Here is a 55,997-nt window from a genome sequence, read left to right as displayed (position 1 = left end):
TGCCTGGAGCAGCAGCCCTCCCAGCACGGGCCCCAGCGCGACACCGGCCGAGAAGCAGGTCACCCAGACACCGATGGCCGTGCCGCGCTGCCTCGCGTCACGGAACATGTTGGTGATCAGCGCGAGGGTGGACGGCATCAGGGTCGCCCCGGCTGTCCCGAGCAGCGCGCGAGCCGCGATCAGCATCTGGGGACTGGTGGAGTACGCGGCGAGCGCCGAAGCGACGCCGAACGCGGCCGCCCCGATCATCAGGAGTTTCCTGCGGCCGATCCGGTCGCCCAGCGTGCCCATGGTGACCAGGAAGCCGGCGATCAGGAAGCCGTAGATGTCGGCGATCCAGAGCAGTTCGCTGCCACTCGGCTGGAGGGAGACGCTCAGGTGCGGGACGGCCAGGTACAGCACGGTGACGTCCATGGCAAGCAGCAGGGTGGGGAGCGCGAGCACGGCCAGCCCGAGCCATTCTCGGGGCCCGGCCAGATGGAGGGGAAGGGTCGTGTGGGGAGATTCCGTTGACATGCCGCGTAAGCTAAACCCTCACGTCGGTGTCAGAGTCAACTCACTTTCGGGGAGCGTGCCCTCACATGCGGATCGGGGCGTTGTCCCAGCTGACCGGAGTCAGCGAACGGGCCTTGCGGTACTACGAGGAGCAGGGGCTGCTGCGGCCGCTGCGGCGGCCGAGCGGGTACCGCGAGTACACCGACGACCATGTCCACACGGTGCGGAGCATCCGCACGCTGCTCGCCGCGGGTCTGGGCACCGCGACCATCGCCGATGTCCTTCCCTGCATGGTCGAGGAGGGCGGGCAACTCGCAGCCGCCTGCCCCGACCTGCTGGTCGACCTGGTCAGGGAGCGAAACCGGATCACCGCCGCCATGGACGAACTACGCGCCGCACGCGAGATGTTGGACGTCATCATCGCCGCGCCCGTCCCGTCTGAGGCGGCCCGAGCGCTGGACTGCGACGAGGCAGTCGGCACTGGGGTCGGTGCACCGCAGGCCCGGTCGTCCTGAGTCACCAGCGGTCTGCTGCTCATACGCCCGGGCCGGCCGACGTCCTCAGCCGGATCGTCCGTCGCGTCCGCGACACCACCGGGGGCCGTGCCCCGGATGCCGGCGTACGACATCCACGAGAAGGTATGGCCGCCGGCCATACCGTGGCTCTTTCCCTACCCACGAGGCGGCGAGAGGCGCCAGGATGACCCCTGGCGGCATCCGCCACCTGCTGCGACGCGCGCTCACCTCGCCGGGCCTGACCGGATCCGGCAGCGCCCCACTGCGTGGACGCCGCACGACTTCCGCCGGGCGGCAGTCGAAGGGGGCCGGCGCATGTCCGCCGGGAGGCTCGGACGGCACGACGGGACAACCAGTGCGCGCTGCCCTCGGGAGGACCGCGATACACAAACCCACCTCCGCCACCGGGGAACCGGCGAAATGCGGTTCCCGAGGTGACGGATGGGCGGAGGGCCGGCGGGGCGTACGGCCGCCGCGCGTTCGTCGGCGCTCGCGTCGTGCCCGGCAAGGCCACATGCTCAGCTGATCTCGCAGCCCTGAGGGTCGGTGGCGACGCCGTCAAGCCTGCTGCCCCATGACCAGTTGGGGTCCCGGTCTCCCGCCCAGATGCGCCGGTGGTAGCAGTGACCGCCGGCGTGATCGATCGCGTAGACGGTCACGTCCGAGTTGGACTCGAATGACCGAGCCTTGTCATGGAGGAAATCCGGTGCATCTGCATAGCCCCACGGTCGGTAGCACCAGGATGCGCCTTGATACCCCGGCTCCGTGTAGAAGCAAACCTCGCCGACCGCGGCCTGTGCCGCCGGGGCTGCAACCAACGGCACGGACAGGGCCAGAGTGGCAGTGAACACTGCGGCAGTGACGAAATGACGCATGAGCGAACTCCTGGGTGGTCGATACAGCCAGACCATGGTCCCAAGGAGCGCCGCCAAAAACGCCCAAAGTCACCCTTGGAACGCATATCGCAGCGGCCTTGCACCTCCGGACCTCCGCCTGGCTCGTGCAACCCCGCAGTCGATTCGCCATCCGACCGTCGTGATCTTCCCCAGCCGGCCGGCCTGCCCGGTCAGGCGGCCCGGTCGATGCGGTCCAGCAGCGCCCGGGCTTCGGCGGTGCGGCGGTGGTCCGGGCCGAAGGCGGCCAGGCAGGCGTGGTGGGCGGCCGCTGCCGTGGTGCGCGCTTCGGCACCGCGTCCCAGCCCCAAGAAGGCGGTGGCCACGGCCAGCTCGACGGCTCCGGTCTCCGGGCGGTGCTGCTCCTCGGGCAGGCTGCGGCGCAGCTCGTCGGCGCGCTCCGCCTCGGCAAGGGCTTCCTCGTGGCGGGCCTGGCCGTTGAGGCTCCGGGCCAGTCCAAGCCGCAGGACCAGCGTGAACCGGTCCGGTACGCGAGGGGCGGCGAGGGCCTCGCGGGCGAGCGCCTCGGCCTCCGGGTGCCGGCTCTGCGCGTTGAGGGCGTAGACCAGTCCGTTGCGGGCGGCTGCCGCGACAAGCGGCAGCTCCGGCCCCGTGCCGCGGGTCGCGACCCGGACCACGGCCGCGCACTCCGACTCGCATGCGCCGTGCCGGGCGAGCGCGCTGAGCGTCTGGGCGCGGTCCGAGCGCAGTTTCAGGGTCTGCGGGTGTTCGACGCCGAAGATCCTTCTGAAGACCGGCAGCAGCGTGTCGTATGCGGTGGCTGCCTCGGCATGACGGCCCTGGGCATCCGTCGCGAGCGCGGCGACGCTCAGCGCCAGCGGTGCGTACATGTCGTCGCGCGACCGGGAGCGGGCTGCGGCCACGGCGCGGGCTGCGGCCTCCGCCTCGGCAAAGCGCCCCGCCTCGTAAAGGGCCATGGCCTGGGTCAAGGGGGATCTCGTCGTCTGCCCGGCGTCGTTTAGGCCGCGCTGCCGGAAGAGTTTCATGCCCGGAGCATACGAATGGCTCCGCAGCCGATCAACGAAGGGGTGAAGGCTGATCGGCGGACAGACCCGCGCCGTCCCGGGCCGGCGGCAGCGCGAGAACGAACCGCCGGCCGTGCGCCCGTGCCGGTTGCGGCCACGGCCACGGCCGTGCGCGGTCAGCGCCGCTCGTGCCGCTCCGGCCTGCGGGGCCGCCGCCGCTGGTACGACACCCCTCGGGCCGGGACCTCAACCGGTCGCGGGCCGAGTGAGTCACTCGTGCGAGGCTCCGCGACCCCGGCCGGGTGCCGGGCGGGGTCGCGGAGCCGGGTGGTCGGTGGTGCGGGTGGTTCAGGCTGTGAGGATGCCGGGATCGGACAGACCGGGTGCGCCGGTCTCCACATGGCCGGCCAGGCGGCGCACGAAGTCCGCCGTGGTGGTGGCGGTGATCGTCACGTCGTACCAGCGGTGGCTGCCGCTCAGGTCGACGGAGTGCCGCACTGTCGCCCCCCTGGCGACCGTGAAGGTGCGCGACCCGCCTCCGTAGGAGTTGGTGAGCGTCAGACGGGCCTCGCCCGTACCGGCGTTGGTGAAGGTGAGGTCGAGGTTGCCGGTCGTGCCGTTGTGGCGGGCCGTGACCTCGGGCCCGGTGGTCTTGCCGGGGTTGCGGAAGCGGCGCAGGAAGCCGTTGGGGCCGTGGACGGTCAGATCCGTGACGCCCTTCGAGTACTGCGTGTTCCAGCTGTCCGCGAGTGACTTGCCGGCCTCGGTGGTGTACGTCCAGGGTGCGTCGGTGCGGTTGGCCGCGGTGACGTAGAACTGGGCGCCGGCCGCCGTGCCGCCGCTGAACGTCAGCCGGTACTTGCCGGCGGCGGTGTCGGCCGCGCCGTCGACGTACGGGGCGTACTTCAGCGGGCGGGTGGGTTTGCCGCCCGGCTCCTGCCGGGGCATCGTGCCGACGGCCGGGGCGGTCGGCCGGTAGTCGGGATGGCGCTCGCGGTCCGGCGGGTAGTAGCCGGCGGTCGGCGGCAGTCCGGCCGGGGTGGTCTGGCTCCGCGCGAAGTCGAAGGCGGAGGTCAGGTCGCCGCACACGGCACGCCGCCAGGGGGAGATGTGGGGCTCCTCGACACCGAAGCGGCGCTCCATGAACCGGATGATCGAGGTGTGGTCGAAGGTCTCGGAGCAGGAGTACCCGCCGGTGCTCCACGGCGAGACCACCAGCATCGGTACGCGCGGGCCGAGGCCGTAGGGCCCGGCGACGTAACCCGTCTTCCCCGGGAACCAGTCGAGCGCGGTCGGGGTCGTCGAAAGCCCCTGGGCGGCGCCGGACGGCACGTACGGCGGCACGACGTGGTCGAAGAAGCCGTCGTTCTCGTCGTACGTGATGAACAGCGCGGTACGGGCCCACACGTCCGGGTTGGAGGTCAGCGCGTCCAGAACCTGCGCGATGTACCAGGCACCGTAGTTGGACGGCCAGTTGGAGTGCTCGGAGAACGCCTCGGGGGCCGCTATCCAGGAGACCTGGGGAAGGCGCCCGGCCCGGACGTCGGCGCGCAGGACGTCGAAGAGGCCGTCACCGGCCTTGGCGTCGGTGCCCGTGCGGGCCTTGTCGTACAGCGGGTTGCCCGGCCGGGCGCCGCGGTAGGTGTTGAAGTACAGCAGGGAGTTGTCGCCGTAGTTGCCGCGGTAGGCGTCCTCGATCCAGCCCCAGTGTCCGGCGGCGTCCAGGCCGTCACCTATGTCCTGGTAGATCTTCCAGGACACGCCGGCCGCCTCCAGGCGTTCGGGGTACGTGGTCCAGCCGTATCCCGCCTCGGCGTTGTCGAGGACCGGCCCTCCGCCCGTGCCGTCGTTGCCGGTGTACCCGGTCCACATGTAGTAGCGGTTCGGGTCGGTCGAGCCGATGAACGAACAGTGGTACGCGTCGCAGATGGTGAAGGCGTCGGCGAGCGCGTAGTGGAAGGGGATGTCGTCGCGCGTCAGATACGCCATGGTGGTGGCCGTCTTGGCGGGCACCCACTGGTCGTACCGGCCCTTGTTGAACGCCTTCTGGCCGCCCGCCCAGTCGTGGTTGAGGCCCTGGAGGAACTCCATGCCGAGGTCGTCGCTCGGCGGGCGGAAGGGCAGGGTCACCTTGTTGCCGGCGTCCGCCTGGTGCCACACGGACTTGCCGCTGGGCAGGGTGACGGGCCGGGGGTCTCCGAAGCCCCGGACGCCTTTCATCGCCCCGAAGTAGTGGTCGAAGGAACGATTCTCCTGCATCAGGACGACGATGTGCTCGACGTCCTGGAGGGTGCCGGTCTCGCCCTGGGCCGGAATGGCGGCGGCCCGGGCGATGCTGTCCGAGAGCATGGTGAGGGCGGCGGTGCCACCGGCGAGCTGGAGGAACCTGCGGCGGTTGAGTTCTGCCATGGGTGCGTCGACCTCTGCGGGTAGGGGGGCGGCGAGGGGCGCCCCAAGGACAGCGTGCGTGGGGTACCGCACGGCGGACGTTCCATGACTGCCCGCCGTACGGCAGGCGAACGCCCCGCGAGGCCCCCTGGCCCCACGGGTCCGGGGGGCCCAATTGATGTCGGCCGCCCCGGGATCCGGCGGGTCGATGCGTGCGTGAACGGCCGTCTCACGGAGGGCGGTTGGGCTCTCTTCCAAGCGCACTTGCGTACGGCGTTGATCGGTCCGTACAGTGTGCGGAGACGCCGCACACTGTACGTAAACCCGGGCGTCGTACGGATGAGGGGACAAGACCATGACGAAGAGCTCGTACCGCCGGACCGCCCAACTCGCCACCCGGCAGGCCGCGCAGGCCGTCGACCGGACGCAGCGGGACGTGGCGCGGATGGTGAACCGGGAACTCGGCCTGGGCGGCGGGGGCTTCACCGAGGAAGGTCTGCGGCGCATGCGCCGGACCCTGTCCGCCTACGTGGACTCGGGAGCGGTTCCCGGTCTGGTCGCCCTGATCGACCGGGGCGGTGAGACGCACGTCGAGACCATCGGAACGCTGCACGACGGCGGAACCGACCCGATGCGGCGAGACTCGATATTCCGCATGGCCTCCGCGACGAAGCTCGCCACCGCGGCCGCCGCCATGACCCTCGTCGACGACTGCCGGCTCCGCCTCGACGACGCCGTGGACCCGTGGCTGCCCGAACTCGCCGACCGGCAGGTGCTCAAGCGCATCGACGGCCCGGTCGACGACACCGTGCCGGCGCATCGGGCGATCACCGTGCGGGACCTGCTGACCTTCACCTTCGGATTCGGCGTGGTCGTCGCCGCCCCGGACAGCCTGCCCATCCAGATCGCCGTGCGGGAGTCCGGGCTCTACAGCGACGGCGCGTTCCCCTCCGGCGACCCCGACGCCTGGATGGCCCGGCTCGGCTCGCTGCCGCTGATCTGCCGGCCCGGCGAACGGTGGCTCTACAACACCGGATCGGACGTCCTCGGTGTCCTGATCGCCCGGGTCACGGGCCAGTCGTTCGGCTCGTACCTGCAGGAGCGCGTCTTCGCCCCGCTCGGGATGAAGGACTCCGGGTTCCACGTCCCCGAGCAGCACATCCACCGGCTCCCGACGAGTTACGCCCACGACCCCGCCACCGGCGAACTCGTCGTGTACGACAAGGCCGCCGGCGGTCGCTTCAGCCGGCCGCAGCAGTTCGAAGTCGGCGGCAGCGGCCTGGTGTCCACCGCGGACGACTACCTCGCCCTCTGCCGCATGCTCCTCGCCGGGGGCATGGGTCCCGAAGGGCGGGTCCTGTCGCGGCAGGCGGTGGAGCTGATGACCTCCGACCAGCTCACCGACGAGCAGAAGACGGAGAAGGACCGCTTCCCCGAGCTCTTCGGCGACCACGGAGGCTTCGGCTTCGGGATGGGAGTGCGCACGCGTCGTACCGGTTTCGCGAACATCGGCCAGTTCGGCTGGGACGGCGGCCTCGGCACATCCGTGCAGATGGATCCGGCCGAGGACCTCACGCTGATACTGCTCACCCAGACCGCGATGGACACGGCCGACACCCCGCGCCTCGTGAAGGACTTCCACACCATGGCCTACCAGGCGCTCGACGACTGAGTTCGCGTGCGGCCGCGGGTGACCAGTAACGTGCCCGGGTCCCACCGGAGCAACGCCCTCAGCGGCGGTCACGACAAGGAGACGGACATGACGGGGGTCATGGGTGCGGGCAGGACCGCACCGTCGCACGGGACGGGCGGGCGCGCCGTCGACCCGTGGAAGTCCGCACGGCGCACCGCCGCGCTGGTGGTGTTCGGATGGCTGGTCGCGGCCGGGACCACCGGTGTCGCCTACCTGTCCCTGGGCATGGAAGCCGTCCCGATCTCCGTCGGGGTCGTGCTGTGCTTCGCCTTCGGCATGGTGATGAACCTGCTGCACCGGGCCGTCTGGCTGGCCTTCCTCTCCGCCGTGCCGGGACTGTTCGTCCTCGTGGGATCCGTCCAGTACGCCCCCGAAGCGGCCCTGGAACAGCGCGGAATCCGCGAGACGGTCGTGATCGTGGCCGACAGCGCCGCCGGTACGTCCAGCAACAACCACCGCTTCACCCTGCGGGGCGCGGACGGTGCCGAACTGGACGAGAAGCTGGGTTACGACGGTGACGCCTGGGCCCCGGAAGTCGGCGACCGGCTCGACATCATCCGCGACCCCGAGGGGGAGGTCCCGATGGAGGAGGCCGAGGAGGTGGACGCCTCCGGCCGCCTCGACGGCCTGATCGGCGGCACCGTGACCTGGACCCTGATGGCGATCCTCGCCGGCCGCCGAGGCCACGTCATCCGCCGCCGGGACCGCGAGACCTTCTCGGAGCGCTACCTGTGACCCCGCCGCCGCACGAGCACGACGGGCCCCCGGACACCGACGACACGTGCTCGGCGCTGCGGGACGCCGCCCTGGGCCGTGCGCGCCTCCGCCGGGCGGCGCCTGGCCGCCGCCCCGGATCTCGCCCCGGTCACCGACGCCCTGCACCGGCTGCTGCTGGACCCCCACGACACCGCCGTCACACAGGAGACGGCAGAGGCTCTGCTGTGGCGGTGGGACCTGTCCGGCCGGCGCCTGGTCCTCGCCGCACTCGCCGCCGCGGACGACGACACGGGTGATCACCTCGACACCGCGATCCACAACGTCTGCGGCGGCCCGCTCGACGATCCCGCACGCCTCGCCGAGCTCCTCTCCCGGCTCCCGGCGGATCCCGACCCGTCCGTCGGCGAGGAGGCGAGCACCGTCCTGGCCGCATGGTGCCGCGGAGCCTGAGCGTCCGGTGCCGGACCCGGTTCACTGATCCGGGCGCCGGTGCTCCCCGACCGCGGTGGCTGGGTCGCCGAGGTGGCGTGATGCTGTCTGTCGCACCGTGCCGCCGCTGTTGTTCACTGGCACCGTTTGCGCAGCCGACGCCGCTGCCCATGGAGGGGCCCATGTCCGAAGGAGCGGCACTGCGGACCGAGGTACTCGTGGTGGGCGGGGGGCCCGCCGGGAGTACCGCGGCGGCGCTGCTGGCCCGGCAGGGCATCGACGTCACGCTGCTGGAGCGGACCCGGTTCCCCCGCTACCACATCGGGGAGTCCCTGCTGCCCTCACTGCTGCCGGTCCTCGAACTGCTCGGGGCGCGGGAGGCCGTCGAGGCCCGTGGGTTCGTCCGCAAGGCCGGGGCGTACTACGACTGGGGCGGCCAGCAGTGGGCCCTGACCTTCGACGGACTCGGCCGCGAGTCCCCGTACAGCTATCAGGTCGTCCGCTCCGAATTCGACCAGGCGCTGCTGGACCACGCACGGGGCCACGGGGTGCTCGTGGGGGAGGGCGTCAGCGTCCGCGACATCGCCTTCGACGACGGGCGCGCGGCCTCGGCCGTGTACACCTCGGGCGCCGGCGAGAGCCGCATCGCCTTCCGGCACCTCGTGGACGCCTCGGGCCGGGCGGGAGTGCTCCCGGCGCGGCAACTGCGCACCAGGCGTTTCCACGACGCCTTCCGCAACGTGGCCACGTGGGGGTACTGGCGGGGCGCCGCCCCGGTCGAGCAAGCCCCCGCGGGAGCGATCTGCGTCTTCTCCCTTCCCGGCCACGGCTGGTTCTGGGCCATTCCCCTCCATGACGGCACCCTCAGCGTCGGCCTGGTCACCGACAAGCGCTCCTTCTCGGCGGAACGACGGGCCCTGGGCGGCATCGACGCCGTCTACGCCGCCCATCTGACGGAGGTCCCCGCCCTGGACCGGATGCTCGCCGGCGCCCGGCTCGTCTCGCCGCTCAGGGTGGAGAGCGACTACTCCTACGCCGCCGAGCGGTTCTGCGGACCCGGCTACTACCTCGCCGGGGACGCGGCCTGCTTCCTCGACCCGCTGCTGTCCACCGGTGTGCACCTGGCCATGTACAGCGGTCTGCTGTCGGCCGCGGCCATCGCCGCGGTCCGGCGCGGAGACGTCGAGGAGGCCGCGGCGCGGGCGTTCTACGAGACGGCCTACCGGAGCGCCTACGAACGGCTGCTCATCCTGGTCGGCGCGTTCTACGACATCCACCAGGGCCGTGACGCCTACTTCCGGCAGGCGCAGACCCTCAGCCGGAGCGACCGGAAGGGCCTGCGCCCGCACGAGTCGTTCCTGAACATCATCAGCGGCGTCGAAGACTTCCACGACGCCCGGGACAGTACGGTCGACCGACTCTTCGACCGGCTGCGCGCACCCCTGCCGGGCCACGCGCCCGCCGGCCTGGGCGGCCACGGCACCAGTCACATGGTTCCGTGGCCCACGACCCCGGCCCACGCGGCCGCGGGCCTCTGCCTCACTCTCGAACCCCACCTGGGGCTCCGCTCCGTGGAGTCCCGCTGACGGGCGCCGTACGGGACGCGTCAGCCGTCGACCCGCAGGCGGGCCTCGGCCGCGCCGCGGGCGGCGGCGACAGCGGAGGCCTCCACGCCGAGCCGCTCGCGCACGCCGGCCGGGAGCCGGCCGAAGGGGGTGACCGTCACGTCCAGCTTGCGGCCGGCGGTCCTGGCGCGCCACGAGCCCATGATCTCCGTACCGACCAGCAGGGCGCCCGGCCCTCCGATCGGCCGCCAGATCTCCTGCTGTCTGCTCCGGTCCGGCACGAGCAGCGCCCGGTCGCGCGCCTGCAGGAACGGATCACCGGGCGGGAGCAGCCGCACCAGGCCGTGGCTCCTCGCCGTGAGCAGCGTGTCCAGCTCGGACGCCGGCAGCCATGCCGCCCGGCCGTCCAGCCGCACCTCGGCCAGGTCGTCCGGCCACAGTGCCCTGATCACGGTCGCCTTCGTACCGAGGTGCTTCGCCACCTCCTGCGGTGTGGCGGGGCCGAGGAAACGCAGGTAGCGGCGGACCAGTTCGGTGGTCCCGGCCGCCGTGGCCGGCACGGGGAACCTCTCGTCCAGGGGGGCCAGCACGGTCCCGCCCCCCTCCGGCCGCACCCCGACACCGCCGGACAGTCCCGCCTGCTGGAAGAGCAGGCCGGAGATGTGGCGGGCGCCGCACCGTTCGCACCAGTACGTCAGCGACGCCGGTACGGACGCGCTCACCGCCGTACTGACCTCGCCCTTGGCCATCGGCGCGGTCACTGCCCTCCGGAACGCCTCGGCCGTGGCCCGGAACGCCTCGATGCCGAGCCCGGCGCCCTCCTTGATGGCCGCGGTGTCGATGCGCGCCGTGGCATCGGCGTCGCTCACCGGCCAGAGAGCGGTGGCCAGCCCGGGCAGTTCCGTACGCCGGTGCAGATGCGGTGCGCCGCGGAACGACCAGACGAGCGTGAGCCCGTCCGGGGAGGCACCCCGCGCGGCCAGGGCCTGACGTGCCGATCCGGCGGGCGTGTCCTGTACACCGAGGGTGAGCACGTCCGGCGTGGGGGAGGAGCGGTCGAACCCGTGGGCCGCCACGCGATAGGCCAGGACCTGTTCCCGGCTCACTTCCTTCCGGTGTGCGCTGCTCACCACGGCACCCTTCGCGTGTCCCCCTGGCCGTACCGTACCCCGCTCCCGCGGTGAGCGGCTCCCTCACCCGGCGGGGCATTCGCCGCTGTCGCCGCCACTGCGACACCCGGCCTGGCCGGAGTACGGCGGCGCCGGCTGCCGGACCCGCTCCTCGTGCCGCTGCAGCGCGACCGCGCCGAGGGCCGCCAGGACCAGCAGCGCGATGAGCAGACCCTGGCTCCACGCCGTCACCTTCCTGGTCCGCCGCGCGGCCCGGACGGCGGCGAACAGGGCGAGCGCCCCGACCACGCCCGCGGCCGCGACATACCCCCACGGCGCGTCGTTCTCGCCCTGCGCGGCCGGGTCGAGGCTCCATCCGGACAGCGCCCACATCGCGAAGATCACGAACAGCGCCAGGAGTTCGAGGACGGTCAGCGTGATCGCGGCGGCCACGTCCGGACCGCGTCCCTCGCTCTTCGGATCAAGGCTCGGGCCTGCTGGAGAAGCGCTCATGCGGTCAGCCTGACCGGCGGGCCGCCCTGCGCGCATGAGTACGCGTACTCAGACGCACGGGCCGCGCCGAGTCCTGCGTCCACACCAAAGTATTAGAGCGAATTTCTAGAAAGATCTTACGTTCCGGCTCTACCTTGTCACCTATGGACGATGTCATCACAGCAGTGGTCACCGGCGGCAACCGCGGCATCGGCTTCGCCGTGGCCGCCGAACTCGTACGGCGCGGGTACCGGGTCGTGCTCGTCACACGGGACCGGGCCAGGGGAGAGAGGGCGGCCGCCGCGCTGGGCGGTGAGGGGGTCGAGGTGGTGGCCGGTGACCTGTCCGCCCTGGCCGAGGTGCGAGCCGTCGCCGGCCGGCTGATGCGGCGGTGCGCGCGCATCGACGTGCTGGTGCACAACGCGGGTGTCTGGCCGACGAAGCCGGTGCGCACGCCGGACGGGCTGGAGCAGGCCTTCGTCGTGAACCACCTCGCTCCGTTCCTGCTGAACCACCTCCTGGAGGAGCGGCTGCTGGCGAGCCGGACCAGGGTGGTGCAGGTCAGCGCCGGGCTCTACGTCAAGGGGCGGCTCGACCTGGACCGGACGCCGGTCGGGGCCGACTTCCACCGGATGCGGACCTACTGCACCACCAAACTCGCCAATCTCCTCACGGTCCCGTCCTTCGCCGCGCGCTGGCGAAGCGCGGGCGTCCGCATCGACGCCGTGCATCCCGGGGTGATCAGAACCGAACTGGGCGATCCCGGCGGCCCCCTGGGGCTGCTGCTGAAGGCCGTGAAGCGCTCCTGGGCCACTCCGGAGGAGGGCGCCGGGCCCGTCGTCCGTCTCGCACTCGAGCGCGGGGGGTCCTCCGGCCGTTACTTCGACGCCGACCGGGAGCTGCCGCTCGATCCCGTCGCGGCGGATCCCGTCCTGGCCCGACGGGTGTGGGACCAGGCCAGGACGCTGACGGGGCTCGGAGGCAGCACCTGAACGGCGGCGAAGGGGGGCACCTGAACGGCGGTGACGGGGGCGGATCGTCGGCCGGGGGTCCGAGCGGCGCCCGAGCGCGGACGCGCCGGGTCAGGCCTCCCGCGCCTCCGGCTCGGGCCGGAGCGAGCGCCAGATGCGGTCGGGGAGGATCCGCGCGGCCTGGGCGAGGTCGAAGTCGGACGCGCCGGACAACCAGCGTCGTGCGGTCTCGGCGACGGGTCCGATGACCAGCGCCTCGATCAGAGGCTCGGGAGTCGGGACGATCTCACCGGCTTCGATGCGCGGGCGCATCCACTCCACGATGCCCGCCAGCTTGACCGCCTTGGCCGCGCGGATCTCGTCGGCGTACGCGGCCAGGTAGCCGGAGTAGGCGGAGGCGTGGATGAACAGTGCGGCATCAGGCCGCTCCTCGGTGAAGCGGAGGTACGCCTTCACGATCGCGTGGACCCCGGTGCGGGCGGTGCGGGTGCGTGTCACGGCCGCGATCAGCTCGTCGAACAGCTCGTCCATGCACCGGGTGTACAGCGCCGCGGCGAGGCCGTCGAAGCTGCCGAAGTGGTGGTAGAGACTGCCGAGACTGACGCCGCTGGCGGCGGTGACCGCGTTCACGGTGAAGCCCTGCCGGCCCGAGGAGGCGTACACCCGGAGGGCGGTGGTCAGCAGCCGGTCGACGGTGGCCTCGCCACGCTGTTGCTTAGGAGACATGGTGCGGTCCCGTCGGTGTCATGTCGACAGCCTAATAGCAATCAGAACAAGAAGAATGTTCTAGAACGACGCTTCACGCCGGCTTCCACGGGGCCACACTGGGGCGTCCGGCGCTTCGGAGCGCCGGACGCGGAACGGTCACGCGGAAGGGAAAGGGAGCCACGATGGGATTACGGGTACGTGCGACGGCCACGGCCGCCGGACTGGTGGCGGTGCTGCTCGCCGGCGGTACGCAGACACCGGTGGTCGCGTCCGAGGCGGTGGCCGCTCCGGCGCGCCCCGCGGCGGCCGGCGCACCGGAGGCGTGCTCACGGCAGGCGCGCGTCGAGGTGTTTCGCGAGGGCGGAGTGCCCCTGCTGGACTGGCGGGAGAACCTTGAGTTCGACGGGCGGGGCACGCTCTGGGTCACGCACATCACCAAGCACCGGGTGGAGGGGTACGCCCCCGACGGAACACTCAGGACCACCGTCCCGGTCAGCGGCCCGGGCGGCGTCCGGCGCGGTCCCGACGGCATGATGTACGTCAACTACGGGGTCAACCCGCTGACTTCCCCCGTCACAGGCAGCGGCATCGTGCGCTTCGACCCGACCGCCGCCCGGCCGAAGCCCGAGAAGGTCGTGGACGGCCTGTCCGGCATCAACGGTCTGGCCATCGACCGCGCGGGCAACTTCTACCTCAGCCGTGAACTGGCCACCGGCATCCTGAAGATCCGCCCGGACGGCACGAGGGACGAGGCGTGGACGCGGGCCGCGGACGTCTTCGGCGCCAACGGCCTGGAGATCGTCGGCGACCAGCTCTACGTGAGCGTCATCACCAGCACCACCTCCCCGGTCGTCCGTGTCCCGCTGGACGACCCGGCCCGCCGCGCCACCGTCGTCGACCTCAGCCCGAACCCCCTGGACGTCAAGGTGCTCGACGACCTCGCCCATGTCGACGGCGCCCTGGTCGTCGCGTCGTTCCGGGCCGGTGAGCTCATCCGCGTGGACCCGGCGACGGGCCGCTCCTGCGTCCTTGTGACCGGACTGCGCATGCCCTGCAGCGTACGGGTGCCCCTGGCCTTCGGCGGCCACGATCCGCGCCGCGAGATGTTCGTCTCCGAAGCGTCCGGACGGATCGTGAAGGTGACCGTCCCCTGACACGCGTCCGTGAGCGGGCAATGGCCGGCCCATGGAATGACGATGTTTCGGCCAATTGCCGTTCCCACCGGGCGCGTCGGGGGAATCGTCGGCGAGGGCGAAACCGGGGGGTTCCATGGGCGGTTCGGCGGTGCGGTCGGCGAAGAGGTGTGCGGCGGCGCACGAGAAGGACCCGACAGCGTGCGAGGATCCGCATCGCGAGGTCACCGTCGTCGACGGGGACGGGCGGGAGTTCACCGGCTGTCCGGCCCACGCGGCCCGGCTCCTGGCGAGTCGTCCCGGGGCGCGGCTCCACCCCTACGCGGCCGTCTTCCCGTGGGCGCTGGACATCTACTGCCGGGCGGCCGCGCTTCCGCCGCGTGTGTGGGAAATCGGGCTTTAGGGCCGCTGGGCATTCCGCGCGCCGAGCGCGTGACCGACCCGTGCGGCCACGGCTCCGAGCAGCGCCGCCGCGAGGAGCGCGCCGAGCCGGCAGGCGTCGACGGAGCCCTCCCACGCCAGTTCGCCCTGCTGGTGGACGACGAAGCCGTCGTAGAAGAGCCAGCCCACGGCCGCGGTGAGCGGTACGGCGCGGGGGCGCGCACGCAGACAGGCGACGGCCGTCAGCGCGCAGTACGCCGCGAGCGCGGCCGCCGGGTGGCGCAGCGCGCCGGCCGCGCCCAGCAGAGGGATCAGCACGGCCGAGCCGGTGAACGCGTACGCGCAGACCAGCGGCGTCGAGTACGTCCACCACGCCGGCGCGCCGCGGTCGCCGAGGGGGACGGGGATGCGGGTCATCCGTCCCGGAACGCTGATCATGGCCCCTCCTCACTGTCGTCGCTCGCGTGCGGGGCGACCGGCACGCGGTGACTTCAGGGCACCGGACGGCGGTGAGGCGGGGCAATGCTCTTTCCGGCGCTCTTTCCGGCCTCTGGTCGGGATCACCCCGACTCGGCCGCGGACGCCCTAGGCGGCGTAGCGGCCCAGGACGTGGCCCATCGCCGCCAGTACGGACGGCTCCACGCGGTAGTACACCCAGGTGCCGCGCCGCTCGGAGGTGAGCAGGCCCGCCTCCTTGAGCTTCTTCAGGTGATGGCTGACGGTGGGCTGTGAGACGCCCACGTCGGAGATGTCGCAGACGCACGCCTCGCCTCCCTCGTGGGAGGCGACCGCCGAGAACAGCCGCAGGCGCACCGGGTCGCCCAGGGCCTTGAACATGGCGGCCGTGCGTACCGCCTCTTCGGCCGTCAGAGGGCGTTCGGTGAGGGGCGGGCAGCACGGGGCGACCTCGGGCTCCACCATGGGCAGGGCGCTCACATTCGACATATGTCTATGTTGACACGCATCGAACCAGCTGCCCAGGAGGGCGCCTTCGATTTAGATGATTGTCTATGTTGACGGTCGTCGAAGCAGGTGCCATGCTGGCCGCACACGATATCGATGGATGTCGAAACACCGAGGAGTCGACCGTGAACACCACCACCAGTGAGCTGCCCGTCATCGTGATCGGAGCCGGTCCCATCGGCCTGGCCGCCGCGGCCCACCTCGTCGAGCGGGAACTGGAGCCCCTCGTGCTGGAGGCGGGGGCCGGGGCGGGCAGCGCCGTCCGGGAGTGGAGCCATGTCCGGCTGTTCTCGACGTGGAGCGAGCTCGTCGACCCGGCCGCCGAGAAGCTGCTGGCCCCCACCGGCTGGACGGCGCCCGACGCCGCGACGTATCCCACGGGCGGCGACTGGGTGGAGCGGTACCTCCGGCCCCTGGCCGCGGTCCTCGGCGACAAGATCCGCTTCAACGCCCGTGTCACCGGGGTCTCCCGCCTCGGCCGCGACCGGATCGTGGACGCCGACCGCGAAGCCCAGCCCCTGACGGTCCACGTGACACACGCCGACGGCCGGCAGGAGCGCCTCCTCGCGCGAGCCGTCATCGACGCCTCCGGCACCTGGGCCACACCCGCTCCCCTCGGCGGCGACGGACTGCCCGCCCTCGGTGAGCACGCCGCCGCCGACCGGATCTCCTACCGCGTCCCCGATCTGAGGGACCCCGCCGTACGCGCCCGCTACGCCGGCCGGCGGACCGCCGTCATCGGCTCCGGGGCCTCCGCCTTCACCGCACTCGCGTCCCTCGCCGATCTCGCCACCTCCGGCGACGGCGCCGGCACGCACGCCGTGTGGATCCTGCGGCGCGGCATCAGCGGCTCCACCTTCGGCGGCGGCGAGGCCGACCAGCTCCCCGCGCGCGGGGCGCTCGGTCTCGCCGCGAAGGCGGCCGTGGACGGCGGGTACGCCGACGCCGTCACCGGCTTCCGTGTCACGGCCGTCGAGAAGGCCGGCGAGCGGCTGGTGCTCGTCGCCGAGGACGGCCGCCGTCTCGACCCGGTGGACGAGGTGATCGTCCTGACCGGTCTCCGTCCCGACCTGTCCTTCCTCTCCGAACTCCGCCTGGCCCTCGACGAGCGGCTCCAGGCCCCGGTCGGGCTCGCCCCGCTCATCGACCCCAACGTCCACTCCTGCGGCACGGTGTATCCGCACGGCGTCAACGAACTCTCCCACCCCGAGAAGGACGTCCATCTCGTCGGCATGAAGAGCTACGGCCGCGCCCCGACGTTCCTCGCCATGACCGGCTACGAGCAGGTCCGTTCCATCGCCGCCGCGCTCGCCGGGGACCGGGAGGCCGCCGAGCGCGTGGAACTCACCCTCCCCGAGACCGGGGTCTGCGGCGGCGCCGGCCTCTTCGACGAGCCCGCCGCGTCCGGCGCCTCCGACGCGGCCGCGGGCGGGGGCTGCTGCGGCGCCCCCGCCACCCTGCAGATCGGCGCCGGCGCCCCGCTCGCCCGAGGCGGCTGCTGACCGCCGTGACGAACACCAGCGCGCGCGGGGCGGCGAGCCGGACCGGTCCCGAAGCCGGGACGGGGAGCCGGTCGCGGCCCCGCGCCGCCCTGCCCGCGCTGTGCGCCACGCAGATCACCGGCTGGGGGATCGTCTACTACGCGTTCCCCGTCCTCCTGCCCGGCATCACCGCCGACACCGGCTGGTCGGCCACCGCCGCCACCGCGGCGTTCTCCGCGGCCCTGCTCGTCTCCGCCGTCGCGGCGATCCCCATCGGCCGGATCCTGGACCGCCGTGGCCCGCGCGCCGTCATGACCACCGGCTCCCTGCTCGCGGTGGCGTCCCTGGCGGCGGTCGCCGCCGCCCCCGACCTCCGCCTGTTCACCGCTGCCTGGCTCCTCGCCGGCGTCTCGATGGCCGCCACCTTCTACCAGCCCGCCTTCGCCGCGGTCACCCGCTGGTGGGGCACCGACCGCGTCCGCGCCCTCACCGTCGTCACCCTCGCCGGGGGCCTGGCCAGCACCGTCTTCGCACCGCTGACCGCCTTGCTCGAAGCACACCTCGACTGGCGTGCCACCTACGCGGTCCTCGCCGCCGTCCTCGCCCTGATCACCGTCCCGGCCCACGCCCTGGCCCTGCGCGGTCCCTGGCCCCCGGCCCCGCCGGCCCCCGCCGCGCCCGGCCGCACACCGGTGGCACGCAGCCGCCCCTTCCTCCTGCTGGCCCTGGCCTTCACCCTCTCCGGCTTCGCCATGTACGGAGTCGTCATCGGGCTCGTACCCCTACTGACCTCACGCGGCATCGACACGACGACCGCGGCGTGGGCACTCGGGCTCGGCGGCGCGGGCCAGACCCTCGGCCGTACCCTCTACGCCACGCTGGCCCGCAGGACCGGAGTCACCACCCGCACCACCGTGCTGATCGCCGCGGGCGGAGCAACCACGGCCGCCCTCGCCCTCGTGACCGGCCCGGTGCCCCTGCTGGTCCTGCTCGCCGTCCTGGCCGGAGTCGTGCGCGGAAACCTCACCCTGCTCCATGCCACCGCCGTCGCCGACCGCTGGGGCACCGCCGCCTACGGTCGGCTGTCCGCGCTGCTCTCCGCCCCCGCGACCACGGCCGCCGCGCTCGCCCCCTGGGCCGGCGCCGCGCTCGCCGGACCCCTCGGAGGCCCCGACGGCGTGTTCCTCGCACTCGCCGTGGCTTCGGCGGTGGCCACCGGTCTCGCCCTCGGCACCGGACAGCGGGCGCCGGCCGGCGGCTAGGGCGTGTTGCGGAGGTCCCGTCCGGCCGGGGGCGCCCGGCACGCACGCTCGCGGCGTTGTCGATCGTCGGCGCGGCCCGCTGTGCTCTCTCCCCCTGCGCCTGGCGGAGGAGGTACCCCCCCCGCCGTGCGCTCGCACGCACCGGACGCCCCCGGCCCCGCCCCTCCGGGCGAACGACGCTGCTTTCGAAACACGCCCTACTAGGGGGCTCCGACCAGCAGAGTGGCCAGGCGCTCGAGCTGCTCCCGGTGGTCCGCCGGGCCGTCCCAGCCGGTCATCAGGAGGTGATGGACGGTTCCCACCAGGGCGAGCGCGACCGTGACGGTGTCGCTGTCCTCCGGGAGCCGGCCGAGCCGTTGCTCCGCCGCCAGATACGCCACGATCGCGTCCTGGACGGCGGTGAAACCCGGCGCTCCGGCGCGCAGCGCCCCGCGAATCCGCGACGAGGCGTCCGCGCGGGTCATGGCCAGGCCCACCATCGTGGGGTGCAAGGAGTTCACGAGCCCGAGGGCCACCGTGACGAGGTTCCCGGCCACGGTGTCCCGGCCCGCGCGTGCGGGCAGCCCGGACGCCTCGCGCGCGGTGCGCGCGAACCGGTCGAGGACCAGCTCGGCGACGAAGGCGTCGAGGCCGTCGAAATGCGTGTGCAGCACGCCCTTGGAGCAGCCCGCCTCCGTGGTGATCGCCCTGCTCGTCAGGCCCGCCGGGCCCTCCCGGGTGACGACCCGCTCGGCGGCGTCGAAAAGCCGCTCGCGAAGGTCGGGGATCGCTACTCCACGCGGTGACATAAAGGCCTCTCAGGGTTCTGGACACGCGGCCCACCACGGTACGGCGCCCGTCGGCGGCCGAAAGCCCATTGCCAAGTTTGGGCGCTCGCCCATAATGTTTGGGCATGTGCCCATACTGGTCCTCGGGCACACCACCCCAGCCATCCGGAGGTACGGAATGCCGAGCATCGTCAACACCGCGCAGGCGGAAGCGTGGAACGGCTACGAGGGCAGCCACTGGGCCCGGAACCAGGACCGCTGGGACGCCGTGAACGAGGGCTTCAACGACCCTCTCCTCGACGCCGCCGCGATCGGCGAGCACGACCACGTCCTCGACATCGGCTGCGGCGCCGGCCGCACGACCCGGCTGGCCGCAGGCCGGGCCCGGTACGGGCGGGCCGTGGGCGTCGACCTCTCCGGCCCCATGCTGGAGCGTGCCCGGCAGAGCGCACGGCGCGAGAACCTCGACAACGTCGCCTTCGAACAGGGGGACGCCCAGGTCCACCCCTTCGAACCGGGAGCCTTCGACGTCGCCGTCAGCCGCTTCGGCGTGATGTTCTTCGCCGACCCCGTCGCCGCCCAGACCCACATCCGAGAGGCCCTCCGCCCAGGCGGCCGGGCGGCGTTCGCCGTCGCCGCGGAGCCGGAGGGGAACGACTGGCTGCGGGTCCTCGCCGAGCTGCGCGACATCCTCCCCATCGGCGGATTCGGCGCCACCGGCGGCCCCGGCATGTTCTCCCTCGCGGACCGCGACACCCTGCACCATGTGCTGTCCGCCGCCGGATACGACGACATCCGGATCACGCACGTCGCGACGGACGGCACCTGGGGCGAGGACGCCGAGGACGCCGCCGGCTTCCTCCTCGCCTCCGGCCCCGGACGCCATCTGACCGGCCAGGTCCCCGAGGAGACGAGGGTGGCCGCCCGGCGGCGGCTCACGGCGGCCCTCCGCCCCTACGAGACCGGCGACGCGGTACGGCTGCGCAGTACCGCCTGGCTGGTCACCGCCCGCCGCCCGGAGCGCCCGGGCCCGGCGGCGGGGTGAGCAGCCGCTCGTGCTCGTCCGGAGACACCGGTTCACCCGAGGAGGGCAGGAGCTGCGGGATGCCGTCGACGATCGGATAGCGCCGCCGCATCCGGGGGTTGTAGAGCGCCTGCCCCGCGTCGACGAGGGTCAGCGGACCCTTGTCGAGCGGGCAGGCCAGGATCGCCAGCAGCACGGCGTCGTCGTTCATCGCACACTCCCTCGAGCGGTGGACGGGGTATCGGGGACGATGGGATCGGTGTGACGCGGCAGGGTCAGCAGCACCGACAGCGCGAGCACCGTGCCGCCCAGCCGCAGGACGAGCCGCACCGGGTCGTCGGGAAGCGGTTCGCCGAAGGCGAAGGTGCCGGTGGTGAGGGCGAAGACACACGTGACGGCCGTGCACACCGGCACGATCAGGGAGGCCCGGCAGCGCTGGAGCGCCGTCTGCGACAGCACCAGGCCCAGGCTCCCGGTGACGAGGAGGACGTACGGATAGGGGGAGGTGAACAACTCCAGCGCCGCGCCGCCCACGTCCCGCGTCGTCATATGGCCCGACACCCCCTTGATCGCGAGCGAACTCACCCCGTAGACCAGGCCGACCGCCACGCCGTAGGCGACCCCCGCGCTCGGCAGTCGGTGGCGCCGGCGCGCCCTCCGCTCCGCCGCGATGTGCAGGACGAGCCCCGCGGCGAGCGCCGGCAGACACAGGGCGAGCAGGACGGCCGTGGGCGCCTCCCGGCCGATCCGCTCGGCACCGCCCCGCAGCGAGCCCACCACCATCAGCAGGGACAGCCCGATCAGGACGACCCCACGGCGCTCCCGGCTCGTGATCCGCTCGCCGAGCACCGCCGAGGACAGCAGCAGGAGCAGCACCAGACCGGAGACGAACACGCCCTGCGCCACGGCGATCGGAAGCGTGCGGTACACGGCGAGCTGGGCCGCGAACCCCAGCCCGAGCGCCAGCGCGCCCGCGATCCACAGCGGGCTGCCGGCGAGCACCCGGACCACGGCGGCGGGACGGCCCGCGCTCAGCGGCGGCAGACCGGCCAGCGCCCGCTTCTCCAGCACGAACCCGGTGCTGAACAGCACGTTCGCCAGCAGACCCGCGGCCACTCCCCAGAGCACCGCGCTACACCTTCCGCGCGTGCACGAGGAGGATCGAGGCCAGCGACGGAACCGCGCACGCCAGCCGGTCCAGCGGACGCAGCGGACGCGGCACCCCGTGGAAGGGGGCACCGGCCACCGACACCACCTCGAAGCCCGAAGCGGCGACGAACTCCCGCAGCGCCCGGGCCGTGTACAACCGCAGATGGCCCACCACCTGGCTGCCCGGACGGCCGTGCACCCGGCGCAGACTGACCTCGGAGAACACCGGCTGTACCCCGGCCAGCAGCAGGGCACGGTTGTACCAGGCCGCCAGGTTCGGTGTGGAGAGCATCAGATGACCGCCCTTCCGCAGTACCCGCCGCAGCTCGTCCAGCGCCCCGTCGGGGTCGACGAGATGCTCGATCACCTCGCTGAACAGCACCGCGTCCGCCGTCCCGTCGGTGAACGGCAGCCCCTGGCCGGTCAGTTCGCCCCGCACGGCACCCGCCATCCGGGGCGCGGCACGGCGCAGCGCGTCCTGCGACCAGTCGACGCCGATGATCCGGTGGCCACCCAGCACACGGGCGGCGACGGCCGCGGCCGAGCCGTCACCGCACCCGACGTCGAGAACGGTCGCCGCACCGCCCGCCGCCGGGCCGAGCGCGCGGGCCAGCATCCTGGCCTGGCGGTGGCTGCGGTCCGGCCCCGAGGCGACGGGCACCGCGGGGTCCTCATAGAAGTCCCGCAGCCGGGGAACGGGCCCCCGCGGGGTCGGCGCGCCGCCCGGTTCGGCGCGGACAGGCGTTTCGGTCATGAGGCGCTCCGTCCCGTCACTGGTGGGCGGCTTCGGACACGGCGACCAGCGAATGTCCGAAGATACGGGCCAGTTCCGCCCCCGCGTCGTCGTCGAGCAGCGCCCGGGACCACCGCAGCGCCGCGTGGAGCCGCCCCCCGGTGGACGCCGTGTTCACGCTCAGCCCGCGGGGCATCCGGCCGGGGCCGGAGAACCACACCGCCCGGGCGCGCCCCGCGTCGCCGAAGTCCAACGGGTAGGGAACGCGGCCGAGGTTGCTCAGCAGCACGGTCGACGCCCAGGGCGCCGCGGCCCGCCGGGCGGTGCGGGCCAGTACGCCCCGCACTCCGACCGGCAGCACCGGAGCCGTCAGCAGACCGGCCGCCGCGCCGAGCGGAGCACGCCGGACTGCCTTGAGCAGCCGGGTGCGCTCCGCCGTCGTCCGCAGGAGCCCCGCCACGACCGCGGGGTCGGGCCGCTCCCGGCCGAGCGCGGCCCGGTCACGGCGTTGCTCGGGGGCGACGACGACCTCGACGAGCCGCGTTCCGTTGCCGAGCGGCATGTCCATCCCCCGGGGACGGTCGTCCACCGGCATCGTGACCCGGACCGGGCCGCCGCCGGGCCGCCCGTTCAGCAGATTCCAGCGGCTCACCGTCAGCGCGGTCGCGACCAGCAGCTGATCGTTGACCGTGCACCTCACCCCGCCGTGTCCGGGCCGCCCCGGCACCGCCCACTCGGCGAGGAACATCCCGTTCCCGGCCGTCCGCGCCGGCCCGGCAGCTCGCCGGGGGCGGCTCGCGCGGATGCGGGCGGGCCGTTCCCAGACCGCCCCTCGCCGAGGAGAAGCGGTGCCTCCGGCCCGCGCGGCGGAAGGCGAGGAGACCGCGGGGGCGTTGCCGGCGCCGCCGTACAACTCGGCCGTGGTCGCCAGCAGCCGCAGCGCCGACGGGGCGTCCAGCGCCGTGTGATGAACGGTGAGCAGCAGCACACACCGGGTGTCCCCGTCCATGACGACGACCTCCAGACGTGCCGGCGGCGAGAGCGAGAGCGGGGGACAGTGCTCCAGGGCGCGGGCACGGGCCCGGTCCAGGGCCGAGGCCCCCGGCGGCGGGAACGTCACCGGCTCGGTGTCCGGTACACCCGTCAGCTCCCACTCGTACGACCTCCGGTACCAGTGGGCGGGAGCCTGCCGTACCAGCGCCCTGGAGTGCCGCAGCAGGGCCCGTCCGAAGGCCTCCCGCAGCCGCACCGGGTCCGGCCTCCCGGGCAGGTGGACCTCCAGATGCACGGTCTCCGGCTCAGCCGCGCGCAGACAGTGCCGGGACACCTCGTCGACCGTCGGAAACGGGATGCGCGTCCCGGGCGGCGGGCCGGGAACCGGTCTGCCGGAAGGGCGGGCGGTCCGCGGGCCGTTCACCGCTCACCCCCGTGCCCGCCGGGCCCGTGACCCGGCCGCGCGGTTCCGGGAGGCGCCGACGCCTCCTCCCGGGGGACGGTTCCGCTCCCCGGGGCCTCCGTCCGCCGCAGCGTCACCACGGCCGCGGCCAGGGCGACCAGAGCGAGCGCCTGCGCGAACCCGTTGAACGCGCCGTGGCCCGCGGTGACCGGCGCACCGACACCGGTCGCGGCGACGACACCGGCGGCCGCCATGGCGGCGAACGCGAGCGGCACCAGCGCGCGCGGCCACAGCCGCGCGACCACCGCCAGGACCGGCACCACCAGGGCGACCGGTCCCGCGACCACGGCGACGACCGCCGTCAGCGCGACCGTTCCGACGACCACGCCCGGAGCCGGGGGCGCCGGCAACGCCCGCTCGCCGACGGCCGCGCGTCGGCTGCGGCCCACGAAGGCGAGCCCGGCCAGCGCCAGGAGCCCGGCGGCGCCGGCGGTCAGACCGGCCCAGTACAGCCGAGCCGGCTCGTACGTCAGCGTCACGGTCCCGGACGCACCGGCCGGAACGAGCCACCCCTGCTGCCAGCCGTCCAGCCGGACCGGGGTGAGTTCCTCCCCGTCCAGGGTGGCCTTCCAGCCGTCGTTGACGTTCTCGAACGTCCGCAGGTACGAGGCGCCACCGTCGCCCGCCGACACGGACACCTCGCGCCGGTCGCCGTCCCAGGCCCGCACGGTCGCCTCGCGACCGCCCGAACCGGAGGCTGCCGGGACCTCCCCGCTGGTGAGGGTGACGTCGGTGATGGCCAGCGGGCCGCTGTCGCCCGCCTCGACCCGGTGCTGCCCGGCGGCCAGCCGCAGACCGCCGTCCTTCGCCTCACCCGCGCACAACTCGACCTTCACCGGCCGGCGGTCGGTCAGATCGCGCACCAGCCCGGACACCCTGGTCGTGTGCAGGGTGCCGTCCACGGCCAGCGCCGGTCCCTGCCCGCACGGCACGGAGAACCGGGTACCGGGCGCGGGCCGCTTCACCCGCAGGTCGTCCAGTGCCGGGACGTACACCTCGCTCAGCCCGACCGGCAGTTGCAGGTCGGCGTCGGCCACCGGGTTGTGGACCGTCATGGGCGCGGCCCTGGTGACCGTGATGTCCAGCCGGTCGGTGGTGAGGGGCTCGAACCGGGCGAGACCGTTGCTGTCGACGTCGGCGGTGGCCGCCCCGTACGGCGAACTGATCTGCACCTGCTCGGGGCGGGTCGACAGACCGCCCGCCGCCGCGAGCACCACCGAGTCGACCGTGCGCCTGCCGGGCCAGCGCAGATGCACCACCGGCCGGCTCCCGGCGACCCAGGCCGTCGTCAGATCGCCGTCGACCAGGTTGCGGGCGCTCAGCGACGTCCCGCTGCGACTGGTGGAGCCGGCGGTCGCGGTGACCCTCTTGCGCTGCCCGGGCGCCACCCGGTCCAGCAGCCGGTCCAGGTCCTCGCCCGGTACCGGCAGGGCGCGGGCGGACACCCGGTGCTCGGCGGCCTCGTCGGTGTCGAACTGCCGGTGCAGGCCCACCTCGGCGGAGACCGGGGACAGCCCGCCCGGGTCGCTGCCCCGGTGCAGCGAGTACACCCGGGCCGGCGAGCGCGAGTCCCGCGCGTCCCGCGGCAGCGCCAGCAACCGGGTCACCTGCACACCGGGCACGCTCACCTCGGCGAACCCCACGCCCGACAGGCCCGGCCGGGCCTGCTGCGAACCGAGGATCCGCACCTCCAGCCACCGCGCCTGCCCCGCGGGGGCCCTGACCGTCTGCTCGGTGCCGTCCGGCCGCAGCGGACTGTCCACCTCGCCCCGGTCGGTCGCGATCCGCACCTGTGTGGGCGCGGCCCGCATCCCGTCCCCGGGCAGCGGGGTCAGCCGGATCGACGCGGGGACCTCGGTCGGCCCGGAGAACCGCACCCGCAGCCACTGTCCGACCGGTTCGCCCGCGGTGCCCTCGGTCCACGCGGTGTCCGGGTTCCCGTCGAAGGCGTTCACCGGGTCGTACTGCGGCAGGTGGAACAGCCAGTTGCCGCTGGTGGACGCGGTGACCTCGGCCGCGCCGCGCAGCACGGCCGTCGTCTGGTGCTCGGCCCCACGCGCGGGCAGGATCTGCCGGGGCCCCTCACCGGGGTCCTGCGCACTGCCCGGATGGTTCCGCTCGGTCGCGGTGTAGGTGAACGACGTCTGGGAGTTGACCAGCCCGAAACGGGTGTCCGCGCGGCGCAGCCCGTCGGCGACCGCGTGCACGACGGCGGTGTCCAGCCCGGGATGCCGGTCCGAGGCCAGCACCGCCGGGCGGCCGGCCGTCGCCGGATCCGCGGACAGCCGCAGCAGGGCCTCCGGCCCGCCGCTCACCACCACCGTGTCGTCGACGGCGTCCACGGCGACCCGGCCGGGCGCCTCGCGCTCCACGGGCCGGTAGATCTCCACCGCGCGGAGCCTCGGATACAGCGCCTGTACCTCGACGGGGGTGTTGTCGTGGATCCGGCCGCCGGTCACCAGCGGCCCGAACGCGGCGGCCCTGCGGTACCCGGACGACTCCAGGGTCCTGCGCACCGTCTGCGGCGGCACATAGCCGATCTGGTCCGGATCGAGGTCGTTGCGCACCACCACGTCGTGCAGCCCGGCCCGGGCCAGGAACGCGGACAGCCCCGGCACCTCGCCACCGGTCATCAGCGCCTGCTCCACCGCGTCCATCGCCCGGCGCGAACCCGCCGTGCCGAAGGGCACGAAGTCACGCTGGGCCCACGGCGTCCGGGCCAGCACGTCCAGCGGCTGGTCGATGGGCGAGCCCCAGGTGTAAAGGCCGTGCGCCGTCGCCGGCACCACCAGCGCACGGCTGTCACGGGCGTGCTCGTCGAGCCAGCCCGCGGCCTGCTTCCAGTGGGACGGCAGCGCGCCGAACCCGCCGGGCTGCAGAACGCTCCCGTTGACGTACGGCCAGGCGAGACCGGGCAGCACCAGGAGCGCCGCGAGCACCGGAACGAGCCGGCGGCGGTCGGCGGCACGGCGGCCTCGCGCACTCGGCCGGTCACCGCCGGCCGCGAAGACCGCCGTGACGTGCGCCAGGCCGACCGCCAGTGCCAGGGCGAGCCCCGGCTGGAACTTGTAGATGTTGCGGAACGGCCGCAGCGGACCGTCCAGCCAGTCCTGCACGGCGCCGTGGAACGGGCCGCCGAGGGCGCCTCGGTAGCCGGCGAGGGCGATCAGGGCGACGGCCAGCACGGTCAGCAGCAGCCAGCGCCGCTCGGGGACGTCCCGCCGGGCCAGTCCGGCGAGCCCCAGCGCGGCCGCGAACGCCGACCCGAGCACCGTGACCACGGAGGCCGCAACGGTCCAGCCGGCGGGCAGCCACGGCTCGCCGAAGTTGAGGTACGCCACCCAGTTGCCGGCACCGCGCAGCAGCTCCGTGGCGGACATGGTGGCGGTGGTCGTGTCGGCCTGTTCCACGTACGGCATGAAGTCCTCGCCGTACGCGCCGAGCAGCAGCAGCGGCACCACCCACCACAGGGTGGCGAGCAGTACGCCCGGGATCCACCAGCCCAGCAGCGCCCGCCGCCGGGGCCCGGCGGGCCGGGTGAGCAGATAGAGGCCCACGGGCAGCAGCGAAGCCAGTGTGGAGGCGGCGTTCACCCCGCCCATCAGCGGGATCAGCAGAGCCGACCGGGCCGCGGCGACCCGCGGCCGCAGCCCGGCCGAGGTCAGCGGCAGCAGCACCCAGGGAAGCATCGCACCGGGCAGCGCCGCCGCCGACGTGGAGCCGACGACGATGGTGAACGTCGGCCACAGGGCGTATCCCGCCGCACCGAGCAGCCTGGTCGCGGGCGTGCCCGCACCGAATCGTTCGGCGAGCCGCAGCGCGCCCCAGAAGGCGGTGGTGACCACCAGCGACAACCACAGCCGCTCGGCCAGCCACACCGGGACCTGCAACAGGTCCGTCAGGGCGTAGTAGGGCAGCATCGGGAAGGCGTAGCCCACGTACTGGTCCGCGATCGTGCCGAACCCGGCGCGGTCCTGCCACAGTTGACCCAGGTCGCCGATGAACCGCCACGGGTCGGCGGCCACGGCCAGCTTGGTCTCGAAGGTCATCCGGCCGGGGGACACGGCCAGGAAGGCGACGAGGACCGCGGCCCAGAACCAGAGCAGCGCCCGCCGCCCCTGCCGTGGCGGAGACGGGTCGGGGACCGGGGCCGGGGCGGACCGGGGGCCCCGCGGGGGAGCCTGCACCGTGCTGCTCATGACTGTCCCTCGCTTCGCTCGCTCATGGGCACCGCCGCAGGATCAGCAGGAGGTTCCAGGTGGCGATCTCCCTCAGCCCCGGCAGCCGGGTGATGGCGCCCGCGAACGACGGCCAGTACCGCGAACGGGCCGAGACCACCCGCACGTCGTCGCGGGCGCGTACCTGACGCAGGGTGGGGCCGATGTGGACGGGGAAGAGGTTCTCGCCGACGGTGTGCTTCGCGTCGCGGCCGGTGCGCCGGCGGTAGCGGGCGCGGGCCCGGTCCGCGCCGAGGTAGTGCCACGGCGCCGTCTCGTGACCGCCCCACGGCGAGAGCCAGTTGGTGAACGCCACGTAGATCAGCCCGCCCGGCCGGGTCACGCGCACCATCTCGCTGAGGAACGTCTGGGTGTCGGCGACGTGCTCCAGCACATTGGACGAGAAGCAGACGTCGACGGCCCCGTCGGCCAGCGGCAGCAGATAGCCGTCGGCGACCACGGCGCCCGCCGGTGGCCGGCCGCGGGCGGTCATCTCGCGCGGGTCCGGCTCGAACAGATAGCTGTGCGCGCCTCTGCGCCGGAACTCCTCGGCGAACCAGCCGCTGCCGCCGCCGACGTCCACGACGATCCGGCCGGGCAGGTCGATGTACTTCTCCACCTGGGCGACCGAGTCGCGGGCCAGCAGGCTGTAGCAGTGGTCGGGGTCGCTCTGCTCCCGCAGGAACGCCCGGAACAGGGTGAGCGATCTGCGCAGCGACGGGTCCTTCAGCGGCGGCGGCCCGGCCGGCGGTGACGGGTCCTTCAGCACGGTCCCCTCACCTGCCCGGTCCGGCGGCCGCCCGCGCCACGGCCTCGGCGGCGACGTCCCGGAAGGCGCGGACCGTGGCGCCCCACCGGTACCGCTCGGCGCGCGCGGCGGCCGCCCGCCCGAAGGCGGCCCTCCGCTCCCCGCTCAGCGCCAGGGTGCACCAGGCGGCGGCGAACGAGCTCTCGCCGCGGGCCAGCACTCCGGTCACCTCGTGCTCCACGGAGTCCCGCAGCCCGGGGATGTCGAAGCCGATCGCCGGGGTGCCGCGCGCCGCGGCCTCCGTCACCACCAGGCCCCAGCCCTCCACCAGCGAGGGGTGCAGCAACAGCCACGCCCGGCACAGCAGCCGGTGCTTCTCCGCCTCGTCCACCCTGCCGGTGAACACCACGTCCGGGCCGGCCGAAGCCTCCAGCCGGGAGCGCTCCGGGCCGTCGCCGACGATCACCAGACGGCCGCCGGTGACCGGGCGGACCCGCTCCCACAGCCGCAGCAGCAGATCGATCCGCTTGTACTCGACGAGCCGCCCGACCGCCACGAACAGCGGCTCGGGGGCCTCCGGGTACAGCGGTCCCGGCTCCTCGACACCGTTGTGCACCACCCGTATCCGGTCCGGGTCGACCCCGATCCCGAGCAGGGCGGACGCGGTGGAATCGGAGACGGCGACGAGCAGATTGCGGCGGTGGGCGCCGGCCAGCGCCCAGTGCTCCAGCCGCCGGCCGAGGCGGGCGGCCGGCCCGGGACAGCGCATGCCCCACAGATCGGTGTGCACGTGGTTGACCAGACACACGGTCGGCCCGCGGTGCCACAGCGGCGCCAGGTAGGGCATGCCGTTGCAGACCTCCACCAGCAGATCGCAGTCACCGACCCTCCGGCCGAGGGTGCGCCTGGCGCGCAGGAAGTGGCCGGCGTCGCCGCCCGCGGACACGACGCGGTAGTCGCGTGCGGCGGCCGGTCCGCCGCACACCAGGGTGACGTCGTGGCCGGCGGCGGTCAGACCGTCGGCGACGCGGTCGATGAGCAGTTCCGAACCGCCCGCGGCCGGATTGGCGAGATCGCGGCGGGCCAGGAAGACGATCCGGTGGGGCGCCGGCCCGGACCGGAGCGGAGCGCGGGGAGGAGCGGGGACGGGGGGTGACGTGCGTGCGGCACGGGGCTGGGCCGGTACGAGGCCCACCGAGGGGAGAACCGGGGGCCGTACGTGCTGGGGCATGGGTGCTCCAACTCGTGGGGTGGGGGAGGGGGTGGGGGAAGGGAGCGGAGTGGGGGTGGGTGATGGGTGCGTGCCGGCTCACGGGCCGGAGCGATGGGTGGCTGGCTTCCGGGGGTGGAGCGAGGTGGCTTCCGGGGTGAAGCACTGGGGGCGACGCAAGGTGTCGAGTCGGGTGGTCAGTCCGGGGTGTGGAACAGTGTTGGCATCGTTTCGATGTGTGGCTACTCAGCTGGGTGACAATTTCCGGCTGCAACGGGCGGTGTTTTCGTCACGGGCCTGAGCACGCCGCTGCCGCCGCCTCGCCGCGCCGCCCCGCCCGGACCAGCAGCAGTGCGCCGGTCGCGAAGAGCAGCCCGCCCAGTACCCCGCCGACGGCCGGAACGGTCTCCCCGAGCAGCCGGAGCCGACCGCCGTCCTCGGAGGCCAGCGCCACCTGGGCGCGTTGCGTCGCGGTGGTGAATTCCAGCCGCTCGCTGTGCAGCAGGGTGACCGCGTCCCGCGCGGAGCCGGGGGCCCGCAGTGTTTTCGTGGGAGCGATGGCGGCGTTGAGGATCCTGCCCGTGCGCCGGTCCACGACCAGCTCGATCCCGTCGTTGGCATACCACTCCTCGGCCAGCACCTGGCCCTGCTCCGGGCGCCCGACCAGCTTCCCGGGGACCTGACGGCTGCCCGTCCTGGTGGGCTCCACGGTGCCGAAGAACCGGTATCCGGGATGGCCGTGCACCCGGGTCGTCCCGTCGAAACGCAGCGGTACGGTCGCGCCCAGCGTGCTGTCCCACCAGCGGTAGCCCCGGCGCTGCACGTCGAAGGGGAACTTCAGGTACGCCTCGCCCTGGAACTCCGCCGGGCTCTCGCCGCAGCAGTGCACCGGCCGGTTGGTGGCCCGGTCGGTCACCCAGCGCTCGGTCGTCCACTGCAACGCCTTGCGGGGGTCGCGCAGCGGTCTGGACCTCGGTGTGTCGATCTGGGTCGAGACGTCCCAGACGGCGCGACCGGTGCGGGCGCCTTCGGCCACATCGCCCAGAACACGCCGGGTAATCGTGATCTCCCGGTCTTTGACCGTGGCGACCGCCGAGGTGTCGAAGTAGCTGCCGGTCCCGGAGAAGACCGTGGTGGAGTCGATGTCCAGCGGAGTGCGTTTCGCGCGGGGCTCCACGTACCACGCCAGCAGGGGCGCGAGCACCAGCAGGAACGTGCCGATACCCAGCAGTGTCAGGGAAAAGGTCGAGGTCGGGCGGCGCATGCGGCCACCTCCTGTGGGGACGGGGGTGTGCGATGGGCAGCGCGTGCGAACCGGCTACCGAGGAGTAGGCAGCTCTGGTCGGCAGAACGTAGGCCGGGGTTGACCAACTGTCAATGCCCGCTGATACTGATCGATGCCGGACCGGGCCGGTTGCACTGGGTGACATCCTCACTGACCGAGAGGTTCACGTCCCCATGCCAAGACTTCTCACCGCCCTCGTGACCTGCGCCGTCGCCGCCGCGCTCGCGGTGGCATCCGCCGTGGGCATCGTCCGAGCCCTGGACACCGTTCCGGAACAGCCGAACGTTCCGCTCGTCTCCTTCCCCGACGCCTCCTCGCCGCAGGGCGGTGGGAGCGCGCCGCGGGGTGGTGCGGGCGGAGCGGTGGACCACTGATCACGCGGGCCCGAGGCCCTGGGAGGTGGTGCAGGTGCCGACGTCATCGGTGTGGCAGGACGTGCCGCGCGCCCAGACGGAGAAGTTCGCCGAACTGGCCATGGCGCACGTGCCCGAACTGGCCGAGGACATCCTCCGCCAGATCCGGCGGGAGCACCCCACCCTGCCGGTCGTCCTCGACGAGTCGGGCGAGCCCAAGGCGCTCGTGGGCATCCGGCGGGCGCTGGACTACTTCGTCCGCCATCTGACCGAGGGGGCCGAGAGTCCGGGCGCGCTCAGCGACGTCTTCCGCGACTTCGGGCGGGGTGAGGTCCGCGAGGGCCGCAGCCTGGACTCGCTCCAGGCGATCTACCGCCTGGGCGTCCGGTTGTCCTGGCGTCATCTGGCGGAGATCGGACGGGAACTGGAGATCCCACCGCCCGCCATGTACGAACTGGCCGAGGCGGCGTTCGAGTTCCTCGACGACCTCGTCGCCCAGTCGGTGCTCGGGTACGCGGAGGCCGCCGCGCGCCGCGCCGACGAACGGCTGCGGCTCCAGCGTCAGTTGATCGACCTCGTACTGACCGAGCACCGGGGCGACCCGACCGCCGCCCTGGCCGAACGGGCCGGCCGGATCGACTGGCAGCTCCCCCGGACCGTGGCCGTGGCGGTCCTCGTCCGCCCCACCGAGGAGGCGGTCGCCCCGGCCGTCGGCGACGACGCGCTCCTCGACCTCGACCAGGAGCGGCCCCGCCTGGTGGTGCCCGACCCGGACGCCCCCGGCCGGCTGGAACTGCTGCGGCGGGCCATGGTCGGCTGGACCGGCGCGATCGGACCGGGCGTCCCCCTGCACGAGGCGATCAGGTCGCTGCGCTGGGCGGAGCGGGCCGTCCGGCTGATGAGCCGTGACCTGCTGCCCCGGGACCAGTTCCTCGACTGCACCGAACACACCGAGGCGCTGGTCCTGCTCCCGGCCGAGGAACTGATCGAGGACCTCGCGCACCGGCGGCTCGCCCAGCTCACCGACGCCGGACCCACCCAGGCCGGCCGCCTTGCCGCCACCCTGCTGGCCTGGCTGGAGACGGGCGGCGGCGCGCCGGAGGTGGCGGCCCGCCTGGGCGTGCACCCCCAGACCGTCCGCTACCGGCTCCGCCGGATCAGGGAACTGTGGGGTGAGGAACTGGAGGACCCGGACCGCCGCTTCGAACTGGAGCTGATCCTGCGGGCCCGGCGTCTGCGCGGTCTTCTGGACCCGCCCCCCGGGTGACCGCCGGGCGCGTAGGCTCGCCCGTGGATCGCGAGCCCGAAGCCGTCCGCCACGGGGGAGGCCGATGAACAGCTTTCCGCACCTTCTGACCGAGGACCGTGCGGAGTACGAACGCGCTCTCGACGACCTGCTGCGGACCGCGCCCGACCGGCCCGAGCTCAGCGCGCTCGGGCGACGGCTCGACGCCGGGCAGCTGCGCGCGATGGCCCTGAACGCCTCGGCGCTGATCACCGCTGCCGCGGCGGCGGAGTACGCACACTATGTGAAGGTCCGCGAGCAGTCCCGGTCGCCGGTCACCGCGGCCCGCGCGCCCGCCGACCCGCTCGGCGAGCCGCCGGGGTCGCGGGCCTTCCACCCCGGGAACCTGACCCTCGGTGTCCTGGGCGCCGTGCTCCTGCTGCTGGCGAGTTTCCTCCTGCTCCGCGCGAGCCACGGACACACGGCGGCCCTGTCCGTGATCGCCGTCGGCGGAGGTCTCCTCGCCCCCGCGGTGATCCTGGTGCTGGCGGAGCTGATCGGTGCGACCAGGACGAGGATCGCGGCGAGGGCGCGGCCCCGGGACGACAGCATCGCGCACGACGTCGAGCGGGCCCGGGAGGCCTGGCACGCCGCCCTCGTCGAGCGCGGGATGGTGCCCTTCCTGCGCGATGCCCTCGCCGAGCCGTGGCCCGCTCCCACCGGACGCGGGGTGGGGGACGAAACCGACCGCCGTACCGTCCGCCCGCAGGAGGCGGGCCCGTCGCACCGGCCGGCGGCGGGCCCCGCAGGACACTCGTTCAGCCGTCCCGACTTCAGCAGCCCCGACTTCGGCGGCCCCATGTTCACGGGCCCGGACCACGGCGTCCCGCCGGGACCGCCCTCCTCGCCGCCCGGCCGGCCTCCCGGCGACCGCGGTGCCGACGACGACGACCCCGAACCGCGCCGTATGACCGTCGAACTGGTCGAACAGGCGCCGCCCGGCACCGAGATCCCGCTGCAGGTGCAGATCACGCGGGGAGCCGACCCGGAGGCGGTGCCTGCCGTACGGCTCCGCGGCTTCGCCGTGCCGTCCTCCGGGGCCCGGCTGCTGATCACCGTGCACGCCCCGGGCCTGATCGCGCTGGGAGACCTCCAGCAGGAGCTCACCGTCCGGCCCGGCGAGGACTCAGCCGTACTGACCTTCGGTCTGCGCACCGCCCAGAGCGGTCTGCGGACCGTGACCGTACGGGCTTTCCACGGTGGTTCGTTCCTCGGTGAGCTGCGTGTGCAGATCTCGGTGCAGCCCGGCACTCCGGCCAGGGGCGGCCCGCCGCGGGACGTACCGCTCGCCACGGTCGCCTTCGACCCCGGCGAGGTGACCCTGCAGGTACTGCGCGGCGCCGACGGGGCCTACAGCTTCCAGCTGATCAGTGAGACCTGCTACGCACCGGAGGCGTTCCGGCTGCTGGCCGGTGACCCTCGGCAGACCGTCGAGCGCATCTACGACGAGCTGCGCCGCATGGCCGCGGCCGCGGGGCCCTCCGTGGATCCCGTCGCGGCCCGCCGCCGGCTGCGCAACCTGGGCGTCGAGCTGTGGGCGTCGGCGGTGCCCGACGCCGTGCGCCGCCAGTTCTGGGACGAGGCGGACCGCATCTCGTCGATGACCATCCTCGGTGAACACGACATGATCCCCTGGGAGTTGCTGTATCCCCTCGACAGCGGGCGTGAGGGGGCCGGGTTCCTGTCCGAGTGGCTGCCCGTCGTGCGCCGCGCGTTCGGCCAGGAGCGCGTCCGGGAGCTGTCCGTGCCGAACATGGCGTTCGTCGTGCCTCCGGAATCGCCGCCCGAGGCGCACCAGGAGGTGGCCGCGGTGCGGCGGGTCCTGGGGGACCGGGTCGCGGACGGCGGGGTCCTCACCGACCGCGCCGCGGTCGGCACGCTCGTCGAGGACGGCTTCGCCGGACTGCTGCACTTCGCCTGCCACAACGCCTTCACCGGTGCGGGATCGAGCGTGACCATGCGGGACGGCGCCTTCGACCCGATCGACCTCTCCTACGCCACGCACTCGGGTGCCCTGCGCGGCGCACGGCCCCTGGTCTTCTTCAACGCGTGCCGCAGCGCCGGGGAGATCGGCTGGTTCGCCACCAGCCTCGGGTGGGGCACGCAGTTCCTGCGCTCGGGCGCCGGCGCGTTCGTCGGCACGCTGTGGCCCGTGCGCTCGGACGCCGCGCTGGCCTTCGCCGAGGCCTTCTACGAGGAACTGGTCGACCGCGGCAGTGACTTGAGCAAGGCGTCCCTGCGGGCCCGGCAAGCCGTGCGGGAACGGGACGGCGACCCGACCTGGCTCGCGTACGCCGTCTACGGCAGCCCGGCCGCCCGTGCGGTCGTCGTCCCCGGGGGCTGACGCCGCGCCGGCCCCGGAACCACCGGCACACCGGGGAAGCCCGGCAGCGGAACCGCCGCCGCCGGCGCGGGCCCCAGCGTCGTCGTGCCCGGGGTCACCCGGTGACCCAGCCCCGTGCGGTACACGTCCAGGGCCGCCTCCGTGCGGCCGGTGCGGCGGAGCAGGTCGCCCAGCAGCCGGCACAGATCGGCGAGGTCGCCCGAGGCGCCGCTCCGCTCCAGCAGCGCGAGCGCGCGGACGTAGTGCTCCTCGGCGGCCTCGTCGTCCCCGCGCTCCTCGGCGATGAGCCCGAGCAGCCGGTGCGCGCCCCCCGCGTGCACGGCGCCGTGCCGGTCGTCCAGTTCCAGGAGCGCGCACAGGAGTCGGGCGGCCTCCTCGTACCGTCCGAGGCGGCGGAGGACATCGGCCAGTTCCACCTCGACCTGGGCGGTGTAGAGCGGCGCGCGCCGGGCGGTCAGCATCTCCCGCGCGGTGCGCAGTTCACGCTCGGCGTCGGCCAGTTCGCCGTTCTGGGCCCGGACGTACCCGCGCATCCAGTGACAGTGCGCGAGGCCGGTGCCCAGTTGGAGGTGCTGGTAGATCGACTGGGCCTTGGCGAGTGACGCGTCGGCGTCCGCGGCGCGCCCCTCGCCGAGGAACGTACGGGCCACCTGCCGGTGCATGCCGGCCACCAGCGCCGGGTCGCTGACGCGCGGTGCCAGCGCGAGGGCGAGTTCGGCGGCGTGCGCGGCGCGGGCGTGGGCGCCCATGTCGATGTACGGACCGATGATCGCGGTGTAGAGCAGCACCAGCGTGTCCGGGTCGGCCAGGCCCCCGGCGCCGAGCTCGTCGATCGCCGACTCCAGGAGGTAGCAGGCGTAGCGCAGCTCCCCGGCGAGCAGATGGGCGACGGCGCGGCCACGGATCGCCCGGGTGCGGTGGGGGAGCGGGCGGTCGGACAGGAGCCGCTCCGCCGCCTCGAAGTGGCGGTGGGCCTCCTCCAGTTCGCCCGACTCCAGGACGCACTCGCCGAGGCCGAGGTGGGCGTCGGCGCACTCGGGGGCCAGGCCGAGGCGCTCGGCTTCGGTGAGGAGCCGGGTGAAGCGGGCGGCGGCCTCGTCCGCGGCGCCGGTGGCGAGTTCGTGGCGCGCGTCCGCCAGCGCGAGCCGGAGCTCGGTCGCCAGGTGGGCGGGCTGCCCGGTGGCCAGCTCCTCGTACGAGGTGCCGAGCCGTTCGGCGAGGAACCGCAACGCGGCCTCGGAGGGGCGGACCTTGCCCGACTCCAGGGTGGAGACATAGGCGGGGGTGTACTCCGGTTCGGCCAGCCGGCGTTGTGTCAGACCGCGTTCCTGTCGCAGTTGCCGCACCCGGCGGCCGATCTCGGCCGGTTCGTCCATCGGTATCCCCTTGCTCGCGTCAACGGAGGCTAACGCGCCGGACGTTGGGACCGCACGGAACATTGCGCGTCCGTGTACCTCCCCCTAACTTAATCACGTCGTTCATCTCATTTACCGAGTTGCTTAACTTCCTTGCCGTGAAGGGGATTCCGTGCGTCCAGCATTGCGCAGAGCCAGGGCGGCGGCCGGGGTGGCCACCGCCACCGCCGTCGCCGTCATCCTCACGGCCGCGCCCGGCAGCGCGGCCGGCACCGGGGCGCCGGCCCCCCGCTCCACCGAAGTGCCGGTGGAGATACCCGGCCCCGAGCACGGCGCGGTCGCCGGCTCGGGCCACACGCACGTCCCCCAGGCCGGCCGGGGGCTGCCGCAGGCGCGGCTCTCGGAGAGCGAGCGGGCCGCCGACGGCGACGTCACCCGGCTCGTCGGGAACGGCCCCGCGCCGGACCGGCTCGACGTCGTCATCGTCGGCGACGGCTACACCGCCGCGGAGCTCGACCGCTTCCGCACGGACGCCGGGGAAATGTGGGCCAAGGTCACGGCCGTCGAGCCGTACACGACGTACCGGAACCTGTTCAACGTGTGGGCGGTCGACGCCGTGTCGAACCAGTCCGGCGTATCCGGCGATCCGGACCGCGACACCGTCCGCGACACCGCCCTCGGCTCGTACTTCTGGTGCGACGGCATCGAGCGGCTGCTCTGCGTCGACCAGGACAAGGTCGACGGATACGTGGCGAAGGCCCCCGAGGCCGACCTTGTGATCGTCCTCGCCAACAGCGCCAAATACGGCGGCGCCGGATACAACGAGCCCAGCGCCACCCTCGGATACGAGGGCATCTCGACCGCGTCGGCGGGCAACGAGAAGTCCGGTGAGGTCGCGATCCACGAGACCGGCCACTCGCTGGGCAAGCTGGCCGACGAGTACTTCTACCCCGACTACCCGGGCTACGAGCGCTACACCGGCCCCGAGCCCGCCGATGTGAACATCTCCACGCTGACCGCCGGGGACATGGCCGCCCGGCAGGCCAAGTGGTATCGCTGGCTGGGCGAGGCGTCCCCCGACGGCGGCACCGTCGGAGCCTACGAGGGCGGCGGCTACTACGTCACCGGCCTGGGCAGGCCCACGGACGACTCGCTGATGCGGTCCCTCGGCAAGCCGTTCAACCTGCCCGGCGTCGAGGCGATGATCGCCGGCTTCTACCGGCACGCCGAGCCCGTCACCGCCCTCACCCCGACCGGCCGGACCCTCCGGCTGCACGAGGCCGCCAAAGTCGCCGTGCCGCGGCTGACCGGCCCGGACGGGCGGCAGCTGAAGACCCGCTGGTACCTCGACGGCAAGGAGCTGAAGCGGTTCGCCGGGCGCACCCGGGTCGGTGTGGCCGAGCTGTCGCTCCTCCTGCTCGACCTGCGCGCGCACAGGCTGTCCGTCACCGTCGAGGACCGCACCCCGTCGGTGCGCGACCCGCGGATCGCGGCGACGCTGCGGTCCACCGTCGGCTGGACCGTCAGGCTCTGAACCGGTCCCGCCCCAGCCGCACCGTGACCGTCCTGGGCCGCTGGTACTCCTGCAGTGCCGGCGTGCCCAGGTCGGTGCCGCGCCCGGATGCCCGCCGGCCCCCGTGCGGAGCTCCGCCGTCTGCACCGGACGGCAGTTGAGCCAGGTCTCTTGACAGTTGAGCCAGGCCTCTCCCGCGTCGAGACGGGACACCCGGGCGAGGCCAAGGGGCAGACCGGCCGTCCGGACACTCTCCGCCAGGGCCTGGGGCGGTCGCCAAGCCCCCGGCCCGTCCGGCCGGCGGCGAGGAGAACGAGCCCGTCGTACCGCTCCAGCCGGTCAGGGCTGTTCAGCGGACCGAAGTCACGCCCGCCGACCGGGAGCGCGTCGCCGCGGCCGGCCCCTCGACCGTGTCCTCGTAGTTCTCCGTCCGCGTGATGACCCGGGCCGGAGCGGCACAGCTCTGGCCCCCGTTGTCCGTGGCCGCCTCGGCCGGCGAACCAGACGTGTCCGCCGGGGCGTCGGGCAGCACCAGGGCCGGTGCGTTGCCGCCCAGGTCCAGGCCGACCCGTCGCGTCCAGGCCCGGGCCGCCACGTCCCGGCCGCGCCGCCGCTGCCCGTGAACGCGACCATACGCGAAGGCGTGGTCGACGAAGGCCCGGTCGAGGAGCGGGGCGCGCCCTCGATCCCCCACCCCGGTGAGGATGTGACGGGCACCCCCTGTGCGCGGCACGCGCATCGCACGCGCATCGTAAGGCGCTGATCGACAGCGCGGGGAGGTGCGGGCGACTTCCCGGGAGATCCGGCGGCACGACGGGTGAACGTAAACCGCCCCGATCCGGCCGCTGCGACCTGTTTTCGGTCAACGATCAGTGGCGTGCGGCCGCACAGACAACCACGGTGCCGTCCGCCCCCTCTCAACGGCGGGAAGCCCACCGCTCACCCACCGTCCCACCCAGTACCCGGCACTTGGCACTTGGCACGCACCCGTACCTGGCACTCGGAACGAGGATCGATGACCACACCTCCCCCGACCCGCACCTGGCGCTCGGCGATCGCCGTCGGCGCGGCGGCCGCCGTCACCTTCGGCGTCGTCGCGGCTTCGCCCGACACCGGCACGAAGACCGCGACCACCCCACAGCTCAGTCTGATCGCCGCCTCCACGACCGTGACGCTCGACTCCTGGAAGGAGTCGCCCGGCGTCTACCTGGACCTCGGCACCTATGTCACCGCCGAGAAGGCGCCCTTCGAGATCAGGGTGACCCGCAAGTCCTACAAGGACCCGATCGTCGGCACCCAGATCGTCCGTGAGGGGAAGAAGACCGTGAGCAAGCCCCTGCCGAAGGGGCTGCTGAAGGACTTCTCCGGGCTGCCGGACTTCGCGCAGATCAAGCTCACCGACGCGGCCGGCAGGACGGTGCTGGACAAGGCGGAGCCGTTCTGCCCCAACAACGCCTCCGGCCGGGTGCGCCCCGACGCCCCGGCCACGTCGAAGTATCCGCAGAGCTGCCCCGTCAACCCGTTCACGCTCGGGTCCGTGTGGGGCGTCGAGGGCGGCTGGGCCTCCAACACCTACGCCGGCTACTACTCCGATCCGGTGGTACTCAAGCCGGGCACCTACACCGCCAAGGTGTCGGTCAACAAGCGCTACCGCGATCTGTTCGGCATCGCGGACAAGCCCCAGACGATCAAGGTGACGGTGCGCGAGCGCAGCGAGGAGGGGCGGAGCGCCGAGGCGTCCGCGGCGCGGGGGCACGGGTCCCACGCGGCAGGGCACTCCGGTCACGGGGCGGCGGCCGTCCCCGCACCCGGATCCGCGCCGGCGCTGCCCCCCGCCGCGGCGACGAGCGGCGCGGGTCCCTCGTACAACGTCGGGCACGGTCCCTACACGCCCGCACCGCCCGCCCTGCCGTGGGCCGTCAGGAGAGCCGGTCTGAAGGCGGCGCGCATCGGTGACGGGACAGGGCAGACGGACGGCTCCCGCAAGGCGCCCGCCGTCAAGCCCCACGCGCAGCGGCCGACGGGCAAGCCGAGCGTGCCGGACGTCCCCAAGCCCGACCTGCGTTCGCTGCCGGCCTACGGCATCAACGTCAACCGGGGCGACGGCACCTCGCCGGGCAAGGACTACCTGGCCTTCAGCGCCAATGTGTGGAACGCCGGCCCCGCCCAGCTCGTCGTCGACGGCTTCCGCACGCCAGGCAAGGCGAAGATGGACGCCTACCAGTACTTCTACGACAGCAAGGGCAAGCAGGTCGGCCACACCCCGACCGGCACCATGGAGTGGGACCCGCGTCCGGGCCACGAGCACTGGCACTTCACCGACTTCGCCAGCTACCGGCTCCTCAAGGCCGACCAGAAGGAGGCGGTGCGCAGCGGCAAGGAGGCGTTCTGCCTGGCCAACACCGACGCGGTCGACTACACGGTGAAGAACGCGAACTGGCAGCCGGACAACACCGACCTGTCCACGGCATGCGGTCAGGAGAACTCCATCTCCGTCCGGGAGGTCCTCGACGTCGGGTCCGGCGACACCTACACCCAGGACCTGCCGGGACAGTCCTTCGACATCACCAAGGTGCCGAACGGCACGTACTACATCCAGGTCCTTGCCAACCCCGAGAAGCGGCTCAAGGAGACGGACCTGACCAACAACAGCGCGCTGCGGAAGATCGTCCTGGGTGGCAAGCCCGGCGCGCGCACGGTGACCGTGCCGCCGCACGACCTGGTCGCCGGCAACTGACCCGATCGGCTGTCACCCCCGGGGGCCGAGCATCCCGGGCCTGGGCGTCCCCCTGTCCGGGCGGACCGGTTTCCGGTCCGCCCGGACGGCTTTCACCACGTCTGCTTCTGGTTGACGCCGATCACGCAGCCGTTCGGGTCGGTGAAGTAGAGGATCCGCCGGCCCTCGTGCGTCACCTCCTTGGTGACGCTGACGAGCGGCCGGATGCGCTCGACGTAGGCGTCGACGTCGTCCACGGCGAGGTAGGACATGCCGAACGCGCCCAGCACCCGGGCGTCCGACGGGGCGAGCGGCCGGGGGTGTCCTTGGGGAGGGCTCGTATGGGGTTCCGGTTCACCCGGACGGACCCGGGGCGGGGCCTTGTCTTCGCGACGAGCGGGTACCGGTCCCCGCATGAAGGCACTGGTGATCAACTGCACGCTCAAGAAGTCCCCGGAACCCTCCAACACCCACGCACTGGCCCAGGTCGTCGCCCGTCAGCTCGAGGCGTACGGCGTGGAGACCGACTTCGTGCGTGCGGTCGACCTGGACATCAAGCCCGGCGTCACCAGCGACGCGGGGCCGGGGGACGAGTGGCCCGACGTCCACCGCATGCTGCTGGAGTCGCAGATCCTGGTGATGGCCTCACCGACCTGGCTGGGCCGGCCTTCCTCCGTCGCCCAGCGCGTGCTGGAACGGATGGACGCGATGCTCTCCGAGACGGACGACGACGGCCGGCCCGTGGCCTACGACCGGGTCGCGGGCGTCGTCGTCACCGGCAACGAGGACGGCGCCCACCACGTCATCAGCGAGATCTCGGGCGCCCTCGGCGACATCGGCCACACCGTCCCCGGCCAGGCGTGGACGTACTGGCACCTCGGGCCGGGGGCGGGCCCGGACTACCTCGACGACGAACGGGGCCACGACTGGTCCCACAAGACGGGCCGTGCCATGGCGGCCAATCTCCACGGCACGGCCCTGGCGGCGAACCCGCTGGGCGCACCCCCCAGCTGAGCGAAGGCGGACGACGATCCATGGGCGATGAGCGCGACGGAACGCGCGTCTACCGGCGGGCCGCCGACTACGTGGCCGCCGTACTGATCTTCCTCCAGGACAATGTGCTGCTGCGGGAGCCGCTGCGGCCCGAACACCTCAAACCGAGGCTGCTCGGGCACTGGGGCTCGTGCCCCGGCATCACCATGGTGTACGCCGCCCTCAACACACTCGTCCGCGAGCGTGACGCCGATGTCCTCCTGGTCACCGGACCCGGGCACGGCGCCCCCGCCAACCACGCGAACCTGTGGCTCGAGGGCACCCACGAGCACTACGACCCGGCCCTGTCCAGAGACGGCTCGGGACTGCGCGAACTGGCCCGCCGGTACTGCGCGCCCGACGGCTTCCCCAGCCACCTCTCACCCGCCCTGCCCGGCACCCTCCACGAGGGCGGCGAGCTCGGCTACGCCCTGTCCACCGCGTTCGGCGCCGCCCTGGACGCTCCGGAACGCCTCGTGGCGTGCATCGTCGGAGACGGCGAGGCAGAGACGGGACCGACCGCCGCGGCCTGGCACTCGACGAAGTTCCTCGACCCCGCCACGAGCGGGGCGGTGCTTCCGTTCCTCCACCTCAACGGCTACAAGATCTCCTCGCCGACGCTGTTCGCCGCCATGTCCGACGAGGAACTGACGGCGCTGTTCCGCGGCCACGGCTGGGCGCCCCGCATCGTGGACATGACCGACCCGCGGGCCGGCCACGGCGACGCCCTGGCGGACGCCGTGCTCGACGCCCATGCCGCCATCACCGGCATCCAGGCCCGCGCCCGCGGAGGCGAGGCACCCGAACGGCCGGCCTGGCCGATGATCGTGCTGCGCAGTCTCAAGGGCCAGGGCGCCCCCGCGGCAGTCGGGGGCAGGCGCATCGAGGGGACGTTCCACGCGCACCAGGTGCCGCTCGACGGGGTGCACCACGACCCCGAACAGCTGAAGGCGCTGGAGGACTGGCTCCGCTCCTACGAGCCCGGCGAACTCTTCGACGACGAAGGCCGGCCCCGGCCCGACGTGCTCGCCGTCTGTCCGCGGGGCGAACGGCGCATCGGCATGCAGCCCGCGGGCGACGGCGGCCGGCTGCGCCGTCCGCTGGACCTCCCCCCGCTCGAGCCGTACGCCGTGGACGTACAGGCCGGACCCGGTACCTCGGCGGCGAGTCCGAACCGGGTCCTCGCGGCCTGGCTGACGGAGATCATGCACCGGACGCGGGGCAGTCGCGACTTCCGCATCGTGTCCCCGGACGAACTCGCCTCCAACCGGCTCGACAGCGTCCTCGGCGCGACCGGCCGCGCCTTCGTGTGGCCCGTGGACGAGTACGCCGAGGACCTCGCCCCCGACGGGCGCGTCATGGAGGTCCTGTCGGAGCACAACTGCCAGGGCTGGCTGCAGGGATACCTGCAGACCGGCCGCCACGGCCTCTTCCCGACGTACGAGGCGTTCGCCTCGGTCGTGGACAGCATGCTCAACCAGTACGCCAAGTGGCTGAAGATGTCCCGCGAGGTCGACTGGCGCACCCCGGTCAGCAGCCTGACGTATCTGCTGACGAGCGAGGGCTGGCGCCAGGAACACAACGGCTACAGCCATCAGGGCCCCGGCTTCATCAACAACCTCCTCACCAAGAAGAACACCGTCACCGGCGTCTACCTGCCCCCGGACGCCAACACCCTGCTGGTGACCATGGAGCGCCTGCTCGCCGACACCGGCAGGATCAACCTCGTCGTGGCGGGCAAACACACGGCAGCCCAGTGGCTCGGCCTCGACGACGCCCGCCGGCACTGCGAGGCAGGCGCGTCCGTCTGGCCCTGGGCGTCCACCCACGACGGCGCCGACCCCGAACTCGTCCTCGCCTGCTCGGGAGGCATCCCCACGGTCGAGACCCTCGCAGCCGCCCAACTGCTCCGCACCGACCTGCCCGACGCCCGCATCCGCGTCGTCAACGTCGTGGACCTCTGCGCGCTCGCGCCGCCGGACCGGCACCCCCACGGCATGTCCGAAAGCGACTTCCGTGACCTGTTCGGAGCGGACACACCCGTGGTGTTCGACTTCCACGGCTACCCCGCGGCGGTTCACCAACTCCTGCACGGCCGGCCCGGCCCCGAACGCTTCCACGTGCGCGGTTATGTCGAGGAGGGCACCACCACCACTCCGTACGACCTGCTCGCGAGCAACGGCGTGTCCCGCCACGACCTCGCCATCACCGCGCTCCGCCACCTCCGCGGCCGCTCGGCGGTCACCGGGGACCTCGCCACCGCCTACGCCCACCACCGCGACCGACTGCGCGCCGAACTGCGCCGTACGGGCATCGACCCGCCCGAGATCACCGACTGGAGGTGGCATCCGTGAGCCGCTCGGCCGCCACCCATGCCCTGATCGGGTCGTATCGGCGGCCCGCGCGACCGGGGGATCCGGCCCCCGGGGTAGGGCTGCCGCATGGCAGTCAACCCCATTGAGATGCAGAAGGCCCTGGGCGGTGTGCACTACCCCGCCTCCAAGTCGGACATCGTGAAGCAGGCGGAGAAGCACGGCGCCGACAAGAAGATCATGGACGCGCTGAAGGCGATGCCGGAGAAGGACTACGACTCCCCGGCGGCCGTCAACAAGGAGGTCAAGGACTAAGAAGCGCCCCGGACCCGCGCACTGCCCCCGGCCGTCCCCTCACGTCACGGGCACCGGGGCGGGGGAAGGAGCGGGAGGGAGTCGGCGGCGGTGCGGCCCGAGGCGGGCCCGCACCGCCGCCGGCGCATGTGCCGGCGGCCCGGGACACGGCGTCAGCATGCCGTCAACGGGCGCCGGGATCCCGTCAGTGTCGCGTCAGGGGACAGAGAGCGCCGTGCGGGGCGGGCATACCTTCGACAGCCACGCCCCGATCGCCTCCCCGCGGCCGGGGCCCCGCATCCCGTGGATCCTCCAGGAGGAACCCATGATCGAACTCCTGTGCGGTGAAGACCCGGAGCCCTCAGAACCCGGCCCGGCCGGACCGCTCTACGTACCCGTCCGGCCGGGACGTCGAGGGTTCGCGTTACGCCTGTTCCGCACACCAACCGGAGGCCGGACCGCCGTCGGCTTCACCACCGAGCACCGGCTGACCGCCGCGCTCGGCCTCGACCAGCCCTGGATCAGGCTCGCCGGGCACGCCCTGAACTCGCTCACCGCACCACTGGGCGTCATCAGCGTCACGGTCGACCCGCGGTTCTCCGCCCCGGCCGCATACACCCCTGCCACCGCCTCCGCCGGCCTCATTCCCCCCACCGCCCCCGCGGCCCTACCCCCGCGTTCCCCGGGCCCCCGGGACGGGCAACAACGGCCCGGGGCCGTACGGCTCACCACGGCGGTGGCCGCCGTCGCCGCACTCGCCCTGTCGACCGGCCGGAAGGACCGCCCGTGACCACGCTGGACCTGCCGGCCGTCCCCCCGGCCGCACCCGGTGACGACGACCTCGCCGTCTGGCCCGCCACCACCACCCGCCTCCCGCACGGCGGCCTCGCGGTGGGCGGCGTCGCGCTGGACGAGATCGCCGACCGGTTCGACACGCCGGTCTACGTCCTCGACGAGGACGACGTCCGCGCCCGCTGCCGCGTCTACCGCAACGCCTTCCCCGAGGCCGAAGTCCTCTACGCCGCCAAGGCGTTCCTCTGCCGGGCGATGGCGCACTGGGTGGACGAAGAGGGGCTCGGCCTCGACGTCTGTTCGGCGGGCGAGCTGGAACTCGCCGTCACCGCCGGGTTCCCGCCCGAGAACATCGTGCTGCACGGCAACGCCAAGTCCCCCCGCGACATCGCCACCGCCCTCCGCCTCGGCGTCGGGCGCATCGTCATCGACAGTCCGTCGGAGATCGCCCGGCTCGCCGCCGCCGTCGGTCCCGACGGGCATCAGAAGGTGATGATCCGGGTGGTCCCCGGTGTCACGGCGGGCGGGCACGAGAAGATCCGCACCGGGACACCGGACCAGAAATTCGGCCTGACGATCACCGACGGATACGCCCAGCACGCCCTCGTCCGCGTCCTCGGCCAGCCCGGTCTCGAACTGACCGGCCTGCACTGCCACATCGGCTCGCAGATCACCTCGGTCAAACCGTACGTGACGGCGGTGCGGCGGATGGTGGGGCTGATGGCCCGGCTCCGCGACAGCCACGGCGTCGTCCTGCCCGAACTGGATCTGGGCGGCGGACACGGCATCGCCTACCGTCCGGGCGAACCGGCCCTCGACATCCCCACCCTGGCCCGTACCCTGCGCGGTGAACTCCTGGAGAGCTGCACCGCCGCGCACCTTCCGGTACCCCGCCTGCTCATCGAACCCGGGCGCGCGGTCGTCGGCCCCGCCGGGGTGGCGCTCTACCGCGTGCTGGCCGTCAAACGCACCGGCGAGCGCACCTTCGTCGCCGTGGACGGGGGCATGAGCGACAACCCAAGGCCCGCGCTGTACGGCGTGCGCTACGCGCCACGTCTCGTCGGCCGCCCGTCGACCGCCGCGCCCCTCAGGGCCGACGTCGTGGGGCGGCACTGCGAGGCCGGCGACGTGCTCGCGGCCGGCGCCGAGCTGCCCGGCGACATCCACGCCGGGGATCTGCTCGCCGTGCCGGTCGCCGGCGCCTACCACCTGTCCATGGCTTCCGGCTACAACCTCGTCGGCCGACCACCGGTGATCGCGGTCGCCGACGGCGGTGCCAGGCTGCTCGTACGGCGAGAGTCGCTGGAGGACATCCGCGGCAGGGACGTCGGTCTCTGACCGCGTCGCACGACGGAGGGGCCCGGGTCGATTCCGGGCCCCTCCGTCGTGCGAAGGCGCAGGTCCCGCGGTCGCGTAGGAGATGCGTCAAGACGGCACGGAGGGTCGTCAGGGGGTCGTCAACGCGGGCCGGGGGACGGCCGAGAGGCGATTTCCTCGTTCAGTCCGACAATCCGCACGTCATTCCAGGAGCTCACGATGGCCGACGTGGCCTTCGTCGTCGTCACTCTCGCCGTGTTCGCGCTGGTGGCCCTCATCGCCAAGGGGGTGACGAAGCTGTGACCGCCGAGAACATCGTCGGCCTGATCGTGGCCGTCTCCCTGCTGGGCTATCTCGTCCTCGCCCTCCTCAAGCCGGAGAGGTTCTGAGCCCGGCATGAGTCCCGTCCTCGCTGGTGTGCTCCAGCTCCTCGCACTGATCACCGCCCTCGGCCTCGTGCACCGCCCCCTCGGCGAGTACATGGCCAGGGTCTACTCCTCCGAGAACCATCTGCGGGTGGAGCGGTGGATCCACCGGGCCATCGGCGCCGATCCCACCGTGGGGATGCGCTGGCCCGCCTACCTGCGCGGGGTCCTCGCCTTCTCGCTGGCGGGTGTCCTCTTCCTCTACGCCCTCCAGCGGCTCCAGGGCTCGCTGCCCGGCTCGCTCGGCTTCGCTTCCATCGACCCGGACCAGGCGTTCAACACCGCCGCGTCCTTCGTCGCCAACACCAACTGGCAGTCGTACTCCGGCGAGCAGGCCATGGGCCACCTCGTGCAGACCGGTGGCCTCGCCGTGCAGAACTTCGTCTCCGCCGCCGTCGGCATGGCCGTGGCCGTGGCGCTCGTACGCGGCTTCGCCGGGTCGCGCACCGGCGAGCTCGGCAACTTCTGGGCCGACCTGGTCCGCGGTGTGGTGCGGATCCTGCTGCCGATCTCGGTGATCGGAGCACTCGTCCTGGTCTCCTGCGGTGTCATCCAGAACTTCTCAGGCATCCACGAGGTCGGGCAGTTCACGGGCGGCACCCAGCAGTGGAACGGCGGCGCGGTGGCCTCCCAGGAGGTCATCAAGGAACTGGGCACCAATGGAGGCGGCTACTTCAACGCCAACTCCGCCCATCCCTTCGAGAACCCCACCCCCTTCTCCAACCTCTTCGAGATCTTCCTGATCCTCGTCATCCCCTTCGCCCTCACCCGCACCTTCGGGCGGATGGTCGGCAGCATCAAGCAGGGCCACGCGATCCTCGGCACCATGGCCGCCATCTGGCTGCTCTTCACCGGGCTGATGATGTGGACCGAGTTCCACCACGGCGGCCCGGCGTTCGACCTCGCCGGCGGAGCGACGGAGGGCAAGGAGACCCGCTTCGGGATCGGCGGCTCCTCCCTCTTCGCCGTGGCGACCACCCTGACGTCCACCGGCGCGGTCAACTCCTTCCACTCCTCCTTCACCGGCTTCGGCGGCGGCATCACCATGCTGGGCATGCAGCTGGGCGAGATCGCGCCGGGCGGCGTCGGCTCCGGCCTCTACGGCATGCTGATCATGGCGGTCGTCGCGGTGTTCATCGCCGGCCTCATGGTCGGCCGTACACCCGAGTACCTGGGCAAGAAGATCGGCGCCCGCGAGATCAAGTTCGCCGCCTGCTACATCCTCGTCACCCCGGCTCTGGTGCTCGGCTTCACCGCCGCCGCCACGGCCCTGCCCACCCCGCCGAACTCCATGACCAACTCCGGCGCCCACGGCTTCTCCGAAATCCTCTACGCCTACACCTCCGGAGCCAACAACAACGGCTCCGCCTTCGCCGGTCTGAACGCAGACACACAGTGGTTCAACACCACGCTCGGCCTGGCGATGCTGCTCGGGCGGTTCGTGCCCATGGTGTTCGTCCTGGCCCTGGCCGGCTCGCTCGCCGGACAGACACCCGTTCCGAGGACCGCGGGCACCCTGCGCACCGAAAAGCCCCTTTTCACAGGCCTGCTGGTCGGCTCCATCACGATCATCACGGGTCTGACCTACTTCCCGGCCCTGGCGCTGGGCCCGCTCGCCGAAGGACTGGCGTCATGACCACCGAAGTGACGAAGCAGAGGAACCCCGTGCCCACCGCCACGCGCACCGCGAACCGCGCGCCGCACCGCGACGCCCCCACCGGCCGGGGGCCCGGCGGCGGACGGGCCGGAGGAGGCCTGTTCGACCCCGGACAGCTCGTGAAGGCGCTGCCGGACGCGTTCCGCAAGCTCGACCCCCGGGTGATGGTCAAGTCGCCCGTCATGTTCGTCGTCGAGATCGGCTCCGTACTGACGACCGTGTTCGCCCTCGCCGATCCCGGTGACCGGTTCGGCTGGACGATCGCGGCGTGGCTGTGGCTCACCGTCGTCTTCGCCAACCTCGCGGAGGCGGTCGCCGAGGGCCGCGGCAAGGCCCAGGCGGACACCCTGCGCAAGGCCAAGAGCGACACGGTGGCACGGCGGATCACGGAAGGGACCGAGGAGCGGGTGCCCGGCACCGGACTGCGCATCGGCGACCTGGTGGTCTGTGAGGCCGGTGATGTCATCCCCGGTGACGGGGACGTCGTCGAGGGCGTCGCGTCCGTCGACGAGTCCGCCGTCACGGGCGAATCCGCGCCGGTGATCCGCGAGTCCGGCGGGGACCGGTCCGCGGTCACCGGCGGTACGAAAGTGCTCTCCGACCGGATCGTCGTCAGGATCACGACCGAGCCGGGTGAGACGTTCATCGACCGGATGATCAACCTGGTCGAGGGTTCCGCCCGGCAGAAGACGCCCAACGAGATCGCGCTCAACATCCTGCTCGCCTCGCTGACCGTCGTCTTCCTGCTGGCGGTCGTCACCCTGCAGCCGTTCGCGGTCCACGCGGGCGCGCCGCAGACCATGATCGTGCTGATCGCGCTGCTGGTCTGCCTGATCCCCACCACCATCGGGGCGCTGCTCTCCGCCATCGGCATCGCGGGCATGGACCGGCTCGTCCAGCGCAACGTCCTCGCCATGTCCGGCCGGGCGGTGGAAGCCGCCGGGGATGTGTCCACCCTGCTCCTCGACAAGACCGGCACCATCACCCTCGGCAACCGGCAGGCCGCGGAGTTCGTACCCGTGCCCGGCACCACCGCCGCCGAAGTCGCCGACGCCGCACAGCTCTCCTCACTCGCCGACGAGACCCCCGAGGGCCGTTCCGTCGTCGTGCTGGCCAAGGAGAAGTACGGCCTGCGCGAGCGTCACCGGGGCGAACTGGCGGACGCCGAGTGGATCGCCTTCACCGCCCAGACCCGTATGTCGGGTGTGGACGCCGGCGGACGCGAGATCCGCAAGGGCGCGACCGGTTCGGTCGTCGCCTGGGTGAGGGAACGGGGCGGCCGTGTCGGCGAGGACGCGCAGGCGCTCACGGACCGGATCGCCGAGGCCGGCGGCACGCCGCTGCTGGTGGCCGTGGCCGACGACCGGGGCGCGCGGGTCCTGGGTGTCGTCCACCTCAAGGACGTCGTCAAGGAGGGCATGCGGGAGCGGTTCGATGAGCTGCGCCGCATGGGCATCAAAACCGTCATGATCACCGGTGACAATCCGCTGACGGCCAGGGCCATCGCGGACGAGGCCGGTGTCGACGACTTCCTCGCCGAGGCCACGCCCGAGGACAAGATGGCGCTGATCAAGCGGGAACAGGCCGGCGGCAAGCTCGTCGCGATGACCGGCGACGGCACGAACGACGCCCCCGCCCTCGCCCAGGCCGACGTCGGTGTGGCCATGAACACCGGTACCTCGGCCGCCAAGGAGGCCGGGAACATGGTCGACCTCGACTCCAACCCGACCAAGCTGATCGAGATCGTCGAGATCGGCAAGCAACTCCTCATCACCCGCGGCGCGCTGACCACCTTCTCGATCGCCAACGACGTGGCGAAGTACTTCGCCGTCATCCCCGCGATGTTCGCCGTCGCCCACCCCGGCCTGGACAAGCTCAACATCATGAACCTGGCCTCGCCCGGGTCCGCGATCCTGTCGGCCGTGATCTTCAACGCGCTGGTCATCGTCGCGCTGGTGCCCCTCGCCCTCAAGGGCGTCCGGTACCGGCCGTCGAGCGCCGACCGGATGCTCCGCCGCAATCTGACGATCTACGGGCTCGGCGGTCTGATCGCCCCGTTCATCGGCATCAAGCTCATCGACCTCCTCCTCTCCCTCCTCCCTGGCATCGGGTGACGACACCATGAACCACTCCGTACCCCACACCGCACGGCTCCTCGGGGCCGGGCTGCGGGCCCTGCTCGTCCTCACCCTCGTGTGCGGCGTGCTGTACCCGCTCGCCGTCACCGGCATCGCCCAGGGCCTGTTCCACGACAAGGCCAACGGCTCCGAGATCAGGGACCCGAGTGGCGAGGTCGTCGGCTCCGCACTGACAGGCCAGCGCTACGACCTGCCGCCCACCGCCGGTGAACAGACACCGGGCCCCGACCTGAGGTGGTTCCAGCCGCGCCCGGCGGGCGGCCTCGGCACCAACAGCGTCAACACCCAGTACCAGCTCATCGTCTCCGGGGCCACCAACCGCTCCGGCGACAACGCCGAGCTCATCCAGTGGGTCAAGGACGCCAAGGCCGCCGTCGTCAGGGACAACTCCACCGTCACCCACACGGTCAGGCCCGAGGACGTGCCGGCCGACGCCGTCACCTCCTCCGGCTCCGGCCTGGACCCGCACATCTCCCCGGAGTACGCGCGGCTCCAGACGCCCCGGGTCGCCGAGCGGAACCACCTTCGGGCGGACCAGGTGGAGCGGCTGGTCGACGCCCACACAGAGGGCCGGACGCTCGGCTTCATGGGTGAGCCCCGGGTGAACGTCCTGGAACTCAACCTCGCGCTGCGGGCACTGACCCAACGCTGATGTCCGCCCCGCCCCAGGCGCGGGCTGCCACGGGCGCGGCTGCCACGGGCTCGGGCTGCCGCGGGCCTGTGGCGGGGCGGGCCCGGGCTGGTCGTTACGACGGCGGGTGCCCCCGGAAGCGCCGCCGGGCATCAAGCCGTCAGAACGACTGCGGGTGGCGGAAGAGCCGGCCCGGGTCGTAGGCCGCCTTCACCTTGGCCAGGCGGTCGATGTTCGCCCCGAAATAGGCCCGCCGCCAGTCCCGCAGGGCCGGGTCCGTGTAGTTCTGGTACGCCTGCCCACTGGCCCAGGGGCGCATCGCCGCGTGCGTGCCGTCGAGCCACGCCCGGTGCCGGGCCACCGTCGCGGCGGCCGCCCGGTCGGGCCAGGAGACGATGTACTGCGCCAGGAACAGCGCGTTGCGGTGCACGAACGCCGTGTCGGCGGGCCGTACCCGGTTCACCGCGCCGCCCATCGCGTCCAGGGCGATGCTCCCCGCCCCGCCACCACTGAGCCTGGCCAGCTGCTCCACGCGCGCGATCAGCGCCTTGATCCCGTCGGCCGGGACGGGGCGCGTGTAGAAGTCCGAGCGGGCCGCGTACGACTCGCGCGCCACCCGGCCCTGCGGGTCGCGGCCCGGCAGGGTGCCCTTCTGGTGCGACTGGGCGAGGGTGAAACCCGAGACGCCGCCCATCACCTTCATCGCGTCCATGAAGGGGCGCGTGCGCACCGACTCCGACCTGGGCGCCGCACCGATCGCGTCGGCGAGCCGGTCCAGGCGGTTCTCCAGGTCCTTCCGGCCCGTGAGGGCGAGACCGCCGACCCGGACCGAACCGGGCCTTCCGCCGACCGGAGCGGCCAGATGCAGGTTGGCCCAGATCGCGTCGGGCGCGGTCGGCGCCCAGCGCTGCCACTCGCGTACCACGGCGGCCGCCTTCGACCACGGCCAGCTCAGGAAGAACGTGGTGCACTCGGGTGCCGCGTGGGTGCGCATGCGCAGGTCGGTGACCACACCGAACTGCGCGTTGCCACCGCCCCGCAGCGCCCAGAAGAGATCGGGGTCCCGCCGCGCGTCGACGTCCCGGACGCGTCCGTCCGCGGTCACGATCCTGGCGCCGGTCACGCTGTCACTGGTCAGTCCGTACGCCCGGCTGACCACGCCGATGCCACCGCCGAGCGCGAGTCCCGCGACGCCGACCGTGGGGCACGATCCGGCCGGGACGGTCCTGCCCCGGGCGGTCAACCGGGCGTAGACGTCGATGAGTTTGGCGCCGGCGCCGATGCTCGCGGTGCCCCCGGTCAGCGAGACGGACGCCATTCTCTGCACGTCGACGATCAGGCCCGGACCGGACGACCAGCCCGCGTACGAGTGGCCGCCGCTGCGCACCGCGACCGGCACCTGGTGGCGTCGGGCGAACGCGAGGCACTCGCTCACGTCCTCCGGCCGGGCGCAGTACGCGATCCCGGCCGGCCGCACCGCGTCGAACCGGGGGTTGAACAGCGTCCGCGCCGCGTCATAGTCACGGTCACCAGGGCGCACCAGCGTGCCGTCCAGCCCGCGGCCCAGCGCCGCCCAGTCCCCGGCGCGAGGCGGGCGGCCCGCCCCGGCCGCTCCCGCCGCGGCGGCCGTCGTCCCGGACGCGGGGCTCGCCGACCGGGCGCCCGAGACGCCCGCGACGAGTGCTCCGGACAGGGCGGCCGCGGCCCCGCCCAGAACCCGGCGACGGGTCGTTCCCCCGCCGTTCGCCGGTACGTTCCCGCCCGCTGCCGTCCCGTTCCCCCGGGTCTCGTCCATCGGCTGTTCCTCGCTGCTCCGTTGTTGTCCCCTCGCAGAGAGGAGGAGGGTGGGGAGGCGGCGGTGGTTGCGTCGCGGCGCCTACGGGGAAGGGTGCGTTCTGCGACGGCGGTGTGGAGAGTCCGTGGAGGCGGAGGCGGAAGTAGCGGCAGAGGCAGAGGCGGCCGGGGCGGGGGTGGACGTGGAGGCCCGGGGACTTGCGGTGTGGGTGGACGTGGAGGCAGGGGGACTTGCGGTGTGGGCTCTGGTGCGCAGCCGGGGACGGGCCGCGCCGACGGCCCTTCTGACCGGCCACTGCAGCAGCCCCTCCATCAGCCCGGCCGCCGGGCCCGACCCCCCGCGCGAGGGGACCGAGGGCAGCCGCACCACCGCGTCGATACCACCCCCCGCGGCCTCCTCCAGCGCGGCATGCCCGCCGCCGGCCACGGCGAGCCGCTGCACCAGTGCCAGACCGAGACCGGTGCCGCCGACCGGTGCGCCGGGAGCCCGCCAGAACCGGTCGAAGGCCCGGGCGCGCTGCTCGGGAGGCATCCCCGGCCCTTCGTCGATGACATGCAATTCCGCCCAGCCGGAGCGGAGTTCGCGGGCCGACCGGCGCGCCGGACGGGGGAGCCGGCGGTCCACCAGCACCACCGCACCGGGCCGGGACACACGCAGTGCGTTGGACAGCAGATTGTCCAGGATCTGTTCCACGGCGCCCGGTACGGCGAGTGCGTGACCCACGGTCTCGACCCCGAGCGCCAGCCGGCAGCCCCGCTCCTCGAACAGGGGAGCCCAGGTGTGGACGCGGTCGAGGGCGACACGGTCCAGGTCGACCGGTTCGCGGGCGACGGCCCGCTCGTCCAGGCGGGCCATGGCGAGCAGCCCCTCCACCATCCGGGCCAGCCTCTCCGTCTCGGTCATCGCGGCCGTGAGACCGGCCCTGGCGTGGTCGGCCACGTCCGGCTCCAGGTTGTCCAGCCTCAGCCGCAGCGCCGCCAGCGGTGTCTTGAGCTGGTGGGACGCCTCGCCGGCGAACGCCCGCTGGGACTCCACCACATGCTCCAGCCGTGCGGCCGTCTCGTTGAACGTGACCGCCAGCCTGCGCACCTCCGGCGGCCCCGTCGAGGTGGCCAGGGTCGCCCGGACCGACAGATCACCCTCCGCGAGACGGGCCGTGGCCCGCTCCAGTTCGAGAATGGGCCGGCTCGTCCAGCGGGCCAGGGCGAACGCCACCCCGGCCACCGCGGTCAGCGTGACCACACCGACCAGCGCCAGCGTCAGCCACACGCCGTGCACCCGGCGCCGCACCGGACCGGTGGAGAGCGTGACGCGTACGGCACCGAAGTACGAGGAGCCGAGCGGCACCGGGGCGGCGGCCGACAGTACACGCACACCGCCGCCCGCCCCGGTCAGTACGTCGATCGCGGCCTCTCCCCGCAACGCCGTCCGCACTTCCCGCCGGCCGGCCATGTCCCGGGCCTCGGCCGGCGACAGCGGGCGCGACCCGGCCCGGAGCCGGCCCTCCGCGTCGAAGACGAACACCTCCCCGCCCACCCGCCGGGCACAGTGTGCGACGCGCCGGTCGAGGGCTTCGGACCGGACCCCGGCCGGGGCGCTCTCGAACGAGACGGCCGCGAAGGCCGCGAGTTCGTCCGCCTCGTCCTCGGCGGTCCGGGTGACACGCTGCTCCTCGGACCGGCTGTAGAGGAAGCCCAGGGGTACCTCCAGACAGAGCAGGACCAGCAGGGCCAGTGTCAGATGGCTCAGCAGCAGGCGCCGGATCATGACGTCGCGGGGACGACGAGGCGGAATCCCACGCCCCGGACGGTGTGGATCCAGCCCGGGTCGCCCAGTTTGCGCCGCAGGGCCGCCACATGGACGTCGAGCGTCTTGGTCGGGCCGTGGAAGTGCGGGTCCCACACCTCGTCGATGATCTGCCGGCGGGAGTACACCGCACCCGGGTCCTCGGCGAGCAGGGCCAGCAGGTCGAACTCCTTGGGCGACAGGGCCACCAGGGCGTCCGCCACCCAGGCCTGGCGTGTACGCCGGTCCACCACGAGGGCGCCGAGCGCCTGCGGGCCGGCCGGCTGCCCTTCGTTGTGCGGTGGCCCGGAGGGCGCCGCCGCGGCCGGCGGGGGAGCGGTACGGCGGGTGACCGCACGGATCCGGGCAATGAGCTCCCGCATGCTGAAAGGTTTCGCCAGATAGTCGTCGGCCCCCATCTCCAGGCCCACGACCCGGTCCGCCTCCGCACCCCGGGCGGTCAGCATGATGATCGGAACGTCCGAGACCTGCCGGATGCGGCGGCAGACGTCGATGCCGTCCATGTCCGGCAGCCCGAGATCCAGCAGCACGATGTCCCCGAAGGACCGGTCGAGCGCGGCACCTCCGGTGGCGACGCGTTCCACGCCCAGGCCGTAACGGGAGAGCCCCTCGGCCAGTGGCTCGGCGATGGTGTCGTCGTCCTCGATGAGCAGCACCCGCATGCGTTGTGTTCCCGTCCTTCGGTCAACTCCCGTACAGGCCATGACAGATGGCCTCGTTCCGTACAACGGGGCCGGGGCTCGGGTCCGTTCAGGCGAGGCCTTGAGCGATAGCTCACAGCTCGTGGTGAAGTTCTGGTCGTTTCCTGGGCTCGCGCTCACCCTTCGCTGGCCTTCGCCTGGAAAACGCCTTCCTAGTGTCGTCGGCACGCTTCGCGGGCGCCGCTCCGTGCCGGGCCGCCCGCGACGACCCCCCAGGAGGACACCATGAAGGCCCTTCTCGACCACGCCCGTTCCTTCCACCAGCGGGTCGCGGGTGCCGAAGGCGACTACTACCGGCGCCTCGCCGACGGCCAGTCCCCACAGGCCCTCGTCATCAGCTGCTCCGACTCCCGCGTGGTGCCCGCGCTGATCACCGGAGCACGACCCGGCGAGATCTTCGAGCTCCGCAACGCCGGCAACATCGTTCCGCCACGCTGGGCCGGCGACGTGTCCGGAGAGGTGGCGACGATCGAGTACGCGCTGGAGGTCCTCGGCGTCCGGGACGTGGTGGTCTGCGGACACTCCCACTGCGGCGCGATGAACGCGCTCGCCTCCGGAGACGACCTGTCGTCCCTGCCGGGCGTCGACGCCTGGCTCTCGCTCGTCCGCGACTCACTGGTCGCCCGCCCGGACGCGGCCCACGAGGAGACCGGGGACGCACCGGCCCACACCGACGGCCTCGAACGGCTGGTACAGCTCAACGTGATGCACCAGCTGGCGACGCTGGGCACGTACCCCGTCGTCCGGCACCTCCTGGACAC

50 protein-coding genes and 1 pseudogene (1 of these 51 running past the window's edge) are annotated in these 55,997 nt (G+C 73.0%); 27 read left to right on the top strand and 24 right to left on the bottom strand.

What is annotated here, in order from left to right; genetic code table 11:
* Window positions 1-516: MFS transporter (locus tag ACY34K_RS24015; protein WP_462750484.1), on the bottom strand; the 516-nt coding region annotated here is incomplete at its 3' end.
* A 65-nt stretch (window positions 517-581) separates the two neighbouring features.
* Here ACY34K_RS24015 and ACY34K_RS24010 point away from each other — a divergent pair.
* Window positions 582-1,010: a MerR family transcriptional regulator gene (locus ACY34K_RS24010; protein ID WP_462750482.1), complete on the top strand. Its 429-nt coding sequence runs from the start codon at window positions 582-584 to the stop codon at window positions 1,008-1,010.
* A 518-nt stretch (window positions 1,011-1,528) separates the two neighbouring features.
* On the opposite strand, the gene ACY34K_RS24005 is transcribed toward ACY34K_RS24010, so the two are convergent.
* The 3 genes from ACY34K_RS24005 to ACY34K_RS23995 form a co-directional block, all read right to left on the bottom strand.
* A complete protein-coding gene (locus ACY34K_RS24005; protein ID WP_462750480.1) occupies window positions 1,529-1,885 on the bottom strand; it encodes a hypothetical protein in 357 nt (118 codons plus the stop codon).
* Between the two features lie 191 nt (window positions 1,886-2,076).
* Window positions 2,077-2,853, bottom strand: coding sequence for a tetratricopeptide repeat protein (locus tag ACY34K_RS24000; protein ID WP_462750478.1), 777 nt, complete (start codon window positions 2,851-2,853; stop codon window positions 2,077-2,079).
* Window positions 2,854-3,237: 384 nt separating this feature from the next.
* Window positions 3,238-5,298 carry a phosphocholine-specific phospholipase C gene (locus ACY34K_RS23995; RefSeq protein WP_462750476.1) on the bottom strand — a complete coding sequence of 687 codons (2,061 nt, stop codon included), beginning with the start codon at window positions 5,296-5,298 and terminating at the stop codon, window positions 3,238-3,240.
* 334 nt (window positions 5,299-5,632) lie between these two features.
* Here ACY34K_RS23995 and ACY34K_RS23990 point away from each other — a divergent pair, with 334 nt between their 5' ends.
* The 4 genes from ACY34K_RS23990 to ACY34K_RS23975 all read left to right on the top strand — a co-directional run bounded on the left by ACY34K_RS23990 (window position 5,633) and on the right by ACY34K_RS23975 (window position 9,702).
* Window positions 5,633-6,949: a serine hydrolase domain-containing protein gene (locus ACY34K_RS23990; RefSeq protein ID WP_462750474.1), complete on the top strand. Its 1,317-nt coding sequence runs from the start codon at window positions 5,633-5,635 to the stop codon at window positions 6,947-6,949.
* A gap of 87 nt (window positions 6,950-7,036) precedes the next feature.
* The gene (locus ACY34K_RS23985; RefSeq protein ID WP_462750472.1) at window positions 7,037-7,705 is read left to right on the top strand and encodes a hypothetical protein; all 669 of its coding nucleotides are present in this window, start codon (window positions 7,037-7,039) and stop codon (window positions 7,703-7,705) included.
* A gap of 78 nt (window positions 7,706-7,783) precedes the next feature.
* The gene (locus ACY34K_RS23980; protein WP_462750470.1) at window positions 7,784-8,137 is read left to right on the top strand and encodes a HEAT repeat domain-containing protein; all 354 of its coding nucleotides are present in this window, start codon (window positions 7,784-7,786) and stop codon (window positions 8,135-8,137) included.
* Window positions 8,138-8,298: 161 nt separating this feature from the next.
* Window positions 8,299-9,702 (top strand): NAD(P)/FAD-dependent oxidoreductase, encoded by a 1,404-nt coding sequence (locus tag ACY34K_RS23975; protein WP_462750468.1) that lies wholly within the window; start codon window positions 8,299-8,301, stop codon window positions 9,700-9,702.
* 20 nt (window positions 9,703-9,722) lie between these two features.
* Here ACY34K_RS23975 and ACY34K_RS23970 read toward each other — a convergent pair whose 3' ends face one another.
* A complete protein-coding gene (locus ACY34K_RS23970; protein ID WP_462750466.1) occupies window positions 9,723-10,811 on the bottom strand; it encodes a DNA glycosylase AlkZ-like family protein in 1,089 nt (362 codons plus the stop codon).
* Between the two features lie 63 nt (window positions 10,812-10,874).
* Entirely contained in the window at window positions 10,875-11,303 is a 429-nt protein-coding gene (locus ACY34K_RS23965) for a DUF6234 family protein (RefSeq protein WP_462750464.1), read from the bottom strand.
* Between the two features lie 143 nt (window positions 11,304-11,446).
* On the opposite strand from ACY34K_RS23965, the gene ACY34K_RS23960 reads away from it, so the two are divergent.
* Entirely contained in the window at window positions 11,447-12,274 is an 828-nt protein-coding gene (locus ACY34K_RS23960) for an SDR family NAD(P)-dependent oxidoreductase (RefSeq protein WP_462750462.1), read from the top strand.
* Window positions 12,275-12,364: 90 nt separating this feature from the next.
* Here ACY34K_RS23960 and ACY34K_RS23955 read toward each other — a convergent pair whose 3' ends face one another.
* Window positions 12,365-12,979 carry a TetR/AcrR family transcriptional regulator gene (locus tag ACY34K_RS23955; protein WP_462750460.1) on the bottom strand — a complete coding sequence of 205 codons (615 nt, stop codon included), beginning with the start codon at window positions 12,977-12,979 and terminating at the stop codon, window positions 12,365-12,367.
* A 164-nt stretch (window positions 12,980-13,143) separates the two neighbouring features.
* On the opposite strand from ACY34K_RS23955, the gene ACY34K_RS23950 reads away from it, so the two are divergent.
* Together ACY34K_RS23950 and ACY34K_RS23945 are read left to right on the top strand one after the other, a co-directional pair.
* On the top strand, window positions 13,144-14,115 hold the full coding sequence (locus ACY34K_RS23950; RefSeq protein WP_462750458.1) for an SMP-30/gluconolactonase/LRE family protein: 972 nt from the start codon (window positions 13,144-13,146) through the stop codon (window positions 14,113-14,115).
* Window positions 14,116-14,230: 115 nt separating this feature from the next.
* Window positions 14,231-14,497, top strand: a complete 267-nt coding sequence (locus ACY34K_RS23945) for a hypothetical protein (RefSeq protein WP_462750456.1) — start codon at window positions 14,231-14,233, stop codon at window positions 14,495-14,497.
* Here ACY34K_RS23945 and ACY34K_RS23940 read toward each other — a convergent pair.
* Window positions 14,494-14,913, bottom strand: coding sequence for a hypothetical protein (locus ACY34K_RS23940; protein ID WP_462750454.1), 420 nt, complete (start codon window positions 14,911-14,913; stop codon window positions 14,494-14,496). The genes ACY34K_RS23945 and ACY34K_RS23940 overlap by 4 nt on opposite strands.
* Window positions 14,914-15,060: 147 nt before the next feature.
* A complete protein-coding gene (locus tag ACY34K_RS23935) occupies window positions 15,061-15,420 on the bottom strand; it encodes an ArsR/SmtB family transcription factor (protein WP_462750452.1) in 360 nt (119 codons plus the stop codon).
* 92 nt (window positions 15,421-15,512) lie between these two features.
* Here ACY34K_RS23935 and ACY34K_RS23930 point away from each other — a divergent pair, with 92 nt between their 5' ends.
* Window positions 15,513-16,940: an NAD(P)-binding domain-containing protein gene (locus ACY34K_RS23930; protein ID WP_462750450.1), complete on the top strand. Its 1,428-nt coding sequence runs from the start codon at window positions 15,513-15,515 to the stop codon at window positions 16,938-16,940.
* A gap of 5 nt (window positions 16,941-16,945) precedes the next feature.
* Window positions 16,946-18,181: an MFS transporter gene (locus tag ACY34K_RS23925; RefSeq protein ID WP_462750448.1), complete on the top strand. Its 1,236-nt coding sequence runs from the start codon at window positions 16,946-16,948 to the stop codon at window positions 18,179-18,181.
* 200 nt (window positions 18,182-18,381) lie between these two features.
* Here the strand turns inward: ACY34K_RS23925 and ACY34K_RS23920 are convergent, their stop codons facing one another.
* Complete coding sequence (locus ACY34K_RS23920; RefSeq protein WP_462750446.1) at window positions 18,382-18,969, bottom strand: TetR/AcrR family transcriptional regulator; 588 nt, start codon at window positions 18,967-18,969, stop codon at window positions 18,382-18,384.
* Window positions 18,970-19,126: 157 nt separating this feature from the next.
* On the opposite strand from ACY34K_RS23920, the gene ACY34K_RS23915 reads away from it, so the two are divergent.
* Entirely contained in the window at window positions 19,127-19,993 is an 867-nt protein-coding gene (locus ACY34K_RS23915) for a class I SAM-dependent methyltransferase (protein WP_462750444.1), read from the top strand.
* Here the strand turns inward: ACY34K_RS23915 and ACY34K_RS23910 are convergent.
* From ACY34K_RS23910 to ACY34K_RS23875, 8 genes are all read right to left on the bottom strand, one after another.
* Entirely contained in the window at window positions 19,950-20,183 is a 234-nt protein-coding gene (locus ACY34K_RS23910; protein ID WP_462750442.1) for a Trm112 family protein, read from the bottom strand. The genes ACY34K_RS23915 and ACY34K_RS23910 overlap by 44 nt on opposite strands.
* Entirely contained in the window at window positions 20,180-21,100 is a 921-nt protein-coding gene (locus tag ACY34K_RS23905) for a DMT family transporter (RefSeq protein WP_462750440.1), read from the bottom strand. The genes ACY34K_RS23910 and ACY34K_RS23905 overlap by 4 nt, the downstream gene beginning before the upstream one ends.
* A gap of 4 nt (window positions 21,101-21,104) precedes the next feature.
* Window positions 21,105-21,875 (bottom strand): class I SAM-dependent methyltransferase, encoded by a 771-nt coding sequence (locus ACY34K_RS23900; RefSeq protein WP_462750438.1) that lies wholly within the window; start codon window positions 21,873-21,875, stop codon window positions 21,105-21,107.
* Between the two features lie 16 nt (window positions 21,876-21,891).
* The gene (locus ACY34K_RS23895; RefSeq protein WP_462750436.1) at window positions 21,892-23,181 is read right to left on the bottom strand and encodes a condensation protein; all 1,290 of its coding nucleotides are present in this window, start codon (window positions 23,179-23,181) and stop codon (window positions 21,892-21,894) included.
* Between the two features lie 86 nt (window positions 23,182-23,267).
* Window positions 23,268-27,509: an alpha-(1->3)-arabinofuranosyltransferase domain-containing protein gene (locus ACY34K_RS23890; RefSeq protein ID WP_462750434.1), complete on the bottom strand. Its 4,242-nt coding sequence runs from the start codon at window positions 27,507-27,509 to the stop codon at window positions 23,268-23,270.
* Between the two features lie 22 nt (window positions 27,510-27,531).
* Complete coding sequence (locus ACY34K_RS23885) at window positions 27,532-28,257, bottom strand: class I SAM-dependent methyltransferase (protein ID WP_462750494.1); 726 nt, start codon at window positions 28,255-28,257, stop codon at window positions 27,532-27,534.
* Window positions 28,258-28,303: 46 nt separating this feature from the next.
* Window positions 28,304-29,506: a glycosyltransferase family 4 protein gene (locus tag ACY34K_RS23880; protein WP_462750432.1), complete on the bottom strand. Its 1,203-nt coding sequence runs from the start codon at window positions 29,504-29,506 to the stop codon at window positions 28,304-28,306.
* Window positions 29,507-29,774: 268 nt separating this feature from the next.
* The gene (locus ACY34K_RS23875) at window positions 29,775-30,749 is read right to left on the bottom strand and encodes a PorA family protein (protein WP_462750430.1); all 975 of its coding nucleotides are present in this window, start codon (window positions 30,747-30,749) and stop codon (window positions 29,775-29,777) included.
* 194 nt (window positions 30,750-30,943) lie between these two features.
* Here ACY34K_RS23875 and ACY34K_RS23870 point away from each other — a divergent pair, with 194 nt between their 5' ends.
* The 4 genes and pseudogenes from ACY34K_RS23870 (at window position 30,944) to ACY34K_RS23855 (ending at window position 34,752) form a co-directional block, all read left to right on the top strand.
* Complete coding sequence (locus tag ACY34K_RS23870) at window positions 30,944-31,144, top strand: hypothetical protein (RefSeq protein WP_462750428.1); 201 nt, start codon at window positions 30,944-30,946, stop codon at window positions 31,142-31,144.
* A 34-nt stretch (window positions 31,145-31,178) separates the two neighbouring features.
* Entirely contained in the window at window positions 31,179-32,390 is a 1,212-nt protein-coding gene (locus ACY34K_RS23865) for a PucR family transcriptional regulator (protein ID WP_462750426.1), read from the top strand.
* A gap of 64 nt (window positions 32,391-32,454) precedes the next feature.
* A pseudogene (locus ACY34K_RS23860) lies at window positions 32,455-32,677 on the top strand (hypothetical protein); the annotation flags it as partial.
* 341 nt (window positions 32,678-33,018) lie between these two features.
* Window positions 33,019-34,752, top strand: a complete 1,734-nt coding sequence (locus ACY34K_RS23855) for a CHAT domain-containing protein (RefSeq protein ID WP_462750492.1) — start codon at window positions 33,019-33,021, stop codon at window positions 34,750-34,752.
* Here ACY34K_RS23855 and ACY34K_RS23850 read toward each other — a convergent pair.
* Window positions 34,707-36,128 (bottom strand): helix-turn-helix domain-containing protein, encoded by a 1,422-nt coding sequence (locus ACY34K_RS23850; protein WP_462750424.1) that lies wholly within the window; start codon window positions 36,126-36,128, stop codon window positions 34,707-34,709. The two genes, ACY34K_RS23855 and ACY34K_RS23850, sit on opposite strands and share 46 nt — an antisense overlap.
* Window positions 36,129-36,279: 151 nt before the next feature.
* On the opposite strand from ACY34K_RS23850, the gene ACY34K_RS23845 reads away from it, so the two are divergent.
* Complete coding sequence (locus ACY34K_RS23845) at window positions 36,280-37,641, top strand: M64 family metallopeptidase (RefSeq protein ID WP_462750422.1); 1,362 nt, start codon at window positions 36,280-36,282, stop codon at window positions 37,639-37,641.
* A gap of 328 nt (window positions 37,642-37,969) precedes the next feature.
* On the opposite strand, the gene ACY34K_RS23840 is transcribed toward ACY34K_RS23845, so the two are convergent.
* Window positions 37,970-38,314 carry an aldehyde dehydrogenase family protein gene (locus ACY34K_RS23840; RefSeq protein ID WP_462750420.1) on the bottom strand — a complete coding sequence of 115 codons (345 nt, stop codon included), beginning with the start codon at window positions 38,312-38,314 and terminating at the stop codon, window positions 37,970-37,972.
* A gap of 321 nt (window positions 38,315-38,635) precedes the next feature.
* Here ACY34K_RS23840 and ACY34K_RS23835 point away from each other — a divergent pair, with 321 nt between their 5' ends.
* Complete coding sequence (locus ACY34K_RS23835) at window positions 38,636-40,357, top strand: lysyl oxidase family protein (RefSeq protein ID WP_462750418.1); 1,722 nt, start codon at window positions 38,636-38,638, stop codon at window positions 40,355-40,357.
* 92 nt (window positions 40,358-40,449) lie between these two features.
* Here the strand turns inward: ACY34K_RS23835 and ACY34K_RS23830 are convergent, their stop codons facing one another.
* Complete coding sequence (locus ACY34K_RS23830) at window positions 40,450-40,626, bottom strand: VOC family protein (protein WP_462750416.1); 177 nt, start codon at window positions 40,624-40,626, stop codon at window positions 40,450-40,452.
* A 124-nt stretch (window positions 40,627-40,750) separates the two neighbouring features.
* Here ACY34K_RS23830 and ACY34K_RS23825 point away from each other — a divergent pair, with 124 nt between their 5' ends.
* The 9 genes from ACY34K_RS23825 to ACY34K_RS23785 all read left to right on the top strand — a co-directional run bounded on the left by ACY34K_RS23825 (window position 40,751) and on the right by ACY34K_RS23785 (window position 50,955).
* Complete coding sequence (locus ACY34K_RS23825) at window positions 40,751-41,350, top strand: flavodoxin family protein (RefSeq protein ID WP_462750414.1); 600 nt, start codon at window positions 40,751-40,753, stop codon at window positions 41,348-41,350.
* A 20-nt stretch (window positions 41,351-41,370) separates the two neighbouring features.
* Window positions 41,371-43,722 (top strand): phosphoketolase family protein, encoded by a 2,352-nt coding sequence (locus tag ACY34K_RS23820; protein WP_462750412.1) that lies wholly within the window; start codon window positions 41,371-41,373, stop codon window positions 43,720-43,722.
* Window positions 43,723-43,809: 87 nt separating this feature from the next.
* Complete coding sequence (locus tag ACY34K_RS23815) at window positions 43,810-43,995, top strand: DUF2795 domain-containing protein (RefSeq protein WP_462750410.1); 186 nt, start codon at window positions 43,810-43,812, stop codon at window positions 43,993-43,995.
* Between the two features lie 304 nt (window positions 43,996-44,299).
* Window positions 44,300-44,764 carry an SAV_915 family protein gene (locus ACY34K_RS23810; protein ID WP_462750408.1) on the top strand — a complete coding sequence of 155 codons (465 nt, stop codon included), beginning with the start codon at window positions 44,300-44,302 and terminating at the stop codon, window positions 44,762-44,764.
* Window positions 44,761-46,104, top strand: coding sequence for a diaminopimelate decarboxylase (lysA, locus tag ACY34K_RS23805; protein WP_462750406.1), 1,344 nt, complete (start codon window positions 44,761-44,763; stop codon window positions 46,102-46,104). Before ACY34K_RS23810 ends, lysA begins: the two co-directional genes overlap by 4 nt.
* A 278-nt stretch (window positions 46,105-46,382) precedes the next feature.
* Window positions 46,383-46,472, top strand: a complete 90-nt coding sequence (kdpF, locus tag ACY34K_RS23800) for a K(+)-transporting ATPase subunit F (RefSeq protein WP_462750404.1) — start codon at window positions 46,383-46,385, stop codon at window positions 46,470-46,472.
* 7 nt (window positions 46,473-46,479) lie between these two features.
* The gene (gene kdpA, locus ACY34K_RS23795) at window positions 46,480-48,144 is read left to right on the top strand and encodes a potassium-transporting ATPase subunit KdpA (RefSeq protein WP_462750402.1); all 1,665 of its coding nucleotides are present in this window, start codon (window positions 46,480-46,482) and stop codon (window positions 48,142-48,144) included.
* Window positions 48,141-50,279 (top strand): potassium-transporting ATPase subunit KdpB, encoded by a 2,139-nt coding sequence (gene kdpB, locus ACY34K_RS23790; protein ID WP_462750400.1) that lies wholly within the window; start codon window positions 48,141-48,143, stop codon window positions 50,277-50,279. Before kdpA ends, kdpB begins: the two co-directional genes overlap by 4 nt.
* A gap of 7 nt (window positions 50,280-50,286) precedes the next feature.
* Complete coding sequence (locus ACY34K_RS23785) at window positions 50,287-50,955, top strand: potassium-transporting ATPase subunit C (RefSeq protein ID WP_462750398.1); 669 nt, start codon at window positions 50,287-50,289, stop codon at window positions 50,953-50,955.
* A gap of 139 nt (window positions 50,956-51,094) precedes the next feature.
* Here ACY34K_RS23785 and ACY34K_RS23780 read toward each other — a convergent pair whose 3' ends face one another.
* The 3 genes from ACY34K_RS23780 to ACY34K_RS23770 all read right to left on the bottom strand — a co-directional run bounded on the left by ACY34K_RS23780 (window position 51,095) and on the right by ACY34K_RS23770 (window position 55,197).
* Window positions 51,095-52,729, bottom strand: a complete 1,635-nt coding sequence (locus ACY34K_RS23780) for an FAD-binding oxidoreductase (RefSeq protein WP_462750396.1) — start codon at window positions 52,727-52,729, stop codon at window positions 51,095-51,097.
* Window positions 52,730-52,810: 81 nt separating this feature from the next.
* Window positions 52,811-54,496, bottom strand: a complete 1,686-nt coding sequence (locus ACY34K_RS23775; RefSeq protein WP_462750394.1) for a sensor histidine kinase — start codon at window positions 54,494-54,496, stop codon at window positions 52,811-52,813.
* A complete protein-coding gene (locus tag ACY34K_RS23770) occupies window positions 54,493-55,197 on the bottom strand; it encodes a response regulator transcription factor (RefSeq protein WP_462750392.1) in 705 nt (234 codons plus the stop codon). Before ACY34K_RS23770 ends, ACY34K_RS23775 begins: the two co-directional genes overlap by 4 nt.
* Before the next feature lie 264 nt (window positions 55,198-55,461).
* Here ACY34K_RS23770 and ACY34K_RS23765 point away from each other — a divergent pair, with 264 nt between their 5' ends.
* Window positions 55,462-55,997: the 5' portion of a carbonic anhydrase gene (locus ACY34K_RS23765; RefSeq protein ID WP_462750390.1), read on the top strand. 91 nt of this gene lie beyond the right edge of the window; only the first 536 of its 627 coding nucleotides appear in the window; its start codon is at window positions 55,462-55,464; its stop codon lies beyond the right edge, outside the window.

It is taken from the genome of Streptomyces sp. STAM6, assembly GCF_054963715.1.
The sequence above is the reverse complement of the archived record's forward strand: the minus strand, read 5'-3'. Positions and strand labels throughout refer to the sequence as shown.

Bases quoted from the DNA above. Each gene is read 5' to 3' on its own strand.
- ACY34K_RS23850 (WP_462750424.1), bottom strand. From the start codon at position 36,128: ATGGACGAACCGGCCGAGATCGGCCGCCGGGTGCGGCAACTGCGACAG.
- ACY34K_RS23825 (WP_462750414.1), top strand. From the start codon at position 40,751: ATGAAGGCACTGGTGATCAACTGCACGCTCAAGAAGTCCCCGGAACCC.
- ACY34K_RS23930 (WP_462750450.1), top strand. From the start codon at position 15,513: ATGCTGGCCGCACACGATATCGATGGATGTCGAAACACCGAGGAGTCG.
- ACY34K_RS23960 (WP_462750462.1), top strand. From the start codon at position 11,447: ATGGACGATGTCATCACAGCAGTGGTCACCGGCGGCAACCGCGGCATC.
- ACY34K_RS23890 (WP_462750434.1), bottom strand. From the start codon at position 27,509: ATGAGCAGCACGGTGCAGGCTCCCCCGCGGGGCCCCCGGTCCGCCCCG.
- ACY34K_RS23915 (WP_462750444.1), top strand. From the start codon at position 19,127: ATGCCGAGCATCGTCAACACCGCGCAGGCGGAAGCGTGGAACGGCTAC.
- ACY34K_RS23815 (WP_462750410.1), top strand. From the start codon at position 43,810: ATGGCAGTCAACCCCATTGAGATGCAGAAGGCCCTGGGCGGTGTGCAC.
- ACY34K_RS23810 (WP_462750408.1), top strand. From the start codon at position 44,300: ATGATCGAACTCCTGTGCGGTGAAGACCCGGAGCCCTCAGAACCCGGC.
- ACY34K_RS23920 (WP_462750446.1), bottom strand. From the start codon at position 18,969: ATGTCACCGCGTGGAGTAGCGATCCCCGACCTTCGCGAGCGGCTTTTC.
- ACY34K_RS23940 (WP_462750454.1), bottom strand. From the start codon at position 14,913: ATGATCAGCGTTCCGGGACGGATGACCCGCATCCCCGTCCCCCTCGGC.
- ACY34K_RS23900 (WP_462750438.1), bottom strand. From the start codon at position 21,875: ATGACCGAAACGCCTGTCCGCGCCGAACCGGGCGGCGCGCCGACCCCG.
- ACY34K_RS24005 (WP_462750480.1), bottom strand. From the start codon at position 1,885: ATGCGTCATTTCGTCACTGCCGCAGTGTTCACTGCCACTCTGGCCCTG.
- ACY34K_RS23975 (WP_462750468.1), top strand. From the start codon at position 8,299: ATGTCCGAAGGAGCGGCACTGCGGACCGAGGTACTCGTGGTGGGCGGG.
- ACY34K_RS23950 (WP_462750458.1), top strand. From the start codon at position 13,144: ATGGGATTACGGGTACGTGCGACGGCCACGGCCGCCGGACTGGTGGCG.
- ACY34K_RS23835 (WP_462750418.1), top strand. From the start codon at position 38,636: ATGACCACACCTCCCCCGACCCGCACCTGGCGCTCGGCGATCGCCGTC.
- ACY34K_RS23820 (WP_462750412.1), top strand. From the start codon at position 41,371: ATGGGCGATGAGCGCGACGGAACGCGCGTCTACCGGCGGGCCGCCGAC.
- ACY34K_RS23910 (WP_462750442.1), bottom strand. From the start codon at position 20,183: ATGAACGACGACGCCGTGCTGCTGGCGATCCTGGCCTGCCCGCTCGAC.
- ACY34K_RS23775 (WP_462750394.1), bottom strand. From the start codon at position 54,496: ATGATCCGGCGCCTGCTGCTGAGCCATCTGACACTGGCCCTGCTGGTC.
- ACY34K_RS23955 (WP_462750460.1), bottom strand. From the start codon at position 12,979: ATGTCTCCTAAGCAACAGCGTGGCGAGGCCACCGTCGACCGGCTGCTG.
- ACY34K_RS23935 (WP_462750452.1), bottom strand. From the start codon at position 15,420: ATGTCGAATGTGAGCGCCCTGCCCATGGTGGAGCCCGAGGTCGCCCCG.
- ACY34K_RS23870 (WP_462750428.1), top strand. From the start codon at position 30,944: ATGCCAAGACTTCTCACCGCCCTCGTGACCTGCGCCGTCGCCGCCGCG.
- ACY34K_RS23875 (WP_462750430.1), bottom strand. From the start codon at position 30,749: ATGCGCCGCCCGACCTCGACCTTTTCCCTGACACTGCTGGGTATCGGC.
- ACY34K_RS23880 (WP_462750432.1), bottom strand. From the start codon at position 29,506: ATGCCCCAGCACGTACGGCCCCCGGTTCTCCCCTCGGTGGGCCTCGTA.
- ACY34K_RS24010 (WP_462750482.1), top strand. From the start codon at position 582: ATGCGGATCGGGGCGTTGTCCCAGCTGACCGGAGTCAGCGAACGGGCC.
- ACY34K_RS23995 (WP_462750476.1), bottom strand. From the start codon at position 5,298: ATGGCAGAACTCAACCGCCGCAGGTTCCTCCAGCTCGCCGGTGGCACC.
- ACY34K_RS23990 (WP_462750474.1), top strand. From the start codon at position 5,633: ATGACGAAGAGCTCGTACCGCCGGACCGCCCAACTCGCCACCCGGCAG.
- ACY34K_RS23945 (WP_462750456.1), top strand. From the start codon at position 14,231: ATGGGCGGTTCGGCGGTGCGGTCGGCGAAGAGGTGTGCGGCGGCGCAC.
- ACY34K_RS23985 (WP_462750472.1), top strand. From the start codon at position 7,037: ATGACGGGGGTCATGGGTGCGGGCAGGACCGCACCGTCGCACGGGACG.
- ACY34K_RS23785 (WP_462750398.1), top strand. From the start codon at position 50,287: ATGAACCACTCCGTACCCCACACCGCACGGCTCCTCGGGGCCGGGCTG.
- ACY34K_RS23855 (WP_462750492.1), top strand. From the start codon at position 33,019: ATGGTGCCCTTCCTGCGCGATGCCCTCGCCGAGCCGTGGCCCGCTCCC.
- kdpB (WP_462750400.1), top strand. From the start codon at position 48,141: ATGACCACCGAAGTGACGAAGCAGAGGAACCCCGTGCCCACCGCCACG.
- ACY34K_RS23770 (WP_462750392.1), bottom strand. From the start codon at position 55,197: ATGCGGGTGCTGCTCATCGAGGACGACGACACCATCGCCGAGCCACTG.
- ACY34K_RS23780 (WP_462750396.1), bottom strand. From the start codon at position 52,729: ATGGACGAGACCCGGGGGAACGGGACGGCAGCGGGCGGGAACGTACCG.
- ACY34K_RS23965 (WP_462750464.1), bottom strand. From the start codon at position 11,303: ATGAGCGCTTCTCCAGCAGGCCCGAGCCTTGATCCGAAGAGCGAGGGA.
- kdpA (WP_462750402.1), top strand. From the start codon at position 46,480: ATGAGTCCCGTCCTCGCTGGTGTGCTCCAGCTCCTCGCACTGATCACC.